Annotated in this window: 46 protein-coding genes; 16 read left to right on the forward strand and 30 right to left on the reverse strand. The window is 47.5% G+C overall.

Annotated features, from left to right (window positions below; genetic code table 11):
- From GZ78_RS09445 to ansA, 4 genes are all read left to right on the forward strand, one after another.
- Positions 1–801: hypothetical protein (locus tag GZ78_RS09445; protein WP_034835002.1), on the forward strand; the 801-nt coding region annotated here is incomplete at its 5' end.
- Positions 801–1,520 carry a hypothetical protein gene (locus tag GZ78_RS09450; protein WP_034835003.1) on the forward strand — a complete coding sequence of 240 codons (720 nt, stop codon included), beginning with the start codon at positions 801–803 and terminating at the stop codon, positions 1,518–1,520. The genes GZ78_RS09445 and GZ78_RS09450, both read left to right, overlap by 1 nt.
- Positions 1,513–1,935, forward strand: a complete 423-nt coding sequence (locus GZ78_RS09455) for a hypothetical protein (RefSeq protein ID WP_152558641.1) — start codon at positions 1,513–1,515, stop codon at positions 1,933–1,935. Before GZ78_RS09450 ends, GZ78_RS09455 begins: the two co-directional genes overlap by 8 nt.
- Before the next feature lie 94 nt (positions 1,936–2,029).
- Positions 2,030–3,043: an asparaginase gene (ansA, locus tag GZ78_RS09460; RefSeq protein WP_034836278.1), complete on the forward strand. Its 1,014-nt coding sequence runs from the start codon at positions 2,030–2,032 to the stop codon at positions 3,041–3,043.
- Between the two features lie 47 nt (positions 3,044–3,090).
- Here the strand turns inward: ansA and ung are convergent, their stop codons facing one another.
- Together ung and GZ78_RS09470 are read right to left on the reverse strand one after the other, a co-directional pair.
- Positions 3,091–3,774, reverse strand: a complete 684-nt coding sequence (ung, locus tag GZ78_RS09465) for a uracil-DNA glycosylase (RefSeq protein WP_034835007.1) — start codon at positions 3,772–3,774, stop codon at positions 3,091–3,093.
- Positions 3,775–3,830: 56 nt separating this feature from the next.
- A complete protein-coding gene (locus GZ78_RS09470; protein ID WP_081869765.1) occupies positions 3,831–4,163 on the reverse strand; it encodes a helix-turn-helix domain-containing protein in 333 nt (110 codons plus the stop codon).
- A gap of 737 nt (positions 4,164–4,900) precedes the next feature.
- On the opposite strand from GZ78_RS09470, the gene GZ78_RS27340 reads away from it, so the two are divergent.
- Entirely contained in the window at positions 4,901–5,545 is a 645-nt protein-coding gene (locus tag GZ78_RS27340; RefSeq protein WP_051786002.1) for a TetR/AcrR family transcriptional regulator, read from the forward strand.
- A 79-nt stretch (positions 5,546–5,624) separates the two neighbouring features.
- Here GZ78_RS27340 and GZ78_RS09480 read toward each other — a convergent pair whose 3' ends face one another.
- The 9 genes from GZ78_RS09480 to GZ78_RS09520 all read right to left on the reverse strand — a co-directional run bounded on the left by GZ78_RS09480 (position 5,625) and on the right by GZ78_RS09520 (position 18,906).
- Positions 5,625–7,280, reverse strand: coding sequence for a sulfatase-like hydrolase/transferase (locus tag GZ78_RS09480; RefSeq protein WP_051786003.1), 1,656 nt, complete (start codon positions 7,278–7,280; stop codon positions 5,625–5,627).
- 120 nt (positions 7,281–7,400) lie between these two features.
- Entirely contained in the window at positions 7,401–9,083 is a 1,683-nt protein-coding gene (locus GZ78_RS09485) for a sulfatase-like hydrolase/transferase (protein WP_034835009.1), read from the reverse strand.
- A 111-nt stretch (positions 9,084–9,194) separates the two neighbouring features.
- The gene (locus GZ78_RS09490) at positions 9,195–10,808 is read right to left on the reverse strand and encodes an outer membrane protein assembly factor BamB family protein (protein ID WP_034835012.1); all 1,614 of its coding nucleotides are present in this window, start codon (positions 10,806–10,808) and stop codon (positions 9,195–9,197) included.
- 402 nt (positions 10,809–11,210) lie between these two features.
- Complete coding sequence (locus GZ78_RS09495; protein WP_201772692.1) at positions 11,211–11,630, reverse strand: sterol desaturase family protein; 420 nt, start codon at positions 11,628–11,630, stop codon at positions 11,211–11,213.
- A complete protein-coding gene (locus GZ78_RS29415; protein WP_161787355.1) occupies positions 11,567–11,920 on the reverse strand; it encodes a hypothetical protein in 354 nt (117 codons plus the stop codon). Before GZ78_RS29415 ends, GZ78_RS09495 begins: the two co-directional genes overlap by 64 nt.
- 514 nt (positions 11,921–12,434) lie before the next feature.
- The gene (locus tag GZ78_RS09505) at positions 12,435–13,169 is read right to left on the reverse strand and encodes a TetR/AcrR family transcriptional regulator (RefSeq protein WP_051786005.1); all 735 of its coding nucleotides are present in this window, start codon (positions 13,167–13,169) and stop codon (positions 12,435–12,437) included.
- 212 nt (positions 13,170–13,381) lie between these two features.
- Positions 13,382–14,875, reverse strand: coding sequence for a lysine--tRNA ligase (gene lysS / locus GZ78_RS09510; protein ID WP_034835025.1), 1,494 nt, complete (start codon positions 14,873–14,875; stop codon positions 13,382–13,384).
- Between the two features lie 129 nt (positions 14,876–15,004).
- Positions 15,005–16,103 (reverse strand): peptide chain release factor 2 gene (gene prfB, locus GZ78_RS09515; RefSeq protein WP_152558643.1). Its coding sequence is split into 2 segments (ribosomal slippage): positions 15,005–16,027 and positions 16,029–16,103, totalling 1,098 coding nucleotides; the frame shifts between segments, so codons are not numbered across the junction.
- Positions 16,104–16,362: 259 nt separating this feature from the next.
- Complete coding sequence (locus GZ78_RS09520) at positions 16,363–18,906, reverse strand: hypothetical protein (protein ID WP_034835027.1); 2,544 nt, start codon at positions 18,904–18,906, stop codon at positions 16,363–16,365.
- Between the two features lie 238 nt (positions 18,907–19,144).
- Here GZ78_RS09520 and GZ78_RS09525 point away from each other — a divergent pair, with 238 nt between their 5' ends.
- Entirely contained in the window at positions 19,145–19,411 is a 267-nt protein-coding gene (locus GZ78_RS09525; RefSeq protein ID WP_034835029.1) for a hypothetical protein, read from the forward strand.
- A gap of 159 nt (positions 19,412–19,570) precedes the next feature.
- On the opposite strand, the gene dinG is transcribed toward GZ78_RS09525, so the two are convergent.
- Both dinG and GZ78_RS27350 read right to left on the reverse strand, forming a co-directional pair.
- Positions 19,571–21,721, reverse strand: coding sequence for an ATP-dependent DNA helicase DinG (gene dinG, locus GZ78_RS09530; protein WP_152558644.1), 2,151 nt, complete (start codon positions 21,719–21,721; stop codon positions 19,571–19,573).
- Positions 21,714–21,998: a DUF1145 domain-containing protein gene (locus GZ78_RS27350; protein WP_051786007.1), complete on the reverse strand. Its 285-nt coding sequence runs from the start codon at positions 21,996–21,998 to the stop codon at positions 21,714–21,716. The genes dinG and GZ78_RS27350 overlap by 8 nt, the downstream gene beginning before the upstream one ends.
- Positions 21,999–22,128: 130 nt before the next feature.
- On the opposite strand from GZ78_RS27350, the gene GZ78_RS09540 reads away from it, so the two are divergent.
- The 4 genes from GZ78_RS09540 to GZ78_RS29420 all read left to right on the forward strand — a co-directional run bounded on the left by GZ78_RS09540 (position 22,129) and on the right by GZ78_RS29420 (position 27,572).
- On the forward strand, positions 22,129–22,602 hold the full coding sequence (locus GZ78_RS09540) for a YchJ family protein (RefSeq protein WP_034836296.1): 474 nt from the start codon (positions 22,129–22,131) through the stop codon (positions 22,600–22,602).
- 723 nt (positions 22,603–23,325) lie between these two features.
- Positions 23,326–24,318, forward strand: coding sequence for a TAXI family TRAP transporter solute-binding subunit (locus GZ78_RS09545; RefSeq protein WP_034835033.1), 993 nt, complete (start codon positions 23,326–23,328; stop codon positions 24,316–24,318).
- 433 nt (positions 24,319–24,751) lie between these two features.
- On the forward strand, positions 24,752–27,313 hold the full coding sequence (locus GZ78_RS09550; RefSeq protein WP_034835035.1) for a TRAP transporter permease: 2,562 nt from the start codon (positions 24,752–24,754) through the stop codon (positions 27,311–27,313).
- Entirely contained in the window at positions 27,276–27,572 is a 297-nt protein-coding gene (locus tag GZ78_RS29420; RefSeq protein WP_161787356.1) for a hypothetical protein, read from the forward strand. Before GZ78_RS09550 ends, GZ78_RS29420 begins: the two co-directional genes overlap by 38 nt.
- On the opposite strand, the gene GZ78_RS09560 is transcribed toward GZ78_RS29420, so the two are convergent.
- The 3 genes from GZ78_RS09560 to GZ78_RS27355 are packed head-to-tail and all read right to left on the reverse strand — an operon-like array spanning position 27,569 to position 29,107.
- A complete protein-coding gene (locus GZ78_RS09560) occupies positions 27,569–28,234 on the reverse strand; it encodes an SOS response-associated peptidase (RefSeq protein ID WP_034835037.1) in 666 nt (221 codons plus the stop codon). The two genes, GZ78_RS29420 and GZ78_RS09560, sit on opposite strands and share 4 nt — an antisense overlap.
- Positions 28,235–28,236: 2 nt before the next feature.
- Positions 28,237–28,485, reverse strand: a complete 249-nt coding sequence (locus GZ78_RS09565; protein ID WP_034835038.1) for a putative signal transducing protein — start codon at positions 28,483–28,485, stop codon at positions 28,237–28,239.
- A 55-nt stretch (positions 28,486–28,540) separates the two neighbouring features.
- Positions 28,541–29,107, reverse strand: coding sequence for a tetratricopeptide repeat protein (locus GZ78_RS27355; RefSeq protein WP_051786008.1), 567 nt, complete (start codon positions 29,105–29,107; stop codon positions 28,541–28,543).
- Positions 29,108–29,458: 351 nt separating this feature from the next.
- On the opposite strand from GZ78_RS27355, the gene GZ78_RS09575 reads away from it, so the two are divergent.
- A complete protein-coding gene (locus GZ78_RS09575; protein ID WP_236631520.1) occupies positions 29,459–30,661 on the forward strand; it encodes a 1-acyl-sn-glycerol-3-phosphate acyltransferase in 1,203 nt (400 codons plus the stop codon).
- Positions 30,658–30,975, forward strand: a complete 318-nt coding sequence (locus GZ78_RS09580; protein WP_407919765.1) for an NGG1p interacting factor NIF3 — start codon at positions 30,658–30,660, stop codon at positions 30,973–30,975. Before GZ78_RS09575 ends, GZ78_RS09580 begins: the two co-directional genes overlap by 4 nt.
- A 2-nt stretch (positions 30,976–30,977) precedes the next feature.
- Here the strand turns inward: GZ78_RS09580 and GZ78_RS09585 are convergent, their stop codons facing one another.
- A complete protein-coding gene (locus GZ78_RS09585) occupies positions 30,978–32,684 on the reverse strand; it encodes an SWIM zinc finger family protein (protein ID WP_034835039.1) in 1,707 nt (568 codons plus the stop codon).
- Positions 32,685–32,973: 289 nt separating this feature from the next.
- Entirely contained in the window at positions 32,974–33,525 is a 552-nt protein-coding gene (locus GZ78_RS09590) for an NUDIX hydrolase (RefSeq protein WP_034836308.1), read from the reverse strand.
- A 440-nt stretch (positions 33,526–33,965) separates the two neighbouring features.
- Between GZ78_RS09590 and GZ78_RS09595 the strand changes: the two genes are divergently transcribed.
- Complete coding sequence (locus GZ78_RS09595) at positions 33,966–34,643, forward strand: CoA pyrophosphatase (RefSeq protein WP_081869768.1); 678 nt, start codon at positions 33,966–33,968, stop codon at positions 34,641–34,643.
- Entirely contained in the window at positions 34,640–35,173 is a 534-nt protein-coding gene (locus GZ78_RS09600; protein WP_034835040.1) for a gamma carbonic anhydrase family protein, read from the forward strand. The genes GZ78_RS09595 and GZ78_RS09600 overlap by 4 nt, the downstream gene beginning before the upstream one ends.
- 152 nt (positions 35,174–35,325) lie before the next feature.
- Here GZ78_RS09600 and GZ78_RS09605 read toward each other — a convergent pair whose 3' ends face one another.
- From GZ78_RS09605 to GZ78_RS09615, 3 genes are all read right to left on the reverse strand, one after another.
- Positions 35,326–36,579, reverse strand: a complete 1,254-nt coding sequence (locus GZ78_RS09605; RefSeq protein WP_034835042.1) for an HlyC/CorC family transporter — start codon at positions 36,577–36,579, stop codon at positions 35,326–35,328.
- Positions 36,580–36,818: 239 nt separating this feature from the next.
- The gene (locus GZ78_RS09610; protein WP_034836314.1) at positions 36,819–37,304 is read right to left on the reverse strand and encodes a DUF2165 family protein; all 486 of its coding nucleotides are present in this window, start codon (positions 37,302–37,304) and stop codon (positions 36,819–36,821) included.
- Positions 37,305–37,421: 117 nt separating this feature from the next.
- The gene (locus GZ78_RS09615; RefSeq protein WP_051786009.1) at positions 37,422–38,234 is read right to left on the reverse strand and encodes a cytochrome C assembly family protein; all 813 of its coding nucleotides are present in this window, start codon (positions 38,232–38,234) and stop codon (positions 37,422–37,424) included.
- Between the two features lie 449 nt (positions 38,235–38,683).
- Here GZ78_RS09615 and ffh point away from each other — a divergent pair, with 449 nt between their 5' ends.
- Positions 38,684–40,099 carry a signal recognition particle protein gene (gene ffh, locus GZ78_RS09625; protein WP_034835045.1) on the forward strand — a complete coding sequence of 472 codons (1,416 nt, stop codon included), beginning with the start codon at positions 38,684–38,686 and terminating at the stop codon, positions 40,097–40,099.
- 55 nt (positions 40,100–40,154) lie between these two features.
- Here the strand turns inward: ffh and GZ78_RS09630 are convergent, their stop codons facing one another.
- The 9 genes from GZ78_RS09630 to GZ78_RS09670 all read right to left on the reverse strand — a co-directional run bounded on the left by GZ78_RS09630 (position 40,155) and on the right by GZ78_RS09670 (position 55,437).
- Entirely contained in the window at positions 40,155–40,700 is a 546-nt protein-coding gene (locus GZ78_RS09630) for a GNAT family N-acetyltransferase (protein ID WP_034835047.1), read from the reverse strand.
- A 192-nt stretch (positions 40,701–40,892) separates the two neighbouring features.
- Positions 40,893–43,517: a hypothetical protein gene (locus tag GZ78_RS09635; protein ID WP_034835049.1), complete on the reverse strand. Its 2,625-nt coding sequence runs from the start codon at positions 43,515–43,517 to the stop codon at positions 40,893–40,895.
- A gap of 49 nt (positions 43,518–43,566) precedes the next feature.
- A complete protein-coding gene (locus GZ78_RS09640; RefSeq protein WP_034835051.1) occupies positions 43,567–47,814 on the reverse strand; it encodes an AAA family ATPase in 4,248 nt (1,415 codons plus the stop codon).
- 223 nt (positions 47,815–48,037) lie between these two features.
- Complete coding sequence (locus tag GZ78_RS09645) at positions 48,038–48,295, reverse strand: Dps family protein (protein WP_330217610.1); 258 nt, start codon at positions 48,293–48,295, stop codon at positions 48,038–48,040.
- 101 nt (positions 48,296–48,396) lie between these two features.
- Entirely contained in the window at positions 48,397–48,717 is a 321-nt protein-coding gene (locus GZ78_RS09650) for a heavy metal-binding domain-containing protein (protein ID WP_034835053.1), read from the reverse strand.
- Between the two features lie 267 nt (positions 48,718–48,984).
- Entirely contained in the window at positions 48,985–49,563 is a 579-nt protein-coding gene (locus tag GZ78_RS09655; RefSeq protein ID WP_034835054.1) for a rhomboid family intramembrane serine protease, read from the reverse strand.
- A 575-nt stretch (positions 49,564–50,138) separates the two neighbouring features.
- On the reverse strand, positions 50,139–52,817 hold the full coding sequence (locus GZ78_RS09660) for a M14 family zinc carboxypeptidase (protein WP_051786010.1): 2,679 nt from the start codon (positions 52,815–52,817) through the stop codon (positions 50,139–50,141).
- A gap of 459 nt (positions 52,818–53,276) precedes the next feature.
- Positions 53,277–54,461 carry an ATP-grasp domain-containing protein gene (locus tag GZ78_RS09665; protein ID WP_034836321.1) on the reverse strand — a complete coding sequence of 395 codons (1,185 nt, stop codon included), beginning with the start codon at positions 54,459–54,461 and terminating at the stop codon, positions 53,277–53,279.
- Entirely contained in the window at positions 54,451–55,437 is a 987-nt protein-coding gene (locus tag GZ78_RS09670; RefSeq protein WP_081869769.1) for an ATP-grasp domain-containing protein, read from the reverse strand. Before GZ78_RS09670 ends, GZ78_RS09665 begins: the two co-directional genes overlap by 11 nt.
- Positions 55,438–55,957: 520 nt before the next feature.
- Here GZ78_RS09670 and GZ78_RS09680 point away from each other — a divergent pair.
- Complete coding sequence (locus tag GZ78_RS09680; protein ID WP_034835058.1) at positions 55,958–57,046, forward strand: M20 family metallopeptidase; 1,089 nt, start codon at positions 55,958–55,960, stop codon at positions 57,044–57,046.
- Positions 57,047–57,671: the final 625 nt, after the last annotated feature.

Below are 57,671 nucleotides of genomic sequence, written 5' to 3' on the forward strand. Positions count from 1 at the left end.
AAAGCTTATGGCGATATCGACGCTCAGGGCTTTGATTTCTTCTACCAGCCTAAACCTCTGCTGTATCGCGGCTTACGATTTAAAACCCCCGCCCAAAAACGCACCAATATTTTTGTTGCCTGCGACCGACTGGCCAGAGGCTTACTGCAGGCTCAGAACCAGGGCCAAACAATCCAATGGGTAATCCACGGCGACGGCCTTTCACTGTTTGAAAAAGCCCTGGATCGATTGAACGGTCAAACACTGGATAAACACCAAGTGTTGATTGCAGGCCTACCTAAACAACAGCTGGGTTCAGTGATTCAGAAAATGCGTGGGCATGGCATTCAGTTTCACAACGATGTCATCAAATACAATGGTCATGACTGGAGTGCTCTGAACAACCGGGTTTGGGGCATGAAACGCATGTATCAGGCCATAGAATCCCTGGGTGATGGCTATCAGGATCGTCTGGGCGAATTGAAAGACCAGGCCAGAGACGACCGGTTCAAAGCCATCAGTGGCTCGGCCGGTGCTCTGAGTAACGGTTTTCTGGCGGGTAGCCTGATAACAGGCTCGATGGGCTCTGACACGTTAATGGCAGCAGGACTGACCTCAACGGCCTATGGCCTTTATGCCTTTACCCACAAGCTTCGCTCATTGAGAAATATCACAGCTAATAAGCTCGACAATGCCGGCCTTAACCCCCATATGCATCCCTTTAAGAGTACCGCCCGGTTTAATAGCCAAGTAGAACGCACCTATGGCAGTCAAGCCCAAAGCTTTTTGGCACTAGTGGGTTATAAACGAGGGAATGTCTGATGTTGTTATGGCTAAAACGGTTATTCGCCTCCAAAAAACGTCTGGTCGGCGGCCCGGATTTTAACCGGGCTCCCTGGCGTACCCTGGACATTTCCGGAACAGTTGTGCGCTTTAAAAACCCACCAAAAAGTTCAGGCCTTGCCAACCGGCACTGGCCGGAGAAAGTCGATCTTTATAAGGAAGACTACGAAGAATGGCATGAGGGCGACGGCCTGTCCAAACATATATTTAAAAACTTCTGGTCCTTTTATGATCACCTGATCTGGGGAGAAGGCGTTGCAGGAGTTTGCGACTTATATATATCAATACAGCGTCGTGCCCCTCACAACTGGAGTATCCAGTCCATGCTGGACCCGAAAGATTGTCAGGCCTGGATTCTGGCTCAATGCAAAAAAACAGCAGAGAAATTTGATTTCAAAGTACCTCTAACAGTGGATGACCTTGATCGAGTCTGTGTGAACCATCATTACTTTTATAGAGAGAGAATTTATAGAGGGCAAAGAGGCTGGTACGAGGAATACCATACCCCCCTTTCTGACGATCATCTGCTGTCCTTTTACTTCAGACCAGGCTGTGATCAAGGCCTGATGAATGATGAACATAATGTTGAAGCCGAGGTAGAAAAGACCATTCAGTCTTTTATGGAAAACCTTCATATTACTCTGTCACCCGATACCCAAAAACGAATTGAGGTGCTGAAACGGAATGAAAGTGTCTGAAGAAACGATCACAATCAATGGACTGGATCTGGATGCCATTATTGATGAGCTTGAACAGTGGTTCAGCTTTCTCAATACGGTCATTGGCATAATGTCTTTTACTCTGGCACTGGCCTGCCTTGGCACTAACACACCTGCCTTCAATGCCTTATTATCGGTCATTATTGTTATTCTGGCAGTGGAGCAGCAGAAACGATTCTATCTTGAAAAAGTACGAAAGCTGAGAAAATCGGCAAAGAAAAATGAAACAGCAGACCTTATTTTAGAAGGTTTTGAAAGTCGGCACTTAAGCACTATAAAAATCATGCTCCGGCTTCCTATGTACTGGCTTGGTTTTGGATTACTGATATGTATTATGATCAGCCCTCAAGTTTTTAATGGTCACCCACTGTTAATAGAATACTTCAATCTTTAATAACTTTTACCCTCCCATTAGAGCAAGAACTTCATGATATGATCATCCGCAACAGATATTGGCTTTTTTGAAGGCCATCTATAGAGTTGCTGATATGACCAAAAAAATCTACGTTATTTATACCGGTGGCACCATCGGCATGAAACCCACGGACTCGGGTTATGCTCCCTCTGGTAATATGCAGGCGCTTCTGGATGAAAAACTGCCTCCTCATGTACGTCAGGGTCTACCCGATTTTGACCTGGTGGAATACGAGGAATTGATCGATTCCAGTAATATTCGACCGGAAAATTGGAAGCAGATAGCGACCGATATCGCTGAACATTACGACGATTATGATGGTTTTATTGTTCTACACGGAACAGACACCATGGCTTTTTCCAGCTCCATGATGTCATTTATGCTCCGTAATCTGAACAAACCGGTTGTTTTCACCGGTTCACAGATACCTTTGTGTGAAGCTCGCAGTGATGGTCTTGAAAACTTTGTTGGCGCACTAAGCATCGCCACTGATGATCGTATTAACGAAGTCTGCCTGTACTTTAATGGTCGTTTAATGCGGGGGAACCGCGCTCGTAAACAAAACGCTTACTTGTTTGATGCCTTTGATTCTCCCAACTTTCCATGGTTAGGCAGAGCGGACATTAATATTGAACTCAGCGATTACCTGCTATTAAAGCCTCAGAGCCAACCTGAATTTCATCTGGAATGTTCTGAAGATACGCAAGTTGGCATCCTGCAACTGTTTCCTGGTATTACAGCCCAGTGGGTTGAAGCGGCTCTTAATCAGCCCGTTAAAGCTTTTATTATGAGGACATACGGTACAGGTAATGGCCCCGATGGCGATCAGGCATTGCTGGATGCCCTGAAAAAGGCAACTGATGATGGCAAAATCATTGTCAATCTGACTCAGTGCCACAGAGGCACAGTGCATCAGGGAAGTTATGCGGCAGGCTCAGCACTGTCTGAAGCCGGTGTTATTGGGGGACTGGACACAACCACTGAAGCCATGTTCTGTAAGCTTCATCACTTGCTGTCAAAAGGACACTCACCGGAAGAAATCAGAGTCATGGTTGGACAGAATATATCCGGCGAACTGACGATCTGATGAAAGAATGAGGACCTTCAAACTCTGAGAGTCCTCATTCCTGAGTTTTAAACGGCTGGCAGTTGCCAATCGACAGGCTGCTCTCCTTTGGATACCAGATAGTCATTGGTTTGCGAAAAAGGACGGCTGCCAAAAAAGCCTCTGTGCGCTGACAGAGGTGAAGGATGAACAGCCTGCAAAACCAAGTGTTTTGACCGATCTATAAACTGTCCCTTACGCTGGGCATAACTCCCCCAGAGAATAAAAACCACACCTTCTCTTTTAGCATTCAACTCTGCGATGACTTTATCCGTAAACTGCTCCCAGCCTCGCTTTTGATGGGAAGCAGCCTGCTTGTGTTCTACCGTCAAAACACTGTTAAGCAGCAAAACACCTTGCCTGGCCCAATGCTCAAGACAACCATGACTGGCAGGAGGGATGCCCAGATCACTTTGAAGCTCTTTGTACATGTTGACCAGAGAAGGAGGAATCCGTACATCCGGACGCACCGAGAAACAGAGACCATGAGCCTGTCCCGGACCGTGATAAGGGTCCTGCCCCAGAATCACCACTTTAACCTGCTCAAAAGGTGTTAAATCCATCGCCCGAAAGTATTCGCTGCCTTCAGGGTAAATCGTTTTACCCGCAGCCTTTTCATTCATCAGGAAACTGCACAGAACCTGCATATATTCCTTGTCGAACTCACCCTGCAAATGTGTTTTCCATGAGGGTTCCAGCTTGATTTCCCGCATAGAGTTTCCCCGGTTCAGCAACCATTAAAATGACGGATCGAATGATAATCGAGTCATTATACACAAGAGAAGGTGCGAACAAGTCCTAACCCGTTATTTTCGAAAACGGTGTATTTGATGTCCCAGCGCTCAGAAATGTAAGTGACAATCTGATGGGTATGAGCATAAGTATGTTCAGAGATATGCTCGATTAATTGCTGGGTTTGCTCCTCATCCAAATGACTTTCGCTGCCACCATTTTCAGGCTTCAGCTTTTCCTTTTGAAGATAGTCGTCGAGATGACGGTTGATACTCGATTCACTTTTCCTCAATGCCTGTGCAATGGATGGGATTGGCCAACCTTCTGATCGCACTGATCGCAGTAGTACCGCTTTAATACGGTCACGCACCCGGCCATCACGCGTCCTTTCATGTCGTGACTCTAAGCTTGCTTTCTGTTCGGGGGGTTAGGTAAAAATCAGCCATGGTCGTACAGTGAAGAAAAAGAGCTTGAATATCAACCATCTTCAATGATCACGGGTATAAAGTCCCTTTATAGGAATGGCGCAGTTTTCAAAGCGACGTCAATAAAGACTTGGAAGCCCACTGGCATGGGACTCCTCTTGAAGCATTTTTTGAAAACAGGTATGCCCCCGAAGAAAAAGCCAGGGCACTGATGAAACTCAATTTCACCCCCCGGACTTTACGAAATGTCAGCCATAGAATCATAAGCAGGCACGACGTTATACAACGACTTCTGGATATTATCTGGATAACCCACCAACCGGATCATCCTTCATTACATCCAGACAGCCAACCCTGGTTTGACCAGCTATGAACTCGGCACTCTTTTTCTCCTGATCGAAGACCCCGTTATTTCAGCCTACCTGAGATCATTACTGGAGAGGATCTAGGAGCCTGACCGAGAATGGACAGGTCGGCCTAAAATCCAGAACATTCATAAAGCTGCTCCAATCAGACTAAAAGCGGCGGAAATACTGAAATAATCGTTTTCTGATGTGTGCGAAAAGCAACAAACATCGCTCGCTGGCTTCTCGCCAGCTCAACACTTTATGAAATTTTCGGGCTAGCGAATGCAGCCAATGGTATGATCCCGCTTCTAGTCAAGTCAGTGTTAAGGACACTCATGTCAGCCGCAGAGTCTTTAAAGACAACCCAGAGCAGTAAAGGTACACGGGAGATTATTCTCGATACCGCAGAAAGATTAATGGCTGAACGAGGCATTGATTCCGTATCGCTCAATGAAATTGTACGAGAATCTAAACAGAAAAATGCTTCTGCCCTCCAGTACCACTTTGGTAACAAGGAAGGTCTGGTACAAGCCATATATGACAAACACAAACCCGGGATTGAACAACGACGGGAGGAGCTGTTTGACCAGCTAAACGACAACCCTGATTTGTCAGACATTATTGAAGTACTGGCAACTCCCATGATTGAAGAAATAGATAACCCCGATGGCGGAATGAACTACCTGCTGTTTATTTCCCGCATTCGCTACCATCAGGTAAACCCAACTCTGGAAAAGAACGCTCGTCAATCCAGAGTTTTGTCTAAGTTATCGAAAATGATTTCTGTCCATCTTGAGCACTTGCCAGAACAAGAGCAGGAGCTTAGAAAGTTAATGATGAGAAGTACATTACTTCACTACCTGGCGGACTACAGCTTGAAGATAAAGCAAGAGCCCTCTTTCGATGCCAGTCAGCGACAATCGTTTAAAAAGCTGCTCATCAACTCAATTACGCATGTGATAGAACAGCCGCTCAATTGATACTGTACTCACCGAATACAGGTGGCAGTCTCGTTAGTCTGATAACTCCATCAGACTAACGAGACCGTAAACCGACCATTTACTGGACAATCAGACGCCCCTGATGAGCTTTTTGAAATTGCTCATCCCGTTTTCTCAGTTCATCGGCGGAATCAATCACGTTAACCTCACCCCACAGGTTTTCCTGATCGTATTTCTGCAGCACACCGGAAGCACTGTTCTCCTTGATAAATTCGGCCCAATCGGCAGGGGCTACCCAACCAGGATGAGGAACCACTTTGATACGACTTTGTACAAAGGGTTCGCGCTCATTACGCCAGGTTTCCACACTGCTGACCAGATCAGCCAGCAATTTTGCATGTTTCGGGTCAGCAGACAAATTCTCTGTCTCATTGGGATCAGCGATAATGTCGTATAACTCATTTTTAACGTTCACCGACTCCATCTGCATATCCACCAGCTGCACCAGCTTCATGTTTCCACGAATGGCGGTGAAGGCGAATTCATTAACGGCTGTCGCCTGTGTGGCGAAATAGATGTCTCCTCTGTAGGACTCCGGTTTGTTATTGACCAGCTGCGGCCAATAACTGGTTCCATCCAGCGGCCTTCCCTCGGGTGTCGATGAAAAATTTACACCAGCCGCATCTGCCAGAGTCGGCAGTACATCCCAACCGGTTATAAACTGCTCTGAGACACTACCAGGTTTAATGACCGGATTTTTCGAGTCAGAACCGAGGTAACGAATCATGCCGACGACGCGAATGCCTCCTTCATAGATCTGTTGCTTGTACCCCTTCAAAGGCGTATTCAGGCCACCGCCCTGATAGGTTCCGGTGCCACCGTTGTCACTGAGAAACATTACGATCGTATTATCAGCAACACCCAGTTCATCCAGCTTATCCATCATCCGACCAATGGCTTTATCCATGCCCAGCATCATCCCCGCAAATATTTTTCGCTTGGGATTCCTGATTTCGCCGGGCTGACTGGCCTCTGCCTCGTCGATCAGACTCTGGGGAGCCTGCAAAGGTGAGTGTGGCGCCTTGAATGGGACATACATCATAAAGGGGGCGTCGTTTTTCGCAATTCCGTCTTTTTGCCTTCTGGCCCAGTCATCCAGCCATTGGTTAGCATCATTAGCCAGAACAAACGGGCCATACTTTTCGATGTCTGAACGATCGACGTACTTCTTGCGATCTACTGACGTTCCGTTTCTCTGGAGATCAAACCCTCCCACTTCATTGACAGTGTGATCGAAGTAATCACCATTGGTATTGAGATGACCAAAAAAGTAATCAAAGCCTCGCTGGTTCGGATGCTGATAATTGAAGGTATGGCCAACATTCCACTTTCCAAAAGCCGCTGTGTTATAGCCAGCCTCCTGAAAGTATTCGCCTATGAGTTTTTCTCCTTTCGGAATCCCCCCTTCAACCCAGGGATAGACCGTCGCATAGCCCATTCCAAATCGAATCGGATCACGCCCCGTCAAGAGGGCTCCCCGGGTAGGAGAACATTTTGGGTTAACATATAAACGCCTCAGCTCAACACCTTCTGCAGCAATTTTATCCAGTGAAGGAGTATCAAACTCTGCCCCACGAAATGAAGCATCCTGCCAACCCATATCATCTGCAAGAATCAACATGACATTGGGCTGTTCCGCTAAAGCTGCCTGGGCCAGAGCACTGGCCGTGGCACAAAAAATCAAACTTCGACAAAGATTTCTGACTGTTTTCATAGAGGACTACTTCTCTTATTATTCTTTTTATTGAAAATGCTGCTCTTTCGGGCTCTGTAGCCATTTTCCTGATTCAGGGTGAACTGCATTTCCCGCTCATGGCTGTTTTTCGAAATGCCATCACTCGTAAATGATGGTGCCCATTTCTGTTTTCTTATAAATCATCCGATCCAGGCTGGTGAGTGAGTTACCACCAATAAAGCCAAAGACGTTGTCACCGAATTCTCCGGAAACGGTCTTCTCACGCTGTTGCATTCTCAAAGCCCAATCTGTGGGTGCTACCCAACCCGGTATGGGAACAGGTTCGTAATGATTTCCAGTCCACATGTGCTTCTTTCGCCAATCGACAAAACCTGACAATAACGACTCCAGCACCTTTGGCTGCTCCTGAGAAAGATCACGGGTCTCTCCCGGATCAGAGGCCAGATAAAACAGTTCGTTTTTGATCTCAATGCCCTGATAACTGCGAGTCACATGTCTTACAACTTTGTAGTCATCTTTGATGATGGAGAAATTGAAATCATTACCGATCCCTTTTTCTCCATCAGCAGCAATGTAGATTTCTGAATGAGGTGTAACATTCCCCTGCGACAAACTTGCCCATAAACTCACGCCATCCTGCAGTTTGGCCTTCATTTCTGGTGCACCATTTCGGGTACCTGTGGCTTCATTAATGGTGGGATAAAGATCTACAGCAGAAATCACCTGTTCACTGCTGACACCTCTGGGAAGGCCAAGTCCTGAAATAATCGCAAGATTACGAACGCCACCTTCATAACCCGAAAGCTTTCCACCTTTTAGAACCCCATTACTGGCGCCATTGTTCAGGTCAGCGCCTGAAGTGCTTAAAAAAACAATGAGTGTGTTTTCCAGTTTCTTCTGACTATCCAGGGTAGAAATGATCTGGCCTACGCCCTCATCAACCGCTTTTACCATGGCTGCATAAATCATTCTTTCACGGGAAAGCTTCGGACTTTCTGCCTGAACTTTTTTCACCCGCTTCTCTGGTGCCTGAAGTGGAGCCCTTGGTGCCTTGAATGAGACCTGCAGAAAGAAAGGAGCTGAGTTTTTACTGGATAACTGATTCAGCCAGTTCTCGGAAGCAGCACTGATGAGATCAGGGCCAAAAACATTGTCGTAAGCATTGCCCAATGAACGACCGTTTTCCTGCAAATCAATGCCTCTTGCAGAAGTGTGTTTAAAGTAATCAACCTGACCATTCAAATGACCAAAAAAGTAATCAAAACCTCGACTATTGGGATGATGTCGTTGAGCTTGAGATCCCAGATGCCACTTACCGACCAGAGCCGTCTGATAGCCTGCCGATTTGAGAGATTCAGATAGCAAGAACTCACTGGGAGCCAAAGCTCCGGGTGACCAGGGATAAAACTCAGCGTAACTGACTCCCAGCTCATGGGGATCTCGTGCTGTCATCAGTGCAGCCAGTGTGCCACTGGATTGAGAAGCACCGTAAAAACGATTCAGAATCACACCACTGGACACCAGCTTGTCGATATTGGGTGTTTTAAAAGGAGCCCCCCTGGCACTGATATCAGCATTACCCAACCCATCCACAGTGATCAGAAGGACATTGGGTTTACTCTCTACACCTTCCCTGGACTGAACCAGATCTTTTGCAGTAGATGACGTGCTACATCCTGATAGAAAAACGACAGAGATCACAGTTGCCAGAAAACTGGGGTTAATGAGAAATCTGTTTTTCGATGTTTCATTACGATCAGCAGGAAAGCAAATTGTATTTGAATCCACTGTTTTTATTGTTTTCATGTTGAGGCCTTTCATTATTGCACCAGGCAATCTGACGAATGAAAAAGCTGTTCAATTCTGGCAGCTCACACATGCAAGCTGCACAAAAGGAAGTTGAACCGGAAGAAATGAAGGTTACTCAGGGCGTTATTCAATAGCCTTAAATGTGGTCACCCCGGCTGGACTGTCTAGCAGCGGTGTCCCATATTGGTGAGCACCCACCTCATCGGAAAGATTGCCAATATTGGCAATCAAGATGCGCTCTTTGCTATCTGGATCGATAGCCATAGTGATATTCATGGCGTCACCCGCAGGGGTCGTTGACAGAACTGAACCGTCTTTTGGATCAACGCCGACGACTGCATGAGTAGAGTCCATGAAGTTTCTGTCGCTGAAATATATGACGTTATCAAAGCCGGTGATTACCGAGACGGGGACGCGCCCTTTTGCCAGTTTTGACTCCCAGACTTTCTCAACCTTTACAGGCTTGCCATTACCACCGGAAATCTGGAAAGAGCCCAAACCTTTCAGACCTAGTGAGATATAAGCCCTGTTATCGGGAGCCACGGTGGGTGAAGAGGCGATAACAAAACCAACAGGTTCCGACGCACCATAAATCTCACAGGCTGCACCGATACGACCGCCATCAATCGTTTTGGCTGATAGCGCAAGACAAGCGGGCAGATCAACAGCCACCAACTGTTCAGCATCATTGCCGATCAGTACATAGTTGCCGTCCTTGGTAATCGCCGGGCTGGTAGCAATCCCCCCTTTTCCCGCCATGGGAACATGGAAGAGCACCCGCAGATTGCCGTTCTTGTATTGCAGTCCCCAGAGCGCCCCCTGATGCTCAGAATCACCTTCAGGTGCTCCACCGGAAATCAGGATGGTTCCGGTTTTGGGATCCACAGCCGTGTTGTTATCAATTTCATAACCACTGTCGCCTAACCCAACTTTCCACCAGAGCTCTTTGGCCAGCTTGTCCGCTTTGGTTTGCAAATACTTCTCGGGAACCGGACCACTGGTGTCGGTTTTTTCGCTGGGCAAGTCCAGAGCTGCCAGTGTTTTACCACTCATCCTGTCCACTACCAGCACAACACCATCACCCACTGTGGCGGTTACCAGCTCACCACTGGGGAGTGTATTCAGTCCAAAGGGCACATTGGGATAGCCCTTCTTAGAAACAATTTTTGATGGATAATCGTTGGTCCAGAGCACATTGCCCTTGGCATCGAAGGAAACAATTTTCTGGGTATCTGCGGTATACAGACGACCTTCCTTATCGATATAGGGATTGTTCAGAGTCGAGCCTTCATCAAGAATGCACTTCCTGGTGACCGGGTCTACATCACGCCAGAGTTCTTTTCCGGTTTTCAGATCCAGTGCCACCAGGTTACAAATACCTGACTCTCCTCCCCTGGACATGGTGCAATACAGCTGGCCATTGGCTCCAGATGAACAGGGTTGGACAAAAACCTCATTGGGCAAGACGGTCCAGGCTTTCTCGATCTTCACCGGCGCCTGATCCTCCACATAATCCGATACACGACTATCACCATGTATAGTCGGATAGGGGGAGTTTTCCAGATAAGGATTATCCTCCTGATAACCGGGTACACCCGGAAGAGAATCTGACTGCAGCTGACTGGCAGAAACAGAGCCAGAGAGCGCTGTTGTTATTGCCAAGAGAGCCAATAACGAAGCTTTTCCCTGCTTTCGAGAGGAAGTCCCGGGATGTCCGCTTTCAAAGATATACTGCATAAGTTCCACTTTTTCTTGTTCCCAGACCTCTGATTCAGAACTGAAACGACAGCTGGGAGATTCTTATTATTCAACGCAGTGCTGCAGATCACAGGACAAACCATCTCGCCCATTAATGTAACCGCATTATCTACAGATGCTAATATAATGTGATTACATTAATCAACCGTTTCAGCTTACAATTTTATGTCACGATAAGAAGTTAAGGATGATTCATGACAGCTGCTGACTACACACTAAAATGGCGTAGAACGAGGCTGGATGAGGCTTCCGGGAAGATGAGGATGGGAAGATCCAGACAGAAAAAACCCCAAACCTGATTGAAGGGTTGGGGCTGCGTTTTCTCTTGTTAAGCTCACTTGAAGCCCTCGAGAGAGCAAGTGATCTTACCCGTTTTGGTGATCAGGCAGGTTGTTTTGAAGCCATTTCTGCTTTGGCTTTCTGCTCCTGTTCCAAGGCCCAGATCGGTGGTTTGACCAGCAGCTTGAAGCGATAAGACCAGGACGGTGCATTCCAAATCTGAGAACCCAGCTTAACAAAGCCATGGAAGAAAACTTTCACTGGATTGACGCTGTTGATTCGTGGATAAACACCAAACCGAACCTTTTCATCTTCTTCTGCAAAGGTACCGAACATCTTGTCCCAGATGATAAAAATACCGGCATAGTTTTTATCAATATATTTGGAATTGGTCGTATGGTGTACACGATGGTGCGAAGGTGTATTCATCACAGCCTCAACAGGCCTGGGCAGTTTTTTCACCAGCTCAGTATGCAACGCTGTCTGATAAAACTGAACCAGTGCTTCTGCCAGGAACACCATAAAGGGGTGAAAGCCCAGCATATGCCACCGGCATATCCCTGTTCTTTGATCTCGGCAAATATGACCTCGGCATTCCAGACATTCTCAGCCAGCAAGGCATCAATGATGGGCTTGAAATTATCGAGTTTACTGGGGCGAACCCCTGATTTGCGCCTGGGTGTTGGTCCCTGTCGCTTCAGGGCTCGTTTGACTGTACTGACAGAGCAACCTCTCTGGCAGGCAATGTCCTCAAGATAGCAGCCTTTTTCTCTGGCTTGCTTTATCATAAGGTAGTCCTCTCGGTTGATCATGGCTCTTTTCCCTGAGTACTGGTAACACTATGGGAATCGGCCATGAAGTGGTTAATCGAGAGGTCATTTCAAACCGGTGATTTGGGGTCATTAATAGCCGGAGGTAACAATTTAGGTAACTGTAATTTATGAGGTTAAACAGATAGCGCTACTGTTGAAGCGTATAGTTACTAAAATCGTCTTTCAAGAACAGCTGGAAAATTTATATTGGCCACTTTGCCCCTGAATTTGGCCGATTTTGGCAGGCACAAAAATACAATATGATAGGCTCGTAAATACTACATAGCTTCATTATTTTTATATACCTCCTCCCTGAAAAAATACTAGAAAGATTTGTAATCGAGAAACAATCTATTGATATCAGGCTAATTAAAAAATGTTTTTCGAGTTAATTCGAAAAAAACAATGAGAACATAGAACTGTTGATTGAGTTTAAACAAAAAAAAAACCGTACTCTCGAAAAAGATGTACGGTATTTTTTTTGATTGAACGACTGCCGAAGCTCGGCCTACAGTCAACGCTTGAACATAAACACAATCTGACGACGCAGTCTTTCTCGAATGGGTGCTATGTCCAGTCCACCTTCCTGCACCAGCCCTTCATACTCTGCCTGCATAATGACAGCAGCAAAAAGCTGAGCATCTGTTTCTGACTGGGATGAACCAATACGCTTAAAAAGGGAAACCAGGCTATTCAGAAGGTAAGTCTGATGATTAAAAGCGATAGGCCGGAGATTTTCATTTCTCAGGCATTCCAGCTGGAAGGCTCGCTCTGCAATCAGGTAATCACGATGTTCAGAGAGCTGATTGGTGACGTAATTGACAGCCAGTTCCAGCATCTGGTCCACAAACTGATCTCTGGAATCACTGGAACCATCCAGTAAGGAAAGTGCTTTTTGCAGCTGATCGTCTGACTCTTCCCAGAATGCCTTGAAGGTTTCAGCCCCCATTTCCACAAACAGGGTAAAAGTATCAGTGATCAGGTCGGAAATATCTTTGAAGTAATAGGTAGTTGCAGAGAGAGGGACTTGAGCCTCTTTAGCTACAGCGCGGTGTCTGACACCTCGAACGCCGTCTCTTACTACAATACGCAGTGCTGCTTCCAGAATGGTTCTACGGCGTTGCTCACTATTGGCCCGGCTGGTTTTTCGCCCCTGATATTTCAGAGTACCACTTCCGAGAGCTGCTCCTTCATTCTGGGCCATCTGCGTTAGGACGCGGTTTCTTTCTTCGCTGTACGTTGCTTCCATGAGGGGATGCCTTGCAGTTGCCTGTTAGTCTTATGACGCTTGAAACAATCTCTAAAAGTAAAAGACGAATTCCATTTACGCCAATCTTCTTGTACTTCAGCCTGAAAAACTGACTTTTATGAGTCACCGTTCAAGCTTGGTCAATGGCCGCTAAAGGCTGAGCTGCAAGACCGGCAGACAGATAGACTGACTGCCGGAAGATCCAACCGGGATTACTGCTGTGGTCGCATGTGCGGGAACAACAGTACATCACGGATAGAAGGTGCATCAGTAAACAGCATGACCAGACGGTCTATACCAATACCTTCGCCCGCTGTTGGCGGCAAACCGTACTCCAGAGCGTTGATGTAGTCTGCATCGTAATGCATGGCTTCATCATCACCAGCGTCTTTTTCGGCGACTTGCTGACGAAAACGCTCAGCCTGGTCTTCAGCATCGTTCAACTCGGAGAAACCGTTGGCAATTTCACGGCCGCCCACGAAGAATTCGAAGCGGTCGGAAGTAAATGGATTGTCATCATTACGACGAGCCAGAGGCGAAACCTCTGTTGGGTATTCGGTAATGAAGGTCGGATCCATCAGACGATGCTCAACAGTCTCCTCAAATATCTCGATCTGAACCTTGCCCAGACCCCAGGTACCCTTGACCTCGATACCCAGCTTTTCCGCAACCTGGGTGGCTGAATCGATGTTGTCGATATCAGCAGCCTCAAGATCCGGATTGAAGTGCAGTATAGAATCGAAAACAGACATACGCACAAAAGGCTTGCCGAAATCGATCTCGTTACCCTGATAAGTCACCGTGGTTCCGCCTGTCACGTCTTTAGCAAGACGCTTAAACAGGGCTTCCGTATGATTCATCATGTCGACGTAATCTGCGTAAGCCTGGTAGAACTCAATCATTGTGAATTCAGGGTTGTGACGTGTAGACAGTCCTTCGTTACGGAAGTTCCGATTAATTTCGAACACCCGTTCAAAGCCACCCACGACCAAACGCTTCAAATAGAGTTCTGGAGCAATACGAAGATACATATCAATATCCAACGCATTATGGTGAGTGACAAAAGGCCGTGCAGTAGCACCACCCGGAATCACCTGCAGCATTGGGGTTTCCACTTCCATATAATCCTGCTCATGGAAGTAGTCACGAATCACTTGAACAATGCGGGAACGAATACGAAAAGCATCACGAGACTCTTCACGGGTAATCAGATCCACATAGCGCTGACGATAACGCATTTCGGTATCGGTCAGTCCCTTGTGTTTTTCGGGCAGTGGGCGCAGAGACTTGGTCAACAGCTCAACCTGCTCCATATCCACATAGAGATCGCCCTTACCAGAACGCTGCACGGTGCCTTCGGCACCAATAATGTCACCCAGGTCCCAGGTTTTGACTTCTTTCAGAATGCCTTTATCCAGTACCTTGCGGTTGACATAAACCTGGATACGACCCGACATATCCTGGATTTCCATAAACGCACCACGGTTCAGCATGATGCGGCCAGCAACCTTGACCTTCTTGCCCGCTTCCAGCAACGCTTCCTTGCTCGACTGGGCGTACTCTTTTTGCAAATCAGCAGCCAGAGCGTCTCGACGAAACGTGTTTGGAAAAGCGACTCGCTCGGAACGAATGGCACTGAGCTTTTCACGACGAAGAGCTACCAGCCGGTTCTCTTCCTGAGCATCTAAGATCTGTTCTTCAGACATATTTTCTCCAGTTCGCCCCTTTGGGGGCTGGGAGTTAACCGTTTTCAGTAAAGAGTGATACGCTCTGTAAACGCTTGACTACCAACTCCTCTCTGTAAACTGTTTTCTGCTAATGCTAACGGCTGACCTTCAAAGGCCTTTCTTAAGACTGGCCTCGATAAACTTATCGAGGTCACCGTCCAGAACAGCCTGGGTATTGCGGGTTTCTACGCTGGTTCTGAGATCCTTGATCCGGGAATCATCCAGTACGTAGGAACGAATCTGGCTGCCCCAGCCAATATCGGATTTGGAATCTTCCAGAGCCTGAGCATCAGCGGTACGTTTCTGCATCTCCAGCTCATACAGCTTGGCTTTCAACTGCTGCATGGCCTTGTCCTTGTTCTGATGCTGAGAACGCTGGTTCTGACACTGCACAACGATACCGGAAGGTTCGTGGGTAATACGAACCGCAGAGTCGGTGGTGTTTACGTGCTGACCACCCGCACCGCTGGAACGGTAAGTATCAATTCGCAGATCGGCCGGATTAATCTCAATCTCGACATTGTCGTCAATCTCAGGGGACACAAACACCGAAGAGAACGACGTATGACGGCGGTTACCGGAATCAAATGGAGACTTCCGTACCAGACGATGTACGCCTGTTTCTGTTCTCAACCAGCCAAAAGCATATTCGCCAGAAAACTGCACCGTAGCCGATTTAATACCCGCCACTTCACCCGCAGAGACTTCAATAATCTCAGTTTTGAAGCCTTTTTGTTCACCCCACCGCAGGTACATCCGCAACAACATATTGGCCCAGTCCTGAGCCTCAGTACCACCCGAGCCAGACTGGATATCCAGGTAAGCATTGTTGGCATCCATTTCGCCGGAGAACATGCGACGAAATTCCAACTCTTCCAGCTTTTCACTCAGCTGGTCAAGTTCTTCTACAACACCATCTACACCCTCTTCATCCTGTTCTTCGACAGACATTTCCAACAGTTCGCTGGAGTCTTGCAAGCCAGATGTCATTTGGTCGATGGTTGAAACAATGCCTTCCAGAATAGAGCGTTCTTTACCCAGAGCCTGGGCGCGCTCTGGCTCATTCCAGACATTCGGATCTTCAAGCTCTCGCTCTACTTCCTGCAGACGCTCACTTTTGTGAGCGTAGTCAAAGATACCCCCTAAGCACGTCAGTACGCGCCGTAAGATCTTTAATACGCTCCTTGATAGGGTTTACTTCAAGCATGTCTTGTCGCTCAGTATCGTTCAGTGATCGATGAAAAATCGGGAAATACGACTCCAACTGCCCTGGCTACCATCAATAAAGCGACTGCGCCTGAGTCAGGAACAGAATCGAATGGTTTTCTTTGAGCAATGAGAGGAAGGGACTATTTCCACAATAAAAACAGCCGGTCATTGTACCTGATCAGATTAAGTCTTGGAATCATAGAAAAAGAAAAGCCAGCCTCCGAGAACCGGGGCTGGCCAATACAAAACACAGGCAATCAGACAAAGTCTTTTAAAGCTGAGAAATCGATTTCTTTCAGTGCTTGACAGGCGGCGACTCTCGCCGGGTAATCCTCAAACTGCTGCATAGTCTCCAGTTTAGCCTCAAAATCACCCAGCACTTCATAAGCTGAGTCAATGCTAGCCAACAAGCCAGACAACTCTTCTTTGAGATTGGCAGGTACCACTTCATCGGCAAAATACTTTTTCACTTTTTCAGCCACAAAGTCTTCAACCTTCTCCAGACGCGTCCGAAGACCGTTAATGATGACTGTGAAAGCCTCCATGTGAGACTTCATCAATTGATCATTCTTCGAAATCATGGATTCAAGTTTCTGCTCCTTCTTCCTCAATCTGGACGATGTCATTCTAACAACACTCAGGTCTTTACTGGCCGCAACCTCTTTTTTAGCGATATCGATAGAATTCTCCAGAATAGTTTTCTGCTCCAACTTGGAAGTCAGCTTGCTTTCCAGCCCTATGACCCAGTTTGTCAGAGAATCAACGGGTTCCAGCAGTTCAATATCTTCCCCTTTATTCAGTTCAAAGAAGTCCACTTTACCAGCGTAAGATTTAGTGAGTTGAACACATTCCAATGACACTCTGATCTCATCCCTTCCTGGAAGATCCTTGAGAAGATCCGCACCCGTCACGGTAGCGGATGATCTCGGGTAGTGATCCACTTCATCAATCAGAGGCATCAATACTGATTCCACTTCAGTTTCCATTTTTTCTGTATTAAGGTCCGGCTTTGCTACAGGTTCCGGTGTCGCACTGGCTCTCACCTCATCCGTTCTCTCTTCCGACGCTGACCGGGTATGGACAGAACCGGCTTTATCATCGGCCAGGAAACCGGATTCGGAGTCTTTATCACCCAGCAGTGAATCTTCACCATCACTGTCAACACTCCAACCTTCTCCCCGCTCTTCCAAATAAGGTAGCCAGATCCCTCCAGTGGGCGTCAGAACTTTCGGAAACGACGTGGATTTAAAAGCTTCCACTTCCATTTCATCATCACTTTCAAGGCCCTTACCCGGTGGAATTTTTGCGAGCATTTCCTCTGACAGATCAAGGACAACCATCAACGGCATACCCTCTTCTTTCAGATCAACCTCCACATCAACCTCCACATCAACCGGTTCAGATGATGTCACTGTTAGTTTGCACTTTTTAACGGGCTCTGAATAATCGGATGTAATCATGGATTTCGTGACCGCGTCCCAGTCCATTACCCCTTCTCGTTCCACAAACGTTCTCTTTCGTCTTTCCGGCAGGCCCACATGAACATGCTCTCCGAGATCGGCTGAAAGAGGGTCGACACTGATCTTCTTGGATTGGGCTCTTCTGGCTTTTTTAGTCGAAGAATCACTATCGCTGTCGGACAAGGGCTCAACTGGCCTGGAGGGTGCAGGCTTCTCAAGGTCGGCAAGATGGTCCTGCGATTGAATAAAAGAAGTGATCTCGCCGGATACCTGGTGCGGGCCTTCACCCTTGGCTGACACAACATCCTGCCAATGCCACTGAGGTTTGCCTTTTACCACATTAACCCCAGCATCGGTCTGATCCAGAAGGTATTTAAAAGCCTCGACCTCCAGTTCAGAGAACCCTTGTTTCTCCAGCTCTTTTGGCGAAGCATTCTGAAATGCGACAAACCAGCTGTGCAGGCTCGGATAGCTTTTAACAAAGTCACGGTCGGTAAACTGGAATGATTCGTCCTTGTGACCGAGACTGTTTCTGATTGACCAGTAACGGCTATAAATGGTACTCAAGGGCATATCCCTGAAGCTTTTCTCCACCCAGGGAGGAAAAAACATGATCACAGGTTCTTTCCTTAGCCGATTCTTCTCCAGTCGATCACCAGGAAACAGTGTTTTACATTTACTTTCACTGCAAAATGCATAATTTACCGCCAGTGGCAGCTTTCTCCAGTCAAAAGGGCTGCCTTGACAAGCGGCATCAAGAGTACTGGCCCATTTTTCTGCTTTTTTAATATTTTTTCCCCCAGTGAACATCTTCTCGATGTCTCTGGCCTTGAAAATCAACCACTCATAGAGTTGACTTTCACCAGAAATGACTTCTTTAAGTGAGTCAACACCGGTTTTACAGGCTTCCTGAAGTTCAATAAGGTGATCTCTGTCGCTCAGGGAGAGTTCATTACTCTCATAGATTTCTCTGGCAGAATCAGGCTGAGGCACTTCAGGGAGTTTGTAGCGAAACTTACAGTCATCCCAGGACTGTCGGTACACAGGATCAAAAGCGTCAGGAACATAGCTGCCCGCCTGATGACCCAGGGAGCGAGCTTCAGACACTGTAGGGGTTTGACCTGTTTTTTCGATGACAGACTGCCTGAGACTCCTTTTGGGGCCTACACTGCAAGGCACCAGCACCCTCTCAGAAGGACTGGATTCTTTTCTGACTTTCAGCCCCTTGAATGACGATTCAACCCCTTTCGAAGTGGATGAGGGTTTTCTCACAGGGTACTCTTTACTCAGAATGTCCCAGGCTTTCGGCCTCACACCACCAAAATTTCCAAGCCCTTCCATAGACGGCCCTCCTTTCTTAAGCTGAACTAAAGTCAAAATTAAATACGATCCTGACCCTCTGACCTCCTTTAGCCCTGAATGGTTCCCCAAATAATGAGTCGAAATACGAAGAAAAGCGCCTGTGTGCTTTAACTACACGCTCCAACAACCATGGTTTGCAGCTCATTAAGGGAACATTTTAAGCAATGTGAAGTCCAACCCCCTGACATAACAACGAAACAAACATGAGGCTATCACTATGATCAAACAAAAACTGACTGCCCTGGCCCTGGTTCTACCTCTGGCCGCTGCCACCCTGACTGGTTTTGCTGATGAAGAGCAAGAACAGCAGGAAGATACTCATAAAAGCGAGATGGTACTGGACCTTCACGGCCTGCTGGCTGATAACGAAGACGAGAATAGTACTGATGAAGACACTTCTTCCTCAGAAGAAAACAAGCGTTTTGACATTCTGTCAGACAACGATCAGACCGAAGACAGCAACGAAGAGAAGAAAGAAGGTTAACGCTATTATCAGCCTCTGGCAGACCCTGTAAACAGGTCTGCAGAGGCTGTAAATCCACTGCTCAAAAAGTCCACCCAGAGAAAACCTGAACTGAGGGAGTATCACTGGATAGATACTTATCAAATCAAGCGCGATATGACGCCAAAAAGAAAGCCGTGATCAGATGACAGCGTAATCTATCACTCTTCTGAAAGGCGGCAGAGAATCAAGAATCATACGACCATACCTTGCCGTTACAACCCTTCTGTCCAGTAAGGTAATCTGGCCGGTATCCTGCTCAGTTCGAAGTAAACGACCACAAGCCTGTACCAGCTTGATGGCAGCGTCTGGCACAGCCATTTCCATAAACGGGTTACGCCCCTGAGCCTCAAGCCATTCTGATAGTGCAGACTCCACCGGGTCATCAGGCACCGCAAAAGGAATCTTGGCAATGATGACGTGCTCACAATAGGCACCCGGCAAATCGATACCTTCTGCCAGACTCGCCAGACCAAAGAGAATGCTGTCTTTGCCATCGTCGATATTCTTACGATGCAGCTTCAGAAGCTCCTGTCGGGAATAATCATCTTGCAACAAGATCTTCTTGCGCCACTCATCATCCAGACCAAAATGCACATCTTTCATCTGTTTACGGGATGAGAAGAGCACCAGAGCACCTTTTTGTCCTGACATCAGGTTGGGCAGCATCTCAACAATTTCTTCCGTATGCTCCTCACTCTGTCTGGGATCAGACAGCATATCAGGTACGACCAGCTTGGCTGCCAGGCTGTGCTGAAAAGGACTGGGAACCACCACGCAATGAGACTCGGAAGGCACACCGGAACGCATTCGGAATCGATTAAAGTTACCCAATGCCGTTAAAGTGGCCGACGTTACAATGGATGCATAACCCGGATTCCAGAGTGTCTGCCAGAGTGTTGCCGAAGACAGAATCGGACTACTGAACACTTCCAGCTCTTCACCAAAAGGACCTTCGCTCCATTTTAGCCAACGAGCACTGGGCGGTTCACCTTCGGGATCTTTCAGGGTGTAGGTCAACCAGAGTTGAAACTGGTTTTCCAGACGCATTTGCATAGCCCCGATTTCCGGATACAACTGCTCTGCCTGCCAACGGTCAATACCGGGCACGTCTCCGTCCATGGCGTCATTCAATTCTTTGGCAACCTTTTCGACCATCCCGCTGCAGCGACTGAACCCCGCCTTCAGGATCTCTGCCTGTTGGCGCACTTCTTCCGGTACTTTTCCTTCAGGGAAACGATGGATTGCAACAGTCATGTCACCCTGAATGCGAGGCTCAAAGGTCGCTACACCGTGCAACAGTGTCCGGGTATGGCCCAGAGCATTCACCAGATCATCAAACTCAGGCATAAGCTTTTCCAGCCTTTCGCCTAGCTCTCCTGGCAGTGCGTTCTGGGACAGCGTTTTCTGAAGATATTTACTGGCCTTTTCCAGCCAGCTGGCTGTGCTTTTTACTCGGGAATGGCAAGCAAAATGATCAATCGCCTTGTCAGGCAGATGATGACCTTCATCAAAAACATAAATCGTGTCTTTAGGATCAGGTAGAATAGCGCCACCACCCAGCGCCAGATCAGCCAGAACCAGGTCATGATTGGTGACCACCACATCCGCCTGTTCCAGGTCACCACGGGCCTTATAAAATGGGCACTGATTAAAGTAGCCACAACGACGGCCACTGCACTGAGCATGATCGGTGGTAATCATGCGCCACTGCTGATCTTCCAGGGCATCAGGCCAGCTGTCTCTGTCGCCTTCCCATTTGGAAGCCGCAAACTCTTCCAGCATATTCTGGTAAAGCTTCAGTGACGATTCATCTTGCTCAAGAGTGACGCCCTCTCCGGCAAACATATCCATCAGTGACGCAGTGGACTGCTCTTCCTGCAACAACCGGTCGAGTTTACTAAGACATGCGTACCGCCCACGACCCTTGGCCAGAGTAAAAGAGAACTTCAACCCTGTTTTCAGAATGATATCCGGAAGATCTTTGCCAATAATCTGCTCCTGCAGAGTGACTGTGGCAGTGGAAATCACCAGTCGTTTTTCAGCCGCCTGAGCCATAACCACTGCAGGAAGCACATAGCCCACCGTTTTACCGGTACCTGTGCCAGCCTCAACCACCATCACAGAGGGATCAGAAGTTCGACGCCCTTCACTGTCTGTTTTAATACTTCCAAGGGAGCGGGCGACTTCAGCAATCATCTGTTTCTGCCCTGGCCGGGCCTTCAGTTTCTTGCTGTCCAGAAATGTGCTGTAAGCCTTCTGGATCCTCTTTTTCTGTGTCTCTTCAAGCACTGTGTTGATCACCGGCCGGCTGGGTAGGGACTTTCTTCATCAAGCTCATCAGATGAAATCCACCAAAGATAAGAATCATATAGCGATCTTTCAATGACAGGGGCGCCCCCATGGCCGCAAAGCGCCGGCTGAAGAAAAAATGCTCTGCAGTGTGCATCAGCAAGAGTAAAGGAGCCGCCCACTTCAGCACGGACCCCATAGGCTCAGCCACGGGCACGAATAAATTCAACAGCGCTGCCAGCCAGAATAAAACCACCACTGCTTTGCCAAGACGCATGCATCTGATCCTATAAATTGAGTAAAATGACATTCTATCGAAAACTATTCATTCCTGCTCGTAGAAATCAATGACTGAAGACAGCTCTGAGATAAAGCAACCTGCGCCCACTGCCTCTGGTAGTGGAAAAATGCCAGAGAAAACCGAATGCCCCTGCGGTTCTGGTGAAGAATATGCTTCATGCTGTGGCCAATACCATTCTGGCCAGGCAGCCCCCACCGCTGAAGCACTGATGCGTTCGAGGTTTTCAGCCTACTACCTGAAAAACACCGACTACCTGATCGCCACCACCTGGACGCGTCAGATCGATGGAATTGATAAAGCCGGTATTCATAAACGTGCAGATACTACGCAGTGGACGCGACTGGATATTGTCAGCACCGAAGCGGGCACCCCTTCCGACACCAAAGGAAAAGTGGAATTCAAAGCCTGGTTTCTGAACCCCGCTACCGGCCAGGAAGAAGCACACCATGAGCGCTCAGACTTCATCAAGGAACAGGGGCAATGGTACTTTATCTATCCCGATGTTCCTGCCAAATTACCCGGCAGGAATGACCCCTGCCTTTGCGGTAGTGGCAAGAAGTACAAAAAATGCTGCGGTTGATTATTTAAATGAGCCCTGTCCAAAGACGAAACTAAAAAGTTAAAGTTGAGTAATACCAATCAAACTTTCAAACCCCGTTATGAGCAAGCCATTTGAGCGCAATAGGCAATACCCACAGGGCATAAAGGCGGGGTGAGGAGTCATAGCCGTAGCTATGGGGACGATCCCCAACGCAGAATATTGGACTCAAATGGCTGCACAGTAGGGGATTTTGAAAGTGCGATTGGTATAAATACCCAGTCCGGAAACCCTAATCAGCACCGGACTGGTTTGTAAAAGATTGCATAAAAACCCTGCCTGCTACCCCAACCTCAGAACGGTAACATCCTCTATTTGATAGGTATCAGCCGCAAGCGTATTGACACAAATCAAAAAACCTCTTTAAAAATACTGTAATAATCTAATAGTATTACGGACTGCCACATAAAAACGTATAGATATAAGCCATGCGACTGATGTCATACGTTAAAAATGAGAATGAAGGATCGATAAAGCTAATTCAATTAAGCGACAGACTTCACAAAAATGCCGGGAGCTACGACTGCAGACTTATAAATGGTTCAATAAGACTGCAGGATATAAAGCCAAATAAGCAGTGAAAGCCTTTCGCTCTGTGTGCAGGCTTTTCAAAGTACAAACATAAACATATAGCTACAAGCTTGGATTGCCGCCCTGATAAACATTAATAAAGGTGGTTGTCCCTTAATATCAAGGAGCACAAACATGTCTGTTCTGAAAAAACTGGGAATGGTTGCCATGGGCGCCGGTCTGGCTGCCGCTACTTCTGCCGCCAGTGCTGCAACCCCTCAACAGCAGTTCGTCACCATTGGTACCGGTGGTGTAACGGGTGTTTACTACCCTACCGGTGGTGCTATCTGCCGTCTGGTGAACAGAGACCGTAAAGATCACGGCATTCGCTGCTCCGTTGAAAGCACCGGTGGCTCTGTATACAACCTGAACACTATTCGCTCCGGTGAGCTGGACATGGGTATCGTTCAGTCCGACTGGCAGTACCATGCCTATGAAGGTTCCAGTGCAGAATTCAAGGGCCAGGGAGCAGACAAAAAATTACGTGCCGTTTTCTCTATTCACCCTGAAGCTTTCACCATTGTGGCTCGCAAAGACGCCAAGATCGTGAATTTTGATGATCTGAAAGGCAAGCGTGTCAATATTGGCAACCCTGGTTCAGGCCAGCGCGGCACCATGGAACAGCTGATGGACGTATACGGCTGGACTAACGCTACTTTCTCCCTGACCTCTGAACTGAAGTCAGCTGAGCAAGCCAAAGCCCTGTGCGACAACAAGATTGACGCCTTTGTATTCACAGCTGGACACCCAAGCGGCTCCCTGAAAGAAGCCACTTCTTCCTGTGAAACAGTACTGGTTAATGTTTCAGGCCCTAAAGTTGAAAAGCTGATTGCTGACACGCCTTATTACCGTGCAGCCACTATTCCTGGCGGCATGTATCAGGGTAACGAGAAAGACACTCTGACCTTTGGTGTCGCCGCGACTTTCGTTTCTTCTTCCGAAATTAATGACGAAGCGGTGTACAACATCACCAAGTCTGTTTTTGAAAACCTGGAAACCTTCAAGAAACTGCATCCTGCCTTCGCCAACCTGAAGAAAGAAGAGATGATCAGCGATGGTCTGTCAGCTCCTCTGCATAACGGTGCCAAGAAATACTTCGAAGAAGCTGGCCTGCTGAGCAGCAAATAACTTTTAGCACAGATAAGCAGTCCAGGAGGCTGTCCGAGAATAAACAGCCCGGCCTAAAATCCAGAAAGAACGGCCATCTTTTCCACTGAATTTGCTTAAATAGGTCAACTATTCGCACAAATCCAGTGAAGAAGCTGACTCGTTCTACTGAATTTTATGCTCGGACGCTATTCTCGGTCAGCCTCCTAGAGCGTGGATGAGCAACCTTGATCACAAATCAATAGCCGTCCACTTCAAGACTGCGGGTCAGTCCCTCTGATCAGACATCAGTCAATACCAGACAGGACAGCCTAATGCTGTCCTGTCGTATTTTTCCCGAGTCGATTTATTTACTGATGCTTTTTCGCTGATGCTTTTTCGCTGATGCACTGCATTAGCATAACAAAATCGTTTTATCCGCACAGGATGTGTACTCTGTCAGGAAGTATTTTTTATGGAAGCCGTAACACCCTCTCAGGAAAAAGAGGCACAGGCTCTGGTTCAGCAATCTGACCAGGGCGCCAGATCCCCAGCGGGACTGGCAGGCCGTGTCGTTATCGCTATCACTCTCTGCTGGTCCCTGTTCCAGTTGTGGTATGCTTCACCGCTGCCGTTTATTTTCAAAACAGGCATCTTTAATGACACTCAGGCCAGGGCTATTCACCTTGCCTTTGCTCTGCTGTTAACTTTTCTGGTTTTTCCTGCCACAAAACGCTCACCCAGAGACCGGATTCCAGCACTGGACTGGCTTCTGGCTATCGCTGCCAGCCTGAGCGCTGCCTACCTGTATATTTTCAGTACAGAACTGGCAAGACGCTCCGGCGCTCCCACCACTATGGACCTGATCACTGCCGGCACCGGCATGATTCTGTTGCTGGAAGCCACTCGTCGTGCACTTGGCCCACCACTCATGATCGTAGCCATTGTCTTTCTGGCCTACACCTTTGGTGGCCCTTATATGCCTGACGTGATTGCCCATAAAGGAGCCAGCCTGAATAAAGCCCTGTCACACCTCTGGATCACCACTGAAGGTGTGTTTGGCGTTGCTATTGGTGTTTCCACCAACTTCGTATTTTTGTTTGTTCTGTTTGGTGCCATGCTGGAACGAGCTGGAGCAGGCAACTACTTCATTCAGGTAGCCTTCTCTCTTCTGGGCCACCTGAAAGGAGGACCCGCTAAAGCGGCGGTAGTCTCTTCCGGACTCAGCGGCGTAGTGTCTGGTTCATCCATCGCTAACGTTGTAACCACTGGTACTTTTACCATTCCACTCATGAAACGTGTGGGTTTTCCTGCCCACAAGGCAGGCGCTATTGAAGTAGCCGCTTCCACCAATGGCCAGCTCACACCTCCGATCATGGGTGCTGCTGCGTTTCTTATGGTGGAATATGTGGGCATTTCCTATCTGGAAGTAATTCGAGCGGCATTACTGCCTGCTTTGATTTCCTACATTGCGCTGTTTTATATCGTGCACCTTGAAGCCGTTAAGGCAGGCATGGAAGGTTTACCAAGAAGCAGAACCCGGTCCGCAGCCCAGGCACTTATGTCATTTACGGGTACTTTTGCCGGACTCTGTGCTCTTGGCGCTGTCGTCTACTACGGTATCGGCTGGACTCGCGCTTATATGGGCGACTTTGCACCGGCCATCATCATAGGGGCTTTGCTGGCCAGCTACGTACTGCTGGTCAAACTGGCTTCGGCCCAACCCGACTTGCCTGAAGATTCAGAAGAAACCCTGACTCAAACACCTGATCCCGGCCCTACCCTGAAGCGCGGTCTTTACTTCCTGCTGCCTCTGGTTATCCTGCTCTGGTGTCTGACAGTAGAGCGATTCTCACCTGGCCTGTCTGCTTTCTGGTCAACGGTTGTGATGATCTTCATCACCCTGACCCATAAAGGCATGATTCAGTGGTTCCGCAAGCACGCTATTGATAAAGGTGAAGGATTCCGTGACCTGATGGACGGCCTGACATCCGGTGCCCGGAACATGATTGGGATCGGTGTTGCCACAGCGACAGCGGGTATTGTTGTTGGCGCAGTTACCTTGACCGGTATCGGTCTGGTCATGACAGAATTTGTTGAGTGGGTTTCCGGTGGCAATATCATCATTATGTTGATTTTCACCGCAATTATCTGCCTGATTCTGGGCATGGGGCTGCCAACGACTGCCAACTACATTGTGGTTTCTACCCTGATGGCTCCTGTGATTGTCACCCTGGGCGCACAGTCCGGACTGATCGTACCGCTGATTGCAGTCCATCTGTTCGTGTTTTATTTCGGTATATTGGCAGACGACACCCCTCCGGTAGGCCTGGCAGCCTTTGCGGCTTCTGCGATTGCCCAGTCAGACCCGATTAAAACCGGTATCCAGGGCTTTACCTACGATATTCGTACAGCAGTTCTGCCCTTCATGTTTATCTTTAACACCGAACTGCTGCTGATTGGTGTGGAAAGCCCCCTGCAACTGGCCATGGTGGTTGTGAGTGCAGTGATTGCCATGCTGGTATTTGCCACCGCCACTCAGGGATACTGGCTGACCAAAACCCGCTGGTATGAAACGGCTGCTTTGCTTCTGATCGCGTTTACCCTTTTCCGCCCCGGCTTCTTCTGGGATCGTATTTTCCCGGCTTATGAGACCTTTAAAGGGACCGAGATCGTTCAGGGTGTCGAAACACTGCCCGAAAACAGTAAAGCCCGCTTTTGGGTGTCCGGTGAAAACCTGGAAGGCAGAACGGTGAGTAAGCTGGCCATTCTTCCTGCAGGCAGTGTGAGCGAAGGCACAGAAAGACTCAGAGAAATGGGTCTTGAACTGATCGAGAGCGATAACCATCTGGTCGTGGATATGGTGGGCTTTGACAGCCCTGCTGAAAAAGCCGGCATCGACTTCGACTGGAAGCTTGAGAGTCTGGAAGTACCCGCTGATCGATTACCAAGAGAGATCATCTGGATTCCAGCTCTTCTGCTGCTGGGACTGATATTCCTTGGCCAAAGAAAGCGTCGTCACCAACTGGCCAGTTAACCCCTGTTATCCGGGTATGACATCAGCTCTGCCCGGATACACCTCTACCCAGAGATTCAATTTAACTGTAAGACTGGAAAGCTGGAAAGCTGGAAAGCTGGAAAGCTGGAAAGCTGGAAAGCTGGAAAGCTGGAAAGCTGGAAAGCTGGAAAGCTGGAAAGCTGGAAAGCTGGAAAGCTGGAAAGCTGGAAAGCTGGAAAGCTGGAAAAGATTAGACTTAGAAATAGTATTTTCCAACAATAAAAAACCGTTTTATTAAAATGTTGAAACCAGTTTTTTCACGCAGTCAGCCCCCTTATTTGCAACACTATTCACCGTTCTTCCTACTTTATAAAACGACAGGTTGCTAATCACCTGATCAGGGTTCTCCTGATGCATTAACACTGCCTCATAATCTTCACCCAGCCAATCAGCTGCCTGCTTCTGTGGTAACACCACTGGCATTCGCTCGGTCAAAGGCGTGATATGACTAATGGCAGGACGGGTAAGAATAGCGCAGGACTCAAAACTCAGTTGGTCATCAACAGGATAAGATTCCCAGACACCTGCGAAAGCAAATACACCACTAGATTTTGGACGTATATACCATGGCTGACTGCGCCCCCGGGTTTTCTGCCAGTCGAACCAGCCATCTGCCAATATCAGACAACGTCGTTTACGAATCGCATCACGAAACATCGGTTTGTCTGCAGCAGTTTCAATTCTTGCATTGATCTGGGCTCTGGAAAAATCCTGCAGCCAGTGAGGAACCAGCCCCCATTTAACCCGCAAGGCCTCTGGCTTGCCTTTCTCATTATTCTTGATAATGAGCACCTGTTCACCCGGCGCCACATTATAGGATGGGATATTAATAACCGGCTGGCTCATTCCAAGCCAACCCAGGTCGATTTGATCGGTCATCAAAGTATAACGACCACACATAATTAGTCTTCCCGGGCTTGAGTAAGGTCTTCCAGTACAGGTGAAGCCATGAGGTAATCTTCAATCAGCTGTTTAGCCCGACCTGCATCCAAGTCTTCAACATAGAGCGCCAGCAAGCCAGCAGCAGGCAGCTCTCCAATCGCACCACTAAGGTAGCTGCCACCAAGATGGCAGCTAATACCATGGCTTTGGAGAAGATCTTTGAGGCACTGGGCTTCAAGAGAATTATCAGGACTGAATATCTTGATCATGGTTCTATAAAAACATAGCCACCGTCGTAAAGAAAGACCTGGTTACCTGACGGGCTTATTTCAGGTAGACGGTCTTGATCTGACTCACCAGCTCATTAGCCTTGGATCTCTGGGCACTGTTGAGCATTTCAGAAAGTGCCTGTTTCTGCTTACGGGCTGCTGGAATAAAATCACCCTCTGAATCATCCAGGCTCAAGGATGTCCACATATAGGCAGCAATCAGGTTAGTGTCCGTTCCTACACCTTTATAGTAGGATTTGCCCAGCTCGTACTGTGCCTCTGCATTTTTACCCTGTCGGCCTGCCGCAAGCTCAATCAACTCAAACCCTTTTCCCGTGTCTTTGGCTACTCCGCCCAAGCCATCGCGATACGCCTTGCCCAGCATCAATTCTGCCTGAACATTACCTTTAGCAACCAAGGGTTCCAACAAAGAAAGCGTCTGTTTGGCACTATCAGGCTTGGCTTTCCCAGTGATCAACAGGCTGCCTGCTTCAAGCATTGCTTGCTCATCACCTGACTTAGCCTGCTTAAGCAGACTGGTAAAGTCTGCTGCCCAGCCACTCAGGGAAAACAGTAATGTAATGGCCAGTATCCCCCCCTGGCATTTCTTGTTCAATGACATCTACCACCTCTAACCGCTTGAGCAGCGTACCGCTCAGTCATATCATTTTTAGAACGACCATTAATAGCCGTATATTGACAGCCGCAGAGTATACACTTTCAATAGTCGGAATACTGCAAGGTAAGGGCTGCTGGATAGCAGCAAAAAGCTTAAACAGACATAAATGAAAATTGATAACTTCCATCTGCGGGACTGGTAAAAAAACCGCTCCCAACTTCATTTTCACTGTAAACCGTTACAAAGTGCCACATCCCGGCTACAGACCCCTTCTGGTAATGCCTATATAATCAATGGTTTAATTAAGTGTGAAAGTTTTTCATCATTTTTATGACGAATAAACAGCTTTCGCTCATGACTGTTATCAAAGGCAATTATCCTCATCAGATGGAACGTTTTGAAGAAATCCGCCCCTATCATGACCATGAAGTAAGACCGGCCTTAAACCGTCTGTTACAGGATCGTGAGCTCATTCAGGCACTGGTACGTCATCAGTATCCCCGTGTGCCCGACTATCTCAACGGTCTTGCTGGCTGGCTCACCTCGATGGGACTTCGCTACAAGCTGAAAGGCATTCATGATATTGATGGCCTGCAAGCCGTGATTGAGCCCTTCCTGACCCGGGTCATTGAAGGCAGCACATCAGGCATGAGCTTTTCTGGTCTGGATAAACTGGACAAACAACAGGCACACTTATTTTTGTCCAATCATCGGGACATTGTGATGGACCCTGCCTTTGTTAACCTGGCGATCTACAAGCACGGCATGCAAACCGTACGCATAGCCATTGGTGACAACCTGTTGCAGAGACCCTTTGTCAGTGACCTGATGCGCCTTAACAAAAGCTTTATCGTTAAGCGTTCAGTCGAGGGTCGTCGGGAAAAGCTCAAATCTTACCAAACACTGTCGGCCTATATTCATCATTCCATTGATACCGGCCACCCGGTATGGATTGCCCAAAGCGAAGGTCGGGCAAAAGACGGCGACGATAAAACCGATTCAGCCATCATCAAGATGTTTCATATGAGCCGAAAGGCGGCAGACACTTCATTTGCCGACAGCATCCGATCCATGAACCTGGTTCCGGTATCTATTGCCTATGAATATGACCCGTGTGATATGGCCAAGGCAAGAGAGCTCTATGAGACAGAAAAAGAAGGCAATTACGAGAAGTTTGAAGGTGAAGACCTGCAAAGCATCGTGACAGGCATTGAAGGTTTCAAGGGTAAGGTCCATGTTTCATTTGGCACACCTCTGACAGACAACTATGAGAATGCCAACCAGGTTGTCGATGAAGTTGACCGCCAGATTCATCAGAATTATCACCTGTTCGCGTCAAACCTCATTGCTTTTGACCGGCTTCGCAGCGACTTCCCTGAAGTTACAGAACGTTCATTAGAAGCGCTGTTTGCACAATTTTGTCCTGAAGAGTCTCTACCCCATAAACTCAAAGAGTTTAACGACAGACTCAGCCTATGCTCTCAGGAGCATCAGCCATGGTTCCTGAAAATGTATGCTAACCCGGTTATCAATCATTTCCACCGGAAACAACCATGATCGTGCACAAGCTCTGCTTTTTTGTCCCGCAAAGCCACCTTGAAACGGTGAAATCAGCCGTTTTTGCCACCGGTGCTGGACGGTATGAAAACTACGACAGCTGTTGCTGGCAAACTTCTGGCCAGGGACAGTTCAGACCACTGGACGGCAGTGATCCTTTTATTGGCAAGCAGGGTGAAGTGGAAACCGTTAATGAATTGAAGGTTGAAATGATCTGTGAAGACGTTTGTCTGGAAGCAGCTATTGCTGCCCTGAGAGCCTCACATCCTTATGAAGAACCCGCGTTTGAAACCTGGCCTGTACGCATTTCCTGAGCTTAATACTCAGGAAACTGCTCATTCAAAAAACCAATAAAGTTCCTTTTAATTTTGTACGCCTCTTTCAGTTTATTTAGCCACTGAATAAAAACCTGCTGCTGATTCAGTTCAACGAGTATCTGCTGACATTCAACCAGTAACTCAACAGCCTCCTGATAACTTTTGTTTGTTTTCTTCTCAACACAGTGCTGGACCAGCTTTTCATAGATGAAACGCGAACGCTCTCCATCCTGTCTGAAGTGTTTACGCAGCTCATAGAGTAGAGCAACATCCGGGCTTGCATCGCTCACCAGTTGCCAAGCGGACTCCAGATCAGATTCCGAAAGGTACGTCATCATCAGCGTATTTAAGACCCGGTAATGATGGTAGCCCCGGGTATTTGCTACACGCTCTTTCAGCCAGTCAATGGCTTTCTGTCGCCAGTCATCCTGATCGGCCAACTGCCCAGAGAGCTCTGTAAGGTGTTCAAACGTCGACAATGTCGGCGACTCTGTGAACTGCTCCCAGACATCCTGCAAAGCTTCGGAGCTTCGCCCCGTTTTCAGCAGCAGTTGCTGCTGCAACTCATGAATCTCTGCCGACTCACTGAAGCGACTGTTCTGTCGAGCTCTATCGAGGTAATTCTGAGCATCATCATACTCCCCCAGCTCCATATAAGAGCGGGCAATGACCAGATATTCTTCTTCCGTTCGGGCTATCTTCTTATAGAGATGAATCAGAGTCTTATAGTCATTTTCAAGCGTGGGTACCACTTGCAGAACTCTGAGCAAACGATCATAAGCGAACCGATCCCGCCAGTTGTCACTCTTCAGTCTGGGTAACTTATCCCAACGGGCCTGAGCGATAGCAAGGAAGGCATCCAGACACTCTGCACTCATCACTTCACTGAAATCATCAGGAATTCGACCATGCCACTCATCTTCATCCTGCAAAAGTAACTGAATCAGATGCTCTGCCTTCTGGTCTTCTGACCAGTTTAGGGCACTAAACGCGTCCACATAGAGTCGTTGTATTTGAGCAACCGGATCAAACCTGAAACCTCCAGAATCATCAACCGTTTCCAAAGCCCTTACAATCCGCGACGTGGCATAGTCAAGCAACTCCATCTGATCGGTAGCCGCCAGCTTTTTCAACGGAGGCTCCAGAACAGAAAATACATGCTCAATATTGGCAAAATACTGCCTGACCTGTGCATACCGAAAATAATGACGATTGTAAGGAATAGCGGCGGTTATTCGCTTGCGAATGGTTTTTCGGTCCATGATACCCAGCGAGGTTTCGGCCTTGAGCAACCACTCCTCACGCACTGAACGACTACTGTCAATCATATCAACCAAGTGTCCAACTAACTCTTCTTTAGGCATCTGCAACAAATAGGCTTCCAGCACATCGGCAGCCTGAGCCCCTTTTTTCACATGGGGGACAGAGACCTTATCCCGCAAAACCATGGCTACAGAAACACAATGTTTGCAGAAGTCGATGCCATCAGAAGCCGGGCATTCACAACTGCCATCCAGTGCACTTTGGGTATACACCAGATTGACCTGATAAACCTCATTTCCCATGACCTCGGCTGAAACCCGCTGCCCATGAACAGACAGGTCACCAACCCGACCTTCCTGGTAGTAACCCTTTCCTCGGGTAAAGGCCTTTTCGCCTGCCAGTTTCACTAACTGCTGATCGGTAATTTCCGGCCTGTCATTCACGCTTGTTTCTACCCAGTTTCTAGACATCCACTTTGATTTTAACCGAATAAGCTCGCACAGATGTGAACTCTTTTTTGTTATGTAATAAGTGAAACCAATGACGCTTATCCATCCGGATTTATCAGAGCTATTGCCCCATTAGCCAATCTTAAATAATTTGAACAGGCCTTAACTAAATACAGACAGGGAAACTGATTGGGTATCAGAGTAAGGCAACGTCCATAATAAAAGATGTTGCCTTTTTAAGAAGCGGAAATAATGCGATAGACAAGCTCCTGATTGACAAGACTCAGGAAGCGACTTTACGACCCGGCAAAATAATATCTTCGACTCGTTGTGGAAATTCACCGCTCTGACGATCACTGAAGTAATGGCTAAGAGTTCGGCTAATCGTATTAAAGGCTAACTCATCCCATGGAATCTCTTCTTCACTGAATAAAACCACTTCTTCACTTTCTTCCCCCGCACTGAACTCAGGGGTGTCCAGATGAGCCAGAAAAAATACCGAAAGCTGGCCGACATGCAGGATATTAAACAAGGTATACAGGGATTGAATAGTTACCTGAGCACCGGCTTCTTCCATGGTTTCCCTAAGAGCCGCCTGCTCCAGGGTTTCACCCAGTTCCATAAAACCACCCGGTAACGTCCAATACCCCTTACGAGGCTCAATAGCACGCTTACAGAGAAGTACCTTACCTTTATACACCGGTAAACAACCCGCAACGATTAACGGGTTTTGATAGTGAATTTTGCCACAATTGTCACAAACATCACGGAGCCGGTTATCGCCCTGGGGAATTTTCTTACTGACCTTCGCACCACAATCACTGCAGAAATTCACTGTCATTCCTTCTAACTATGAAATTCTTTCTTTCACCTTAACCCGATTATTAACGGAAGTCACTCCAATACCTTTCTATCATTTAGCCGCTTACAGTCAGCAGTAGACAGGATAAAGCCCTGTTAATCGAACCCTGTTTCCACACTCAAGTTGGCGTTATTTTGCTGGAAGCACACAACCACTGTTACAAGCTGGTGTACAAAATGCTTACCATTTCTATACCAGACGGCTCATGCAGTAAAAAATATCTGTGTTATGATCATTTAAAGCCCGAAAAAAACAGCCTTGCGCCAGCAGATTCCTGCCTGAAGTAAACTCGTAGTACAGGGACTGATGCCCCCAGGGTCGATAATAATAATGTTCCAACGGCGCCCTTTTTCATTGTCATCTTTTTCTCAGTATCTGAATGACGCCGTGGAAGCCTGAGATTCACGTGTTTTATGTTGATTACAGAAATTGAACAGAGACTCCGCAGACATAAGCCAAGAAGTATAGACACCTCTCTCCCGGAAGCCGCTGTACTGGTTCCCCTTGTTACGAACCATCGGGGTCAGGCTACTGAGGTAATACTGACCCGAAGAGCCTCACACCTTCATAAACACAGTGGTGAAGTGGCCTTTCCGGGTGGTAAACGAGAAGATCAGGATCGGAACCTGGTTCATACCGCGCTCAGGGAATCAGAGGAAGAAATTGACCTGAACCCTTCTTCTGTCCAGATACTGGGCACGATGGGGCCCGTTATCTCACGGTTTGGCATCAAGGTTATCCCCATTATTGGTTCTGTACCTGAAGGTTTGTCATTGAGTGCCAACGCTGAAGAACTGGATCGAATTTTCACGGTACCACTCGATTTTTTCATCGATCAGGATAACCTCCAGTTTGACCATTGGAGCATGAACGAGAAAACCTACTCCATGCCCTCCTACCAGTACGACGAATACCTGATCTGGGGATTGACAGCCATCATGCTGGTCGAGTTTCTGAATGTGGGCTTGAACACTGCCATTCCACTGGATGCGCCACAATTTCATGTCAGCCACAGTTATCCGCAAACCCGCTATGAGTCAGATAGCCGACAACCAAAGCCTAACCAGAGAAATAAAGCATCCACCACATGATTTACAAACTGAAGGAACGCCAGATCTCTCTGGAAGGTGATGAACACTTTATAGCCGACAATGCGACTCTGATTGGCTCGGTTCATCTCGAAAACAAGACCAGTGTCTGGTTCAATGCTGTCATTCGAGCCGATCATGAGTCCATTACTATTGGCGAAGAAAGCAACATTCAGGATGGTGCCGTCCTTCATGCAGACCCTGGCTTTCCCATTACCCTGGGAAAAGGCGTGACTGTGGGTCACAAAGCCATGGTTCATGGTTGCTCTATTGGCAACCACTCCCTGATTGGTATTAACGCGGTGATACTGAATGGCGCAAAAATTGGCCAGCACTGTATTATTGGTGCCAATGCACTGATTACAGAAAACACCGAAATCCCTGATGGGTCGGTAGTAATGGGTTCACCCGGAAAAGTGGTCAAAACGCTGGATACTCAGAAGAGACAACAACTGGAACAGGCGGCTCTTCAATACGTTCATAACTTGTCGTATTTTAATGAGTATCTGGAAGCGGATAAACGTTTTCAGTGATTTCAGTAGACTTTTCTGGTCCCCACGCAGAGCATGGGAACGTGTTGTACCGTTCCCCCTGAGCCTGTCGAAGTGCATTACCAGCACCCTTCGACAGGCTCAGCGTGAACGGAGTTCATGTTTCCATCGGGGAGTTATTTCAAGACACATTACTAAGCAGTAAAAATCTTCACAGCTTTAACCCGGTTATCCTTCACCTGAAGAATCTCAAAACGATACTCACCGACTTTGAGACAGACGCTGGACTCCGGGATAAACTCCATCTCTTCAGTAATCAGTCCGTTAATAGTGCGGGCTTCTTCAGTGGGCAGCTTCCAGCCCAGAGAACGGTTAATATCTCGAATAGAGGCAGAACCATCAATGATGTAACTGCCATCTTCCTGGGGCGTAATATCCTGACTTGAATCAGAAACATCTGTGGTAAAGTCACCCACAATTTCTTCCAGAATATCTTCCAGTGTCACCAGTCCGAGAATATCACCGTACTCATCCACAACCAGCGCTACGCGCTCCTTTGATTTCTGAAAATTAAACAGCTGAGTATGCAGTGGTGTACTTTCCGGCACATAGTAAGGCTCTGTTGTTTCCTGCATCAGAACCGCTTTATTCACTTCTTCCTGGCTGAGCAGTCGAGCGACCTTTCTCATGTGCAACATGCCCACAAGGTTGTTTACATCACCCCGGTAGACTGGCAAACGTGTATGCTGGCAGGCTCTCAGCTGTTCCAGAATGTCCTTGATGTCATCATCAATATCAATCCCGATAATTTCATTACGGGGCACCATAATATCGTCTACACGCACGTTCTCCAGATCCAGAATACCCAGCAGCATGCCTCGTCTTTTCTGTGGCAACAGCATACCCGGGTCGGTCACAATGGTGCGCAACTCTTCTGCATTCAATTGATCTTCTGCGGCCTGCCCTGGTTTGATCCCAAAGGGTCTTAGCAGAAAACCACAAACCCAGTTTAAAACCACGACCATGGGGTAAAAGAGTTTCAGCAAAGGCGTGAGTATAAAAGAAGCAGGAAAGGCGATTTTTTCCGGATAAAGCGCGGCTACTGTTTTGGGAGTCACTTCACCAAAAATCAGTACCACAACCGTAAGCCCCAGCGTAGCAATAGCAATACCGCTGTCTCCCCAGAGCCGAACAGCGACCAGGGTCGCCAGTGCAGACGCAAGAATATTGACAAAATTGTTGCCAATCAAAATCACACCGATCAGCCTGTCGGGACGCTCGAGCAATCGATGCGTTCTTATAGCCGCTTTGTGATTCTTGCGAACAAGATGACGAAGGCGATAACGGTTGATGGCCATCATGCCGGTTTCCGAACTGGAAAAAAATGCCGACAGCAACATTAAAAAGGCCAAAATGACCAAAAGAAGACTGGTGGATGCTTCACTCAAGACTGAAATCGCCTGTTCAGATTCTGGTTATCAAACTAGGAGCCTGACCGAGAATTGCGTCCGAGCATAAAATTCAGTTGAACGAGTCAAATTTTTCGTTGGATTTGTGCGAATAGTCGACCTATTTAATCAAATTCAACGTGAAATCTGGCCGTTCATACTGGATTTTAGGCCGGACTGTCTATTCTCTGTCAGGCTCCAGCAATTCTAACGTTTCGTCCAGTGAACCCCAAACACTTTTATCTTTCTTCCTGACCGAGATACATTAATGTCAAAAAAAACAGAGTGGCTACCCGGAATCCCGATTGAATGCCATTCCAGCTCTGGGACTGCCAGGCAAGAAACCATTCACCTGAAATAGCCATGAAAGCCACAAACCAGAGTAAAACCCCCAAAGTTAGCCCGACCATAGCCAAACTCTTACTTTCATGGAAACCCGGGCTACGAATATTGAAGGCCATACGACAGCCCCCTGCCCAACATAAAAGGGCAATAGCCGCTTCAACTGCAATTATCAGACTGTAAACCGCCTTCCAGATCCATGGATCATGAACAGCCCGCCAGTCTGCCTGAGTCAAGTTCCCCGTTGTATCCATGGTCAAAACATGCTGGACGTAAAGGTAATTGCTCTGGTAATCGACCAGATTATTAAACACAACAAGTGTACTAAACAGTGCAGCAGCTGCTACCAACAGAGTCTTACTGAGCTTAATGGCTACTATCATTTTCATAGCCACTAACAATAGACAGGCTTACGAAGATCTCAAGAGGCCTTCACGGGGTTATTCTGAAATGGAAAAGAAGAATACCAGGGCAGGAATGACGTCCCTGCCCCTGAAGTGTTAACGTACCAGAATAAAATCCACCACGGTCCGCCAGCCAAAATAAGCCACCAGCAGCAAGATAAAACCGGCAACAGTCCAGCGCATGGCTTTCTGACCACGCCAGCCATTGACCCAATGTCCAATCAACAATGTCGTAAACAGTACCCAGGCCACCAGTGAGAGCACCGTTTTATGGAGCATCTCTTTGGCAAACATATTGTCGATGTATAAGAAACCTGAAATAAGCGACAACGTCAGCAGGATAACCCCTACGGAAAGAAACTCAAACAGCAGTTTTTCCATCGTCTGCAAAGGTGGAAGAGCTTTCAGTAAACGCTTCTGATTATGACGTCTAAGCTGCTTTTCCTGATAAGCCAGCAGCAGTGACTGGCAAACAGCCACCATCAGCAATCCATAGGCCAATACCGACAATAGAACATGAACCACCATCAGTGTCGGTGATTTGAAAATGTGCTCTACCGGCGTCAGCCAGGCTGCCAAAATTGAAATCATGCTAAAAGGCAGAATGGTGACCAGTAAACTTTCAGACGGTTTACGTAAACTGCTGAGCAAGACAACTAATGTCACCATCAGAGTCGTTAGGGAACTTATAGTCAGAATGCCAAGATTCGCTCCCTTGTTGGTGTGAATAGAAAAATAGAGTGCGAATGTATGTAGAACCGCTCCGGCCGTAGTGGCAAGCAACACTACATTTCTAGCCCCGCCACGACCCGTAATTCTTCCCCATTGGCAAACCATTCCCATCGCATATAGAACGATGGCCCCGATACTGACGAGCATGACATTCATTGAACCTGTTATAACCTCCATCTGAAATTTTCCTGATGACTGGCCGGACAAAAAACCACTTCAAAGCGCGTAAACAGGGCCAGCTATTGGAATATCAGGCATTTTTCGATTCTGTAGAGAGTCAGTTTGTCATATCCGGAGTATGGACACCATGGTCGGACACAAATTTCATGAATGACCTATCCCGTAAAATTCATAAAGCCGCGCCAGTCAGATTAAAGGCTGCAAAAATACTGAGACAATCGTTTTCTGATGTGTACGAAAAGAAACGAACATCCCTCGTCGGCATCTCGCCAGGAGGCTGAAAATACGCCGAATGAAACACGCTTTTCAACAGCCTCTCGCAGCAAACACAAGTCAACGTTCAAAGAACCACGGAGCGTGGTGCTGCCCCTTTTGCTCGAGATTGGATATAATAACTCCCAATTACGCATTTACACCTTACTTCAAGGTATACCCAAGGTAACTGGATGTTCGAGAATTTAACCGAACGCCTGTCGCAGACGCTTCGCAACGTCACCGGCAAGGCGAAACTGTCTGAAGACAATATTAAAGAAACCCTCCGTGAAGTCCGTATGGCTCTTCTGGAGGCTGATGTTGCCTTGCCTGTGGTCAAGGAGTTCATCAACCGCATCAAGGAACGGGCCATTGGCCAGGAAGTTCAGTCCAGTCTGAGTCCGGGCCAGGCTTTCGTCAAGATCGTCCAGGCAGAACTGATCTCGGTCATGGGCGAAGCCAATGACCAGCTGAATCTGGCCACCCAGCCACCTGCTGTACTGCTTATGGCGGGTCTTCAAGGTGCGGGTAAAACCACTTCTGTAGCCAAGCTGGGTAAGTTCCTTAAAGAACGTCATAAAAAATCGGTGCTGGTGGTCAGTGCCGACGTGTACCGCCCGGCAGCCATCAAACAGCTGGAAACCCTCGCTGACGAGGTGGATGTTGAGTTTTTCCCATCCAATATCGAGCAAAAACCCGTTGATATTGCGACAGCCGCTATTCAGGAAGCCCGCCTGAAGCACATAGATGTTGTTATTGTCGATACCGCAGGTCGTCTGCACATCGACGGCGACATGATGGAAGAAATCCAGGAACTGCACGGCGCCATTAACCCTGTCGAAACCCTGTTTGTGGTTGACGCCATGACCGGTCAGGACGCCGCCAATACAGCAAAAGCCTTTGGTGATGCGTTGCCCCTGACCGGTGTTATTCTGACCAAGGCCGACGGTGACGCTCGTGGTGGTGCGGCTCTGTCCGTTCGTCATATCACCGGCAAGCCGATCAAGTTCATCGGTGTCGGCGAGAAAACCGACGCCCTGGACCCTTTCCACCCTGATCGTATTGCTTCCCGAATTCTGGGAATGGGTGACGTTCTCTCCCTGATTGAGGAAGCGGAACAAAAGCTCGACAAGAAGAAAGCCGACAAACTTGCCAGCAAGCTGAAAAAGGGTAAAGGCTTTGATCTGGAAGACTTCCGTGATCAGCTTCAGCAAATGAAGAAGATGGGTGGTCTGGCCGGTGTTATGGATAAACTCCCAGGTATGCCCGGGATGCCATCCAATATGGCAGGCCAGGTGGACAACAAGATTTTTGCCCAGATGGAAGCCATTATCAACTCCATGACTCCGGGTGAGCGTGCTAACCCGGACATCATGAATGGTTCGCGTAAAAAGCGTATTGCTAACGGTTCAGGCACCCAGATACAAGACATTAATCGCCTGATCAAGCAGCACAAACAGATGAGTAAAATGATGAAGAAAGTCACCAAAAAAGGGGGCATGAACAAACTGATGCGAGGCTTGGGTGGCATGAAAGGTCAAATGCCCGGCGGAGCTGGAGGCATGGGTGGTATGCTGCCACCAGGCGGTGGCAAGAAGTTCCCGTTCTGATCGTCAATGGCCAGCTCATCCGAGCTGGCCAAACATTATGCAATAGCCTGACGGCTCAGCCGGTGGAAATGTTAGAGTTTTTCAAACCATAAATAGCGTGGTTCACTATACGACCCGCTACCTTTTCCTTATTAGTAATAATGCCTTCCAGCGTCATCCCCAACCTTTCACACACCGCTCGACTAGGCAGGTTCTCTTCGGCTGCCGCTATTTGCACCTTTTCCATACCCAGTTCATTAAATGCATAATTGCAAAGAAACTGACAGGCTCGGGTAACAATGCCATTTCCCTGATAAGGCTCACCCAGCCAGTAACCAATCTCCACCATTTTCAGGTCATACCGAATGGCATTAAAGCTGATATTTCCAACGATACTCCCCTGAAACTCAATGGCACAGGTCAGGCTTTTTCCTTCGGCATAATCGTGCAGTGATCGTTTAACAAATGCCTTAAAGTCTTCCTCGGTGTTACAGAATGTTGGCCAGGGAAGCCACTGTGAGAGATAGGATTTACTCTCTTCCAGTAATTCCAGATACCTGGGCACAATAGAATCATTGACCAGCTGCAGCCGTATATCTTCATCGACTGCAATAAAAAACATGACGTTTCCTTTTTTATTCTTGGATCAGGGAACCACACACTATAAATACGACAATAATTGTTTACATTCAATCTTCATTCTTATCAGGGATACGGAATGACTTCAATCAAGTTATGAATGAGCAGCCTGACTGGATTGATTGCTCATTCATGCTTTATATCATTCATTCCATTAGCAGGGCTCTGAGCTTCATCAGTGGCGCTTGTGCCCATAAGCCTGAGCGGATTTCTGAGTCATCCCCTTATGCCCCACCTGATAGGACAGCCCTCCCATCCGTTCATAAAGATGACCAAATGAACTCATAATACGGGTAAAGCTTTTCCAGTAGTCGCGTTTATCGTGCTCATTCTCAAAACCCGCGACTATGCCTTCTGCAATCACTTCTGCATCATTCAAAGGGTCTTCAGGCAACTCCGATAACGACAATTGCAATTTGATAGCCAGGGCTTTTCTAAGATGCAGTTCCGCTTTTTTCAGGGTATCTCGTGATAGAGGCTTAAGCCTGTGACCACGATTCAATAGTGACTCATTGTTCATGGCAAACAACATGACAGGCTCATCCTGCAACCTCATCAGGTGCCAGGCATACTCTTCATGGATTCTCTCAACGCCGGGCTGGCCATAGTATTTTTTCATGGCACTCAACAATAGACTGCGCTCCTTCTCAGGAAAGCCTTCTGCTCGAAACTTGTAGCCAGCATAAGGGACTTTCTTTAATTCATCAGGCCACTTTCGAGGGAGGAGATCTGCAAGTTCTCTCTTTCCGTTCATTGCAGCCAGAACGGGAGAGTCCATTTTCTTTGCAGCAGGGGGGAGTGGAGAAGGTTGCACAGGATCTGACCGTTCTTCCCCCCTGATATGTCGCTCTGCCCCTTTCTTCCCGTCCGATGAATCAACTTCCGAAAGATGCTCCGCCCCATTATTCTTATGCTTTTTCTTTTGGCGACTGGGTTTCTCACATTCTTTCCTCTGACGAACAGTCTCAACTGGAATCCAACCGGGGTCGTAATCCTGAAACTTGCCTTGTGGCTTTTTCTTCTGAGTCTCTGGCGACAATTCCAACCCTACCTGTCGGGTTAACTCTTCTGCTTCATCCAGCGTTGGCCATCCCTTGCTCTCTTCATACTTCTCCATATACGACTCTGCCAGTTTTCGATAATCAGAGCGACTCTCTTCTACAAGCACTGCATCAGCCAGCTGATGAGTGACCTGGGCAGCCTTTTCATACTGACCTTCCTTGATATAAACCGCACAAGTGAAGTGCAATAAATTAGTAAAGCCTGCCAGGTTGGCGGCTTGACGGTATGCTTCAGCAGCCTTAAGTCGATGATTGGACTCTTTCACGAACTCCAGCTCCAGAGCGATGCCCAGAAAGCAGTTTAACAGTCCCTTGTAAAAATCCGGATAGGCCTGCTCCAGAGCCTTTCGAATCATTCTGACCGCTTTCTCAGCTTTGGTCGCTTCCCTGTTTGATAATTGAACCCGAAAGTGATGCATTTTTTCAAACGCTTCTATCCGACTCTCTTCTATCATCTTCTCCAGTTTTTTGTGCTGTGGAGAGCCCTCTTCATAAAATTTCTTCTGAAGTAGCAGAGCCAGGATTTGGCTGCTTTCTTTCTGAGCATTGCAATGGTAGTGGAGCTCAAAGTCTCTGAGAGATTCCAGCATTCTTATGACTGGACGAAGGTCCCTCATTATAGGGTAATGTTCAATATCAGATAACGCATCTTCTATAGCGCTCAGGCTTCCATTCACTGCAAACAGCCTCTTGAAAAACCAGGGAAGAAATTCTGACTTGAAAGATGGATCATGTAGACTCAACATCGACTCCACTTGCAATATACGATTCTGGGGAATACCGTCTTCATGATCTTTGGCCAACGCCTCCATTGACCCAAACGTCAGGGGATCCATCATATAGAGCAAAGACGGACTGACCACCTCGGTTTCCCGAATCGCAATCGGATTCATTAATTTGGTGGCTTCCAATAAATGTCGGAAACCGAGTCGAGGCTCCATGGCAGGCAATTGCTTGATCAAACCGAGGCTCCCCATTCCCAGAATCCACTGAGCCACTGGAATACGTGCCTTGGCTGCGGCTTCCAGATATTCGATCAACTCTACCTTATTAGCATCAGTCAGCAATGCATGTTCCAGATGATAAAGTGCCAGCCAGCAATGGATTTGAGCAGCGGCCTCATCGGGATGATGTTTCAGAAGAAAATTCAGGCAATAAACTCCCCAGATAACCTGCTCACGATCCTTACTCTGACTGCAGGCCAGAGCAAAACATAGTACAGAAAACGTTTCATGACTCTGATCCACGATCCATTGTTCCAGGACCTCCAGATCTCTGGGAATAATTCCCTTCGATGCCCAAAGTATGGCTTCCCCTCCTTTGGCTAGCTGCTGGCTTTTAGCTTTTTTCTTCCTCCCGATACCTTCGCCCAGCTCAAGTGCAGACTTCAGTTTTTCTCCATCCTGACACTCCGGCTTTTCGCGAATACAAGCTAACAATTGAAAAAAAGCATCATCAGGATTTTTCTCTATCAACTTTTCTGATACAGGCTTAGAACGAACAGGTGAAGAGGGTGCTGAATAATAGCTGCCTGAAGAGGAGCTGGATACTTTGTCGGGCACACACTGTACATCAGCCGTTCTATTACCCTGCCCGGTAACGATTGATGCTCCCTTGACCAACTGAGTTTCCCTGAACAACCATCGTCCCCCTTTATTATCATGGGCGTCAGGGGTTTCGCACTGAGTCCCCGTGTCAAAGATCAGTGAAGCGGGCCTGACTATCTGTGGACTGGCCATAAGCACTCCTTGTATTCAAATACTGACGTTTGCTTCCTTGCCATAAGAACTACCTCTCACTGTCTTTTCTGCGGGTTACTTCGTGTCTAACGTCCGCTTGCTTTTTGCCCGCCATTTTTGATTTTTTTTCACCTGCAGGTGTGTCGCCTGTCTTTCGTTTCCTACCCACAACTTCACCCGACTTTACTTTTGCTGCATAGGCAGATCGAGAAGCTCCTCTATTCGTTTGCTGGTATTGTCCGGTTGTGACTGAGCCATCAAGCCATTCTACCTGGGGTAACGTACGTCTTTTATCGACTATATCTTCTACAGTCCACTCATCAGCCGTGACTTTAAAAGCTTCCAGCTTTCTGATTTCACTGAGCACACTGCTGTTATTAACAGAAGCCGAGAGCCTCAATACCAAAAGCTGATCCACTATGTCCTGCAGCTTTTTCTCTCTCGTTTTATTTTCTTTTTCTGGCTCAATCAAGTTGAGCATTTTAATAGCAAAGCCAAAAACCGTTTCCTTTTTAAACAACTTGAAACCACCCTCCAGATGGTAAAGACAAGAAAGGATAAATCTGGGTGTATCCATAGGTGCCGTAGCAATAATGGTGCCATCGACAGGGTATAACTCATTGTAAGTTCGTTTATTGTTACGTTGTTTCTGGCCATCAATTGTATGACGCAGGTTATCCGGATGATAATCCACCGCTTGCTTCAGGCATCGCTTGTAAACCTCAAGCTGTCTCTTGTGAGCGGCTGTCCTGATAGATTGAAATACGTCCTGTTTGCCTTTTGCCTCGGTGAGTTCGACCACCAGACCGGCACCTTCAAGCAAGGCTTTTATGGCTGTTGCCGTCCAGTTTCCAGATCGAGTTTTGACCCCCTCTCTGACAACAACACCGGACTTCAGCACGATATCCGCAGGCACTTCTACCTTGCTGCCTGCGCCTTCTCCTGAATGATTCATTTCATTGGAACGGTAAGAAATAGCTTTATCCGTTTCTGCATCGTAAACCACCTCACGTCCTTCAATGGGGTGCCAATCAAGAAACTTGGCGATGTACTCAATAACAACCTGCCTGTAAGCCATCGAAGAAGGACTCAATACCGCCAATATTTTCTTGAGATGCTCTCTCGTTGTGGTTTCCGTTTCACTGAAGTACCAAACCAGAAAATAAACGACCGCAGGTGTCCACTCACCAAAACCTTTCTTGAACATTCCACACTCAGGCACTTTCAAACCAGCCTCTTTGAAGTTAAAAGCCACCCCGGACTGTCTGGACTCAGGCTTGCGAAGCACGTGCTGCCCCAATGCAAAGAAATAGGCAGCCGTATCGTGTTTAAGCTCCAGGAAGTCTTTCTGCTCAAAAACGCCTGCGCCTTCGATCTGGAATCGAAAAGCAGCGTATCGCACCATGGGAATGGTCCACTTGTCCGTCTGTTTAAATTCCGGCCATTTGGGCACCGGGAAGTTGTTATTGAGTGTGTCTCTGAGAACCCCCCAATATGTTTCTTTTCCTTTGCGCCTTTCCAGATATTCCGCAATCTTGTTAGCGGTGGCCTGCTCTTTTTCTGGTATCTCTCCAAAAAGATCTTCATGACAACTGATCGCCCTGCGCTCAAGGGCACATGCTTCTTCAGGCCAGTCAGACTCCATACCGGCTGCCAGCAGTTCCTCCAGAGACCGTAAGGAATTAACTGGATCGGTCTGAACCCCAATCTCCTTTTGCCATACCACTTCCATGTCATCATCTGCATCCGGATCGAAGTCCGGATCCTGATCACTGTCGTATGCGTCTTCAACCGGGAACATAAAGGGTGTAAAGCCAGGCGCCTCCTGATCTTTCTTTTTTGAAACTACGGGTGGCTCGGGCGTTAACGGTCGGCTGCTCACCCAGGAATCCACTTCACTGCTACCTGCAGACGACGGTATGAGAGTGCTCGGGAGAACGTCTGGTGATTTTGATGACGGCAGAGAATCGGGGTGATCATACTCCATTTCCGGATCGTCATCCCAACCCCCTCCTCTGTCGAACTCCATCGGTAAATCCGGTGAATCTGGCTCTGCTGGATACAACATTTGATGAGATGTATGAAGGGCATCCATAAGAGACGAATACACCGCACTGCTATCCGCTAGTGAGCTTTCCGTCAAATCAGGCGCCGGTCTCTTGAGTCGAGCAAGCAATTCTGGCAGTTCCTGATGACTGCGGGCTAAAGACACAAGTTGACGAACAGAAGTTTCCAAGTCGTCGTCTGTTATCTCCTCGGTCATCTCTTCCTCATGACTTCCTGGTTCCGATGGATTCAGGGAAGCCATGAGCTCAGCCATTAATCGTTTATAGTGTGCCGACTGCTCCCTCTCCTTTTCCAGCAGCTCCTTCTGATGCTCAAGATCTGAGGTAAGAAGTCCTTCACGGGTTTTTGCCGCCTCAAGCTGAACACTGGTCTCCTCCAGTGATTCTTCATGCTTGCGGTAACTGTCATCCAACTCCCGTTGTTTTTGCTTCAGCTGCTTCTCCAACTGAGCCTTTCCTTTCAGCCAGTGCTGCTCATCAGCCTTCAATAAGGCATTTTGTGACTGTTGATCGGAAAGTAAATTAATGAGTGTCTGTCGAGAATTCTGCTCCTTACCCAGTGACTCTTTTGCAGATGCCAGCTCGTCCTTTATTGCATCAAGCTGTGTACGGGTTTGCTCAAGTTCTGACTTCAGTGATTCAAGATCAGCCACCTGTTCTCGCAAAAGCTGTAACTCATTTTGCAATGAAGCCACTTCTGATTCCTTGAGAGAGACCTGATCAATAAGAGACTTGCTGCAGGCACCGATCACCTCAAGTTCCTGTTGAAGCTCATCAAGCTCTTCATTTGCTTTCACCAAGACTTCTTGCCGTGTTCTTGCCAGCTCCTGCTGTTCATCAGAGAACGTATTCAGATCTGAAAGTTGCCTCTGGAGGTCTTCTTTAGCTTTTCTCAGCTGTTCCTGAAGTTGCTTCTGACCGGAAAGCAATTGATTCCTCTCTGCAGTCAGAGCCTTATGATCTTCTTTCTGTCTGTTTAACTCTGACTCCAACTGAGTTTTTTGATGACAGGCATGCTCATGATGGCTATTAATTGCATCAATGACTTCTTTCTGCTTATCAATCTGTGCCTGGACTTGCTGATGATCTTGTTCGAGCTTTCCCAGCGCTGCTTTAGCCTTATCAGACTCAACGGTAAGTCTGTCTACTTCTGTCGTCTTTTCCTCTAACAACTCTTTAAATTTTTTTGCTACATCAACAGCACAGGACAATACGGGCTGATTTATTTCATATTCAGCCTTTAAATGAGTGACTTCTTTCTTTAATCGATCGATTTCACCATTCAGATTGGCTCTGGTGCATTCAGCAGACAGTTTATGTTGGTCTAACTTCTGGCTGACATCTTTAAAACCCTTTGTCAGATCCAGAACAAGAGACTCATTCTCAGCCAGAGAATTTTCCAGTGTCGTTTTTTGCTCTTCCAGGCTGCCAACCTGTTGCTGCAACTGCTTTTTTTCTGATGCCGCTGCTTTCAGATCTTCCCGTAACTTTTTGATTTGTCCCTTGGAGTGCTGACCCCTATCATTGTGTATACAAAGATCTCCTCGTAACTGTTCATTATTCTCTCTTTCGGCGACTAACAAAGAGTCTCTGTTACTGGCCTCATGCTGCAACTTTTCAACCTGTGCCAACAAAGTCCCTCTTTCTCGCCTGATGCGCTCCAGAGCCTGTTTTTTTCGATCTCGATCCTTATTTGTCACTTTCAGCTCATCCTGCTTCTGCTGTAATTCCGCTTCGATAGATAGCCTTCCTGTCAGCTGAAGCCGCCTGGGCTGAGTGGTGATCAGGGGAATTCGAACCAGGGTATCCACTTCCTCTTCGGGTTCAGAATCAGATTCGTCTTCAACAGGAAGGACTGTGCCCGAATAAGGTTGAGTGGCAATGGCATGTTGAAAGCTTTCTGGTCCGACCTGAAGACCAATGGAACAGGATTCCTGAGGAAGGTCTTTATCTGTTTGCACAGCAATAGAATGAGTCTGAACAGGCAGGCGCAGGTAGGACGCAAGAGGACTGGCTAGTGTTAGGTCACGATCGGTCAGATCAGTGTCCATGGTGGGGAACCCAAGATCATGAGGAAAGGAAGATTCTGGCGACAGTACCTGTAAAGCTGCAAAATAATCAGGCGAGCGACGCTGCCCCGAACCAGAAGGACGGGTATGGGAGGATTGACTGGAATCAAATACCTGCCTCAGTTCTGCAGTACTGGCAGGGCTGAACTCTTTTTCGAACATAGCAACATCTCGATTCTCTGCTGGATATTAAATTGAGATAGCCTGTTCAGGCGTATGTTCCCTGTTCCACTGACAGAGAGGTTAGCGGGACTAACAAAAACAAGATGGGGATTGAAGGCAAACTGAGAGGGGGGGGGTGAGCCGATCTGAAAAAAGACCGGCTTTGAAGTAACAATCAACAGGATCAAGCGCTTTCTGAAGCCCTCAACATCCAGGCTGTTTTTTAATGCAACCGCATTCTGTCGGAAACCAGAGAAGCGGTGGACTCATCGTCAGCCTGCTGGGCAATTCTCAACACATTACGAGCTGTTTTGACCAGCTGTTCGTGACCACGAGTTAAAGTCTTGATCATTTCTTCAGCACACAAAACTTCATCGACCTCCTGTATGGCACTCAACTTGGCGAATGCACTATAGGAACCCGGCGCAAATATACCCAGAGCTCTGATTCTTTCCGCAATATCATCAACCGCGACAGCCAGCTCAGTCTACTGCTCTTCGAACATCAGATGAAGCTCCCGAAACCGGTACCCAGAGGTTAGTCGTAATACAACCGTGACGATAAATGAAGTGTGTACAACAACTATTTGAACTTAACGGCGGTGCCACTGACACTGACCATCATCATACCGCCTTCCTTGCCAACCACTTCATAGTCAATATCAATGCCGACAATACCATCAGCACCCAGCTCTATGGCTTGCTCTTCCATCTCGGCAAAAGCAATTTTCCGGGCTTTGCCCATTTCTTTCTCATAGGCACCCGAGCGCCCTCCGACAATATCGCGAATACCGGCAAAGAAATCCTTGAAAACATTGGCACCCAGGATGGCCTCACCTACGACAATGTCCAGATAATCGGAGATTTCGCGACCGTCTACTGTGGAGGTGGTGGTTTTTAGCATGATCAGTCTCCTGAAAATAATATTTATAGCTCCAGCCTTGAGCAATAACTACTGCGGCCCTGATATTAAGTAATTGGTTATAAAAAACCTCTTCCTCTATGAGCAACAAGCGTTGAGCCACCCCACAACCCGGCAAACAGGCGAGAAAGTAATCCACGCGGCGGAAGCTGGCTGTCCTTCATCATAGACATTCATCATAGACAGAATGCCGTTCTCACTGAGCCAGTCGAAGTGCATTACCTGTATCCTTCGACAGGCTCCCAGCCTTCACTTTTTCTGTTTCTTTTCATGAGCCCACAACCAGGCACATAAAAAACCGGCCAATAGCCCAAACAAATGACTCTCCCATGAGATATAGGGCATGCCAGGCAAAACTCCAAAGATCAATCCTCCGTAGGATACTCCCACAAAAATTGAAATCAGAATCAGCTTGATCTCACGACTGAAAATGCCTGCCAGCACCAGGAAGCCAAAATAGCCATAAATCAACCCGCTGGCCCCCACATGAACACCCGGACGCCCGAACCCCCAGACCAGAACACCTGAAAGAAGGATACACACGACCGTCACCAGAATGTATCGGATCAGCCCGTGCTGAAGCACCAGAACAGAGAAAATGGCAAAAGGCACTATGTTAGAGAAGAAGTGCAACAGACTCCCATGCAGAAAAGGTGACGTAAAGATACCTATCCAGCCGGTTGAAGTATCTCGTGGAATCAGACCATAGCTGTTAAGGCTGCGCCCGGTGACAATATTGACCACTTCCAACACGGTCAGGATCAGGCAGGCAACCGCCACTATTTTCAACTGCGAAACCAGTGGAATTTTTACTCTCTTGAAGCTCATGAACCTGCCTCAAATCTTCCTAAAGCCATACAGCTTCTCTCATTAATATTCGTGCGATTAAATAGCCTTCTCATTCACACTACAAGTCAAGATTTGTATGCATCAGCCTTTCTTCAGGTCAATGGCATGTTTGTAACCCGCTGTATTAAATGCATTGTTAACAGACTGGCCTTCATCCCTTGAGCCTTTTTATAGCTTCCATTTCCGCCTGACTCTAACAGAGTTATACGTCAACTATGCAGTATCGTACATCCTTTATGAACTGAGACCCTGTCCAGTTATCCTGAATGACGGCACTGTCGACAGGGCTCCAGAAATCAGCAAAAGTGATGGAGAAAAGAGCCTCTGCATCAGGCCAAATCACAACCTTTATCTCTTATTTATACTGCCGTCTTTTCAAAGCAGTCTTTCATTATAAAAAAAGGGGGGGGGCACTATTATTGCCTGTTTACTGGTATTGGTTTTCAACCTATGGCTGATGCGACCAGCCATTGCTGTCATCAATCAACCCGGATTTTAAACGTCAATAACCCTCAACCAGTGCTTTTCATCTGGTTGAGGGATTCACGACTGAATTAATCGATGGGTTCTACATTCAATTCCAGACCATCCAGACGAAACTCTTCCTCTTCCTGAGTTTCATAATGATCCTCTTCCACCACAGGGATCACTTCATCAACGCTGAACATGACCGTGGTAGGGGCTGAGAAATTAGGCACATTGTCATAACTGAAGACGGTGTAGTATTTGGGGATATTGGGATTGCCAAAGTCGTCGTAAGTATACTCGTCCTGCCCGCCATAGAGCTTTACTCCATCCAGCGGCGAACGGGGTGGTTGAAAACGGTTACGAACGACATAACAGCCCACAAAGTCTGCATCGTCCGGATTCTTCCAGCTCAGCTTGACCCGCCCCTTTTCCATCACAGCCATGAGCTCAGACGGTGGAGTCACCGGAGTTTTTCGTCGCTCAATGTATTCGACGACCAGTTCAGCCTGCCAGGCATCCCCTTCACCATGCCAGTCGATAATGGCATTCTTTTCCTGTGAAGGTGTAGTTGGCCGAACAATCAGATAAACCGGTTGTTTCTTGCCGTGTAATTCTTCCAGGATCGTACGGCAGTAGCTGTCAAACATAAAATGATGACTGGGGTTATCTCTTAGCTGGGCATTACTGACCTCATAGCCGAGATACTCAATCTGCTGCCGGTTCTGGACGTTCTCATAATCCAGTTCTTCCAGTTCAGCTAATTCAATAGTGAAGCGGATATCTTTGCGGGTTTTCAGCTGGTTTTTGGCTCTCAACCTGATATACGCCGAAGTAATTACGGTTTTATCCGGGTCCGGTAATCCTTCAAGGTTAAATGCCAGGTGTCCGTAGACCTTGTCACCTTCCTGATCAAAACCGGACTTCAATGTACCCGGCTCAACCGCCTGCTTGTCAATGGTATGAATACTGGCAGGCTCAAGGTGCAATTGCTGACTTGAACGAGTGTAGGTGAGTTCCATGCTGGGACGATAATGAATCCCGCCACCAAACCGACCATAGCCAATATCAAACTGCATCATTTGAGAGTCATGCCCTAAAGGCAACTCGTCAGGCCCTTCAATCCGAAGAATCAGACGCCCCTGCTCTATCTGCTGCTGAAGCAGTCGTTTTTCAACCGCAGAAAAGTCCCAGTCTGTCCAGATCCCCTGAGTCAAACTGTCTGACTCAATAGCATCACCCAGTGTTTGTATGACGGAGGCATTGGCAATCTGATCATAACTGGTGAGGTCGCTGATTTCAGAACTGTCGAGAATAGAAACCGACCACTCACCGTACTTTTCAATTTTGGCATTCACCCGGTTCATTGGATACAGGGAGAATGTCGCTTTCTTGATCAGGGCATCCGTCGGCATGCTTTCCAGATTGAAAGCCACAACGCCATAACAACACCCCTTATGCTTGTTCACTCCCACAAACAGAGAGTTATGACCAAAGTGTTCGGTATTGCGGGTACGCGTCTTTTCCCCTACATAACCCACCTCTTTCCTGCCGGGGAACAAGGTGTACAGAAACTCATCATTGGCCAGTCGTGTTCTGACTTTCAGCATCGGCGTATAGGGCGATTTGATGCCAGCTACCCGATCTACGGCCCGGATTGTGTAGTAATAACGTTGCCCACTTTTCAGTTGAACATCGGTATAACTTCTGGTGCCGGTTACCGCTATACAGTTTTGCTCCGTACAGGGCTGCTTGGGAGACTCGTTTCGGTAGATTTCAAAGTAACACTCGGACTGACTGTCATGCTCCCAGCTCAGAACAACCTCTTGAGACGAAATTTGTTCGGCTTTCAGCGACGTCACGCGTTCAGGTGCATGGTGAGAATAATTAATAGCTGATTCTAGTGCATACAACAGAGCCGGGATATTCTCATCCACACTCTGAGACATATTCATAAGGTAATCCGGAATATTCCGTGTACCCACTTCCACAACCGTAGACAGTATTCCCTTGCTGTAATAATACTCACGACCACTGCCGTGAATAAGATTAAAGGGCGGCTTCCCCCGATGTATACCGTATTGCCGCCCGGTTACTTTGCGAATCTCTCCGGCCATATTGGCACAGAGCATATTCAGATCAGTGCCCTCGATCTCTTCTTCGTGATTAAACTTGTGCGCCGGGAAGAAGACATTGCCCTGAGAATGGTAATCCAGAGCAACGGTAATATTGGGTCGATGATCCACAAAATCCTTGATAGCCCGGGTTTCCGGTTCAGAGAAGGCTTCCGGCCCCCCATAGACGACAGAGCTTGTATCTGTATTCTTGCGGAACCGAACACCAAAGTTTCTGTTCAGATCGACACCAAACGTGCCATCGCCGTTATTGCGGCGATTTTTTCTCCAGAAGGAAAAGTGCCGGCGTGAGTACTCAAACCCATCCGGATTCAAGCAAGGAACCATATACAGAGTATTGCGTGTGAGAGCCCTGAGTAACCTCGGGTTGGTCTTATAGTTGTCAATGATGTATCGGATAAATTTGTTAGCTAATTCTATACCGATCCACTCTCGTGCATGAATGGTTCCGGTATAAAGCAAAGCCGGCTTCTCATCAGCATAAGCCACATCCTGAGAGATCGTTACCAACATGATAGGCCGGCCTTCCCAGGTATCTCCAATACTCTGGAGACGAATCAGGTCAGGGTGTTCTCCCATGGCCTGCTTAAGGAAGTCGATGGTTTCCTGATACGAAATATATTGCTGTTTCATAGGCTAGAGACTTGTAATTATGATGAAGCATGCCCGGGGCTAGGAGGCTGTCCGAGAATAGCGTCCGAGCATAAAATTCAGTAGAACGAGTCAGCTTTTTCACTGAATTTGTGCGAATAGTTGACCTATTTAAGCAAATTCAGTGGAAAAGATGGCCGTTCTTTCTGGATTTTAGGCCGGGCTGTCTATTCTCGGTCAGCCTCCTAGGAGTCCCTGTGCTGACATGGCAAACACTGACAACGGCTTGTTAAGCTTATGAATCGATTGCCAGAACACTTTTATTCATTGTCGTATAACTTTACCCTGTCAGGACGACTTTCCCAACCACATAATGAAGGATGCACGACTGAAAAGTCGTGAATATTACCCGGATGAAGGTCAAGAGGAGGGAGTCTTGTAGAAAGGGGAGAAAGGCTCAGCCTTCCGCCCCCGGACACGTTACCGTGCAATCATGCCTGTTCAGTGCACAGATACTGCATCTTCAATACCTGTATCCACTGCTTGCAGTCGATCTATTGAATCTGTTTCTTCAGACAATGCAGGGCTGCTGTCCTGACGGTAATTATCCTGACGATTCCAGACTTCACTGGGCCACTCTTCTTCGTATCGATGATGAGTATCAATAATGGGGTACCCATCTTTATCCATACGAGTGAAGGTTTCAGCCGTATCAGTCATAGCCTGGGCTTCCGCCGAGCGGCCAAAATGAATATACCGCATGGTTCTCAGTACTGAGGAAGAGATCTTACCCAGCTCTTCCCAGTTATAAAGAGGGAGGTGTGGGCAGCGAATACGACCGGCTGACAGCTTCCACATCAGATACTGGCCAATCCAGTCCCGGATATAAGGAAATGCAGCAAACGCTGTTGCACACTCCAGAATGCTGTACTGATCGTCGTGACTTACGGCGATATCGCAGGCCCAGTATTCAGCATTTGCGGCTTTCGATGCTCTGACCGCCACTTCCAGTGCTTCTTTAGGGACATCCATATAATCCATACTGCCCCCCTGTGAAGTGTTGGTCAGCCACTCACCCTCAGGAGGACGACGCCAGAAAGCACAGACAGGTTTGTGACCAATCAGCATCACCCGGATATCAGCCTTCATTGGCACGAAGTCCTGAATATAAAGAGGGTAATACTGTTTCTCTGCCATCAGTTCCAGTGCTTCTATTTCACTGTCCACCTTGTGGACATAGAAGCCCCCATAGTTAGACGGACCATAGGAACGCTTGATGATCTTGGGGTAATCCGTATTTCTAAGAAACGCCCTTCCCTCATCACGATCGTAAAATATTCTGGTTTTAGGAATGGGCAGGTTATATTTCTCACAGAAGTGCGTCACATTTTCCTTGGATTTATTCGCAAACTGGGCATCCATGGAAGGTACAAATTGCACATCAGGCAGAGCCCTGGCAATTTCCCGGAACGTTTCGTAAGCCGTAGCGGGGATATTCCCGATCAGCACTTCTATTTTTTTGCGCTTCACTTCATTAATAAAGCGCTCTTTGTCATTACCCCAGTGGTAAACGACCGTTTCTATTTTGTCAGGCCAGCCACGAAAGTTGGACTTGTCAAAGAAACGCAGTACATGATCCAGATAGAGCAGACCAATCTTCGGCAGTCTGTTTTTCTTATGCGGCATGAACAGCTTCCTCAACACGCTCTTCAACTCTCCTTTCAGAGAGAGGATTCATTTCAATATCTACCAGTTTATTCACGGTGACTTTTCGTTCAATTAACTCAACAATTTTATCGATCTTGCGATCGTTAAAATCCAGACCCAGCTCTTCTTGCTCCGGTGTAGCAAAGGCCGGGATACCGTTTACTTCCAGCACAACGTATTCTTCACGCTCCTGGTCATAAATCAGGTCAACACCCGCAATTTCCAGGCCGGTCACTTTTGCCGCCTTAATAGCCAGCTCTATGACTTCTTCATTAGGTTCACGCACCATAACGCTGCCACCGCTGGTGATGTTGGTTTTCCAATCATCCTCAGGGGCCTTGCGCCCATAGCAACCGACATAGTCACCATCGACAACATCAATCCGGAAATCCGTGTGATCATTCTGAACAAAGCGCTCGACAAAAAAGTGCTGAATATCGATCTTGTTGATAAAGGGCTGCAGCATATCCAGAGCACTTTCATTGTCCAGACGAACAATACCGGTGCCACCCCAGCCATCGGTGGGTTTATATACAGCCCTGCCACCCCAGTCGACCATACTGGCACGCAATGCATCCAGGTTATTATGGCGACACAGACAATAGTCAGGCGTATTTATTCCATGCCTGCGTAACAGATGAGTCGTTTTAAACTTATCTTCCGTTAAGGCAAAAGAACGGTAATTATTAATAATTGGAATGCAACGATCCAGCATCTCGTAAAGATACATTTGATACTGGGTTTGTTGACCTGCGTTGTAAGTAAAAAACAGGTCCAAGTCTTCCATATTAACGCCATTGCACACAATTGAGCCTTTATGGGCCAACGCCTTGGCCAGGTTCAGCCCGGAGATGACACCAATGTCTCTTTCTCTCAGACGCTCAATCAATTTTCGCTGGATAACATCTCCGCCACCATTCTGGTATAGCCAGAGTCCAACGGTGTACTTAGACATGATCAATTCCTGTAGAACTTATCGGTTATGTGAAGGACGTATTCATAATGAATTATGAACATGACCTTATTTGGAATTTGAGCAATAACGTTTTTGTTGCTTCTAAATTAGAACAACAAGGAAGTGTTATAGTTTTAGATTCAAGGTAATGACAGAAACATCCAAACTCACCTGACAGTGGTTATCAGATGTTTACAGGCTTTCCCAAAAAAGCCACCAGAGCAAAACAAAAACCCCAGTGCAACCCCTTAAAGCCCAAAGGAAATATACCTATCACTATCCGTTTTGTTAACTCTGCTTTTATGACATTCGCCTATCTGTTGATTCAGATCAATTTTTCGACAGACCACCTCACTTCTTTCTCTTTTTAAGGCACTCTCCTGTGTTAGTTTCAACCCTCCAAGTGGGCCCTTGTTAAAAATAGATTAATGCTGCGTTAATCAATACGATTTTAGAATCGTTAATCAACATACCCCCATCGAACGTTTGACTGCCTTATTAAGACAACGAAGAAACTACCGTGGACTTTAAAGAACTCGCTTCTGTTATTGAGATCAACTCTCACACCAAAAACAAACCCGGTGTTGACCAGGTAGGTCAGGTTTTCTCTGAATGGATGGAAGCTCTGGGCTATCACGTTGAGCGCCATGAGCGAAAAGAAATGGGTGACCATCTTCATTTCAAATCTGAACACACTGAAGGTCGCAAATTATTGCTTCTTGGTCACCTGGATACCGTTTTCCCGGTGAATACCTTTACCGATTTTCATGAAGACCAGTACTGGATTTATGGCCCAGGTGTCTGCGATATGAAAGGTGGCAACCATGTTGCCCTGAGTGCTCTACGCCAGATCCATCATCAACAGGGCCAGATCAAAAATATCGACATGCTTCTGGTCAGTGACGAAGAAACCGGCAGCGATGACAGCAAATACCTGACCGCTGAACTGGCACAGCACTATGACGCCTGCCTGGTGTTCGAGGCCGCCGGAGAAAATAATGAAGTGGTAATTGCCCGTAAAGGTGTCGGGACCCTGTTCATTGAACTGGAAGGCAAGGCAGCCCATGCCGGCAATAAATACACCGAAGGTTGCAACGCCAACCTGGCTGCAGCAAAAATGCTGATCGCTCTGACCGAACTCACTGACCTTGAAGCAGGCACAACGGTTAATGTCGGTAAAATGTCCGGAGGCATTGGCGCCAACACCATTTCCCCCAAAGCGAGCCTGACCATTGAATTTCGCTTTACCTGTGCTCCAGAGCGAGACCGGGTTATGAAAGCCATCCAGAGCATTGCACAAGAGGTCTGGGTAGAAGGGGTTAGCGCCTCTCTGAGCGGTGGTCTGCAAAGAGATGTGATGGAAAGCACCGAATCACAACAGGCATTACTGAGCGAGATTGAAGGACTTCTGGGTTACGCCCTGCCGACTGAAAAACGTGGCGGCGTCAGCGATGCCAATACTGCATCGGCCACAGGCACACCCACCCTGGACGGTTTTGGTCCTTTTGGCGATGGCGACCACACCATCCATGAAAGAGCCAGCAAGGCCAGCTTTGAACAGCGAATTCAGGAAGTTTCTACGATTCTCAGCCAGTTTAATGCTGCTTAAACCCTCTCAGGTTTCGAGCTTCCGAATATCCTCAGCACTGAGTCTGAGGGTATTCAAATAGTTTTTCCCAACCGAACCGCCCATATAAAAATTTACAAACCCATCCACCGAGTTGCCAGATAACATTGAGCAATGTCTCAATCAGGTACGGGGAGTCCTCTCCTTTAATTTCCCTTTCAGCCAGAGCGAGCTCAGGATAGCTTTTTCTCAACCTGGAGGTATAGTTGAGTCCTTCTGAAGTATCAATATCACTCTTGTGAGCACTGGAAACCGATGATAATCCCGGGTTATAGACTGGCGTCTGCGAAACATTCTGATGGCCATCAACTCCAGGAGCCTGACCGAGAATAGACAGCCCGGCCTAAAATCCAGAAAGAACGGCCATCTTTTCCACTGAATTTGCTTAAATAGGTCAACTATTCGCACAAATTCAGTGAAAAAGCTGACTCGTTCTACTGAATTTTATGCTCGGACGCTATTCTCGGTCAGCCTCCTAGCCATGAGTAACCTCCAATACGAACAAATTCTGCCTTTTAGAACTTAGGTGCAAGGTTTAATTCATAACAAGACTGTTAGCAGAACTAACATTTACCCCCTCTTCCCCTCCTCTTATGAGACTTTCCGC

The sequence above is a fragment of the Endozoicomonas numazuensis genome, assembly GCF_000722635.1.
GTDB classification, from domain to species: domain Bacteria; phylum Pseudomonadota; class Gammaproteobacteria; order Pseudomonadales; family Endozoicomonadaceae; genus Endozoicomonas_A; species Endozoicomonas_A numazuensis.

Coding starts and splice junctions, on each gene's coding strand:
- GZ78_RS09640 (WP_034835051.1), bottom strand. CDS start 47,814: ATGTTCGAAAAAGAGTTCAGCCCTGCCAGTACTGCAGAACTGAGGCAG.
- GZ78_RS29415 (WP_161787355.1), bottom strand. CDS start 11,920: ATGATCAACCGAGAGGACTACCTTATGATAAAGCAAGCCAGAGAAAAA.
- GZ78_RS09480 (WP_051786003.1), bottom strand. CDS start 7,280: ATGAAAACAGTCAGAAATCTTTGTCGAAGTTTGATTTTTTGTGCCACG.
- GZ78_RS09525 (WP_034835029.1), top strand. CDS start 19,145: ATGATCAAACAAAAACTGACTGCCCTGGCCCTGGTTCTACCTCTGGCC.
- GZ78_RS09490 (WP_034835012.1), bottom strand. CDS start 10,808: ATGCAGTATATCTTTGAAAGCGGACATCCCGGGACTTCCTCTCGAAAG.
- GZ78_RS09520 (WP_034835027.1), bottom strand. CDS start 18,906: ATGGAAGGGCTTGGAAATTTTGGTGGTGTGAGGCCGAAAGCCTGGGAC.
- GZ78_RS09595 (WP_081869768.1), top strand. CDS start 33,966: ATGTTGATTACAGAAATTGAACAGAGACTCCGCAGACATAAGCCAAGA.
- GZ78_RS09660 (WP_051786010.1), bottom strand. CDS start 52,817: ATGAAACAGCAATATATTTCGTATCAGGAAACCATCGACTTCCTTAAG.
- GZ78_RS09565 (WP_034835038.1), bottom strand. CDS start 28,485: ATGATCAAGATATTCAGTCCTGATAATTCTCTTGAAGCCCAGTGCCTC.
- GZ78_RS09505 (WP_051786005.1), bottom strand. CDS start 13,169: ATGGAAGCAACGTACAGCGAAGAAAGAAACCGCGTCCTAACGCAGATG.
- GZ78_RS09550 (WP_034835035.1), top strand. CDS start 24,752: ATGGAAGCCGTAACACCCTCTCAGGAAAAAGAGGCACAGGCTCTGGTT.
- GZ78_RS09450 (WP_034835003.1), top strand. CDS start 801: ATGTTGTTATGGCTAAAACGGTTATTCGCCTCCAAAAAACGTCTGGTC.
- GZ78_RS27340 (WP_051786002.1), top strand. CDS start 4,901: ATGTCAGCCGCAGAGTCTTTAAAGACAACCCAGAGCAGTAAAGGTACA.
- GZ78_RS09635 (WP_034835049.1), bottom strand. CDS start 43,517: ATGGCCAGTCCACAGATAGTCAGGCCCGCTTCACTGATCTTTGACACG.
- lysS (WP_034835025.1), bottom strand. CDS start 14,875: ATGTCTGAAGAACAGATCTTAGATGCTCAGGAAGAGAACCGGCTGGTA.
- GZ78_RS09610 (WP_034836314.1), bottom strand. CDS start 37,304: ATGATAGTAGCCATTAAGCTCAGTAAGACTCTGTTGGTAGCAGCTGCT.
- GZ78_RS09540 (WP_034836296.1), top strand. CDS start 22,129: ATGCCAGAGAAAACCGAATGCCCCTGCGGTTCTGGTGAAGAATATGCT.
- GZ78_RS09650 (WP_034835053.1), bottom strand. CDS start 48,717: ATGCTAAAAACCACCACCTCCACAGTAGACGGTCGCGAAATCTCCGAT.
- GZ78_RS09580 (WP_407919765.1), top strand. CDS start 30,658: ATGATCGTGCACAAGCTCTGCTTTTTTGTCCCGCAAAGCCACCTTGAA.
- ansA (WP_034836278.1), top strand. CDS start 2,030: ATGACCAAAAAAATCTACGTTATTTATACCGGTGGCACCATCGGCATG.
- GZ78_RS09495 (WP_201772692.1), bottom strand. CDS start 11,630: ATGGTGTTCCTGGCAGAAGCACTGGTTCAGTTTTATCAGACAGCGTTG.
- GZ78_RS27350 (WP_051786007.1), bottom strand. CDS start 21,998: ATGCGTCTTGGCAAAGCAGTGGTGGTTTTATTCTGGCTGGCAGCGCTG.
- GZ78_RS09665 (WP_034836321.1), bottom strand. CDS start 54,461: ATGCCGCATAAGAAAAACAGACTGCCGAAGATTGGTCTGCTCTATCTG.
- GZ78_RS09630 (WP_034835047.1), bottom strand. CDS start 40,700: ATGTTTTTTATTGCAGTCGATGAAGATATACGGCTGCAGCTGGTCAAT.
- GZ78_RS09600 (WP_034835040.1), top strand. CDS start 34,640: ATGATTTACAAACTGAAGGAACGCCAGATCTCTCTGGAAGGTGATGAA.
- ffh (WP_034835045.1), top strand. CDS start 38,684: ATGTTCGAGAATTTAACCGAACGCCTGTCGCAGACGCTTCGCAACGTC.
- GZ78_RS09670 (WP_081869769.1), bottom strand. CDS start 55,437: ATGTCTAAGTACACCGTTGGACTCTGGCTATACCAGAATGGTGGCGGA.
- GZ78_RS09545 (WP_034835033.1), top strand. CDS start 23,326: ATGTCTGTTCTGAAAAAACTGGGAATGGTTGCCATGGGCGCCGGTCTG.
- GZ78_RS27355 (WP_051786008.1), bottom strand. CDS start 29,107: ATGTCATTGAACAAGAAATGCCAGGGGGGGATACTGGCCATTACATTA.
- GZ78_RS09655 (WP_034835054.1), bottom strand. CDS start 49,563: ATGAGCTTCAAGAGAGTAAAAATTCCACTGGTTTCGCAGTTGAAAATA.
- ung (WP_034835007.1), bottom strand. CDS start 3,774: ATGCGGGAAATCAAGCTGGAACCCTCATGGAAAACACATTTGCAGGGT.
- GZ78_RS09615 (WP_051786009.1), bottom strand. CDS start 38,234: ATGGAGGTTATAACAGGTTCAATGAATGTCATGCTCGTCAGTATCGGG.
- GZ78_RS09485 (WP_034835009.1), bottom strand. CDS start 9,083: ATGAAAGGCCTCAACATGAAAACAATAAAAACAGTGGATTCAAATACA.
- GZ78_RS09560 (WP_034835037.1), bottom strand. CDS start 28,234: ATGTGTGGTCGTTATACTTTGATGACCGATCAAATCGACCTGGGTTGG.
- GZ78_RS09575 (WP_236631520.1), top strand. CDS start 29,459: ATGACTGTTATCAAAGGCAATTATCCTCATCAGATGGAACGTTTTGAA.